Annotated in this window: 41 protein-coding genes; 16 read left to right on the top strand and 25 right to left on the bottom strand. The window is 61.4% G+C overall.

The genetic code is table 11. The features are described from left to right. Nucleotides 1-172: 172 nt before the first annotated feature. The 6 genes from hcnC to HU755_RS25360 all read right to left on the bottom strand — a co-directional run bounded on the left by hcnC (nucleotide 173) and on the right by HU755_RS25360 (nucleotide 5,689). Nucleotides 173-1,432, bottom strand: a complete 1,260-nt coding sequence (gene hcnC / locus HU755_RS25335; protein WP_186623435.1) for a cyanide-forming glycine dehydrogenase subunit HcnC — start codon at nucleotides 1,430-1,432, stop codon at nucleotides 173-175. Continuing rightward, complete coding sequence (hcnB, locus tag HU755_RS25340; protein WP_186637757.1) at nucleotides 1,425-2,834, bottom strand: cyanide-forming glycine dehydrogenase subunit HcnB; 1,410 nt, start codon at nucleotides 2,832-2,834, stop codon at nucleotides 1,425-1,427. The genes hcnC and hcnB overlap by 8 nt, the downstream gene beginning before the upstream one ends. Further along, nucleotides 2,831-3,145: a (2Fe-2S)-binding protein gene (locus tag HU755_RS25345; protein WP_186552596.1), complete on the bottom strand. Its 315-nt coding sequence runs from the start codon at nucleotides 3,143-3,145 to the stop codon at nucleotides 2,831-2,833. The genes hcnB and HU755_RS25345 overlap by 4 nt, the downstream gene beginning before the upstream one ends. 240 nt (nucleotides 3,146-3,385) lie before the next feature. Further along, a complete protein-coding gene (locus HU755_RS25350; RefSeq protein WP_186637760.1) occupies nucleotides 3,386-3,925 on the bottom strand; it encodes a hypothetical protein in 540 nt (179 codons plus the stop codon). 309 nt (nucleotides 3,926-4,234) lie between these two features. Continuing rightward, nucleotides 4,235-5,164 carry a hypothetical protein gene (locus HU755_RS25355; protein WP_186637763.1) on the bottom strand — a complete coding sequence of 310 codons (930 nt, stop codon included), beginning with the start codon at nucleotides 5,162-5,164 and terminating at the stop codon, nucleotides 4,235-4,237. Between the two features lie 189 nt (nucleotides 5,165-5,353). After that, nucleotides 5,354-5,689 (bottom strand): hypothetical protein, encoded by a 336-nt coding sequence (locus HU755_RS25360; protein ID WP_186637765.1) that lies wholly within the window; start codon nucleotides 5,687-5,689, stop codon nucleotides 5,354-5,356. Between the two features lie 166 nt (nucleotides 5,690-5,855). Here HU755_RS25360 and HU755_RS25365 point away from each other — a divergent pair, with 166 nt between their 5' ends. After that, the gene (locus tag HU755_RS25365) at nucleotides 5,856-6,539 is read left to right on the top strand and encodes a response regulator transcription factor (RefSeq protein ID WP_042609265.1); all 684 of its coding nucleotides are present in this window, start codon (nucleotides 5,856-5,858) and stop codon (nucleotides 6,537-6,539) included. Continuing rightward, nucleotides 6,517-7,911 carry a HAMP domain-containing sensor histidine kinase gene (locus tag HU755_RS25370; protein WP_186637766.1) on the top strand — a complete coding sequence of 465 codons (1,395 nt, stop codon included), beginning with the start codon at nucleotides 6,517-6,519 and terminating at the stop codon, nucleotides 7,909-7,911. Before HU755_RS25365 ends, HU755_RS25370 begins: the two co-directional genes overlap by 23 nt. A gap of 262 nt (nucleotides 7,912-8,173) precedes the next feature. Here the strand turns inward: HU755_RS25370 and HU755_RS25375 are convergent, their stop codons facing one another. The 3 genes from HU755_RS25375 to HU755_RS25385 all read right to left on the bottom strand — a co-directional run bounded on the left by HU755_RS25375 (nucleotide 8,174) and on the right by HU755_RS25385 (nucleotide 9,841). Then, entirely contained in the window at nucleotides 8,174-8,584 is a 411-nt protein-coding gene (locus tag HU755_RS25375; RefSeq protein ID WP_186637768.1) for an SRPBCC family protein, read from the bottom strand. A 119-nt stretch (nucleotides 8,585-8,703) separates the two neighbouring features. Further along, nucleotides 8,704-9,372 (bottom strand): HAD-IA family hydrolase, encoded by a 669-nt coding sequence (locus tag HU755_RS25380; RefSeq protein WP_186637770.1) that lies wholly within the window; start codon nucleotides 9,370-9,372, stop codon nucleotides 8,704-8,706. A gap of 55 nt (nucleotides 9,373-9,427) precedes the next feature. After that, nucleotides 9,428-9,841: a response regulator gene (locus tag HU755_RS25385; protein ID WP_186552509.1), complete on the bottom strand. Its 414-nt coding sequence runs from the start codon at nucleotides 9,839-9,841 to the stop codon at nucleotides 9,428-9,430. A gap of 38 nt (nucleotides 9,842-9,879) precedes the next feature. Between HU755_RS25385 and HU755_RS25390 the strand changes: the two genes are divergently transcribed. Beyond that, nucleotides 9,880-10,041 (top strand): hypothetical protein, encoded by a 162-nt coding sequence (locus tag HU755_RS25390; RefSeq protein WP_186637772.1) that lies wholly within the window; start codon nucleotides 9,880-9,882, stop codon nucleotides 10,039-10,041. After that, nucleotides 10,038-10,979 carry a class I SAM-dependent methyltransferase gene (locus tag HU755_RS25395; RefSeq protein ID WP_186637774.1) on the top strand — a complete coding sequence of 314 codons (942 nt, stop codon included), beginning with the start codon at nucleotides 10,038-10,040 and terminating at the stop codon, nucleotides 10,977-10,979. Before HU755_RS25390 ends, HU755_RS25395 begins: the two co-directional genes overlap by 4 nt. Before the next feature lie 438 nt (nucleotides 10,980-11,417). On the opposite strand, the gene HU755_RS25400 is transcribed toward HU755_RS25395, so the two are convergent. After that, nucleotides 11,418-12,050, bottom strand: a complete 633-nt coding sequence (locus HU755_RS25400; protein WP_186637776.1) for a TetR/AcrR family transcriptional regulator — start codon at nucleotides 12,048-12,050, stop codon at nucleotides 11,418-11,420. Nucleotides 12,051-12,216: 166 nt separating this feature from the next. On the opposite strand from HU755_RS25400, the gene HU755_RS25405 reads away from it, so the two are divergent. Further along, nucleotides 12,217-12,657 (top strand): hotdog fold domain-containing protein, encoded by a 441-nt coding sequence (locus HU755_RS25405; RefSeq protein ID WP_186637778.1) that lies wholly within the window; start codon nucleotides 12,217-12,219, stop codon nucleotides 12,655-12,657. Nucleotides 12,658-12,722: 65 nt separating this feature from the next. Here the strand turns inward: HU755_RS25405 and HU755_RS25410 are convergent, their stop codons facing one another. The 6 genes from HU755_RS25410 to HU755_RS25435 all read right to left on the bottom strand — a co-directional run bounded on the left by HU755_RS25410 (nucleotide 12,723) and on the right by HU755_RS25435 (nucleotide 20,012). Beyond that, nucleotides 12,723-13,409: a GNAT family N-acetyltransferase gene (locus HU755_RS25410; RefSeq protein ID WP_186552505.1), complete on the bottom strand. Its 687-nt coding sequence runs from the start codon at nucleotides 13,407-13,409 to the stop codon at nucleotides 12,723-12,725. 72 nt (nucleotides 13,410-13,481) lie between these two features. Further along, nucleotides 13,482-14,261, bottom strand: coding sequence for an energy transducer TonB (locus tag HU755_RS25415; RefSeq protein WP_186637783.1), 780 nt, complete (start codon nucleotides 14,259-14,261; stop codon nucleotides 13,482-13,484). Continuing rightward, on the bottom strand, nucleotides 14,258-14,704 hold the full coding sequence (tolR, locus tag HU755_RS25420) for a protein TolR (protein ID WP_186552503.1): 447 nt from the start codon (nucleotides 14,702-14,704) through the stop codon (nucleotides 14,258-14,260). Before tolR ends, HU755_RS25415 begins: the two co-directional genes overlap by 4 nt. A 13-nt stretch (nucleotides 14,705-14,717) precedes the next feature. Then, the gene (gene tolQ, locus HU755_RS25425; RefSeq protein ID WP_186637786.1) at nucleotides 14,718-15,428 is read right to left on the bottom strand and encodes a protein TolQ; all 711 of its coding nucleotides are present in this window, start codon (nucleotides 15,426-15,428) and stop codon (nucleotides 14,718-14,720) included. A 90-nt stretch (nucleotides 15,429-15,518) separates the two neighbouring features. Continuing rightward, a complete protein-coding gene (locus HU755_RS25430; protein WP_186637797.1) occupies nucleotides 15,519-17,423 on the bottom strand; it encodes a phytase in 1,905 nt (634 codons plus the stop codon). 60 nt (nucleotides 17,424-17,483) lie between these two features. Continuing rightward, on the bottom strand, nucleotides 17,484-20,012 hold the full coding sequence (locus tag HU755_RS25435) for a TonB-dependent receptor (RefSeq protein ID WP_186637800.1): 2,529 nt from the start codon (nucleotides 20,010-20,012) through the stop codon (nucleotides 17,484-17,486). Between the two features lie 403 nt (nucleotides 20,013-20,415). Here HU755_RS25435 and HU755_RS25440 point away from each other — a divergent pair, with 403 nt between their 5' ends. Then, nucleotides 20,416-21,330: a GGDEF domain-containing protein gene (locus HU755_RS25440; protein WP_186637803.1), complete on the top strand. Its 915-nt coding sequence runs from the start codon at nucleotides 20,416-20,418 to the stop codon at nucleotides 21,328-21,330. A gap of 8 nt (nucleotides 21,331-21,338) precedes the next feature. Then, nucleotides 21,339-22,376, top strand: a complete 1,038-nt coding sequence (locus HU755_RS25445) for an AraC family transcriptional regulator (protein ID WP_186637816.1) — start codon at nucleotides 21,339-21,341, stop codon at nucleotides 22,374-22,376. Between the two features lie 17 nt (nucleotides 22,377-22,393). Here the strand turns inward: HU755_RS25445 and HU755_RS25450 are convergent, their stop codons facing one another. Further along, a complete protein-coding gene (locus HU755_RS25450; protein ID WP_186637820.1) occupies nucleotides 22,394-22,951 on the bottom strand; it encodes a YceI family protein in 558 nt (185 codons plus the stop codon). 68 nt (nucleotides 22,952-23,019) lie between these two features. Further along, nucleotides 23,020-24,378 carry an MATE family efflux transporter gene (locus HU755_RS25455; protein ID WP_186637823.1) on the bottom strand — a complete coding sequence of 453 codons (1,359 nt, stop codon included), beginning with the start codon at nucleotides 24,376-24,378 and terminating at the stop codon, nucleotides 23,020-23,022. Nucleotides 24,379-24,576: 198 nt separating this feature from the next. On the opposite strand from HU755_RS25455, the gene HU755_RS25460 reads away from it, so the two are divergent. From HU755_RS25460 to HU755_RS25470, 3 genes are all read left to right on the top strand, one after another. Then, nucleotides 24,577-25,146 carry a chorismate mutase gene (locus HU755_RS25460; protein ID WP_186637826.1) on the top strand — a complete coding sequence of 190 codons (570 nt, stop codon included), beginning with the start codon at nucleotides 24,577-24,579 and terminating at the stop codon, nucleotides 25,144-25,146. A 126-nt stretch (nucleotides 25,147-25,272) separates the two neighbouring features. Beyond that, nucleotides 25,273-25,713 (top strand): phage infection protein, encoded by a 441-nt coding sequence (locus HU755_RS25465; RefSeq protein WP_186637829.1) that lies wholly within the window; start codon nucleotides 25,273-25,275, stop codon nucleotides 25,711-25,713. A 155-nt stretch (nucleotides 25,714-25,868) separates the two neighbouring features. Beyond that, nucleotides 25,869-27,512: a diguanylate cyclase gene (locus HU755_RS25470; RefSeq protein ID WP_186637838.1), complete on the top strand. Its 1,644-nt coding sequence runs from the start codon at nucleotides 25,869-25,871 to the stop codon at nucleotides 27,510-27,512. 46 nt (nucleotides 27,513-27,558) lie between these two features. Here the strand turns inward: HU755_RS25470 and HU755_RS25475 are convergent, their stop codons facing one another. Both HU755_RS25475 and HU755_RS25480 read right to left on the bottom strand, forming a co-directional pair. After that, nucleotides 27,559-27,939: a cytochrome c family protein gene (locus HU755_RS25475; protein ID WP_186552569.1), complete on the bottom strand. Its 381-nt coding sequence runs from the start codon at nucleotides 27,937-27,939 to the stop codon at nucleotides 27,559-27,561. 35 nt (nucleotides 27,940-27,974) lie between these two features. Continuing rightward, the gene (locus tag HU755_RS25480; protein WP_186637840.1) at nucleotides 27,975-29,306 is read right to left on the bottom strand and encodes a PLP-dependent aminotransferase family protein; all 1,332 of its coding nucleotides are present in this window, start codon (nucleotides 29,304-29,306) and stop codon (nucleotides 27,975-27,977) included. A gap of 89 nt (nucleotides 29,307-29,395) precedes the next feature. Here HU755_RS25480 and HU755_RS25485 point away from each other — a divergent pair, with 89 nt between their 5' ends. Next, nucleotides 29,396-30,289, top strand: coding sequence for a DMT family transporter (locus HU755_RS25485; protein WP_186637843.1), 894 nt, complete (start codon nucleotides 29,396-29,398; stop codon nucleotides 30,287-30,289). Here HU755_RS25485 and HU755_RS25490 read toward each other — a convergent pair. Then, entirely contained in the window at nucleotides 30,286-31,107 is an 822-nt protein-coding gene (locus HU755_RS25490; protein WP_186637846.1) for an AraC family transcriptional regulator, read from the bottom strand. The genes HU755_RS25485 and HU755_RS25490 overlap by 4 nt on opposite strands. 132 nt (nucleotides 31,108-31,239) lie before the next feature. Here HU755_RS25490 and HU755_RS25495 point away from each other — a divergent pair, with 132 nt between their 5' ends. Both HU755_RS25495 and HU755_RS25500 read left to right on the top strand, forming a co-directional pair. Further along, complete coding sequence (locus HU755_RS25495; RefSeq protein WP_186637850.1) at nucleotides 31,240-31,758, top strand: carboxymuconolactone decarboxylase family protein; 519 nt, start codon at nucleotides 31,240-31,242, stop codon at nucleotides 31,756-31,758. Nucleotides 31,759-31,950: 192 nt separating this feature from the next. Further along, on the top strand, nucleotides 31,951-34,182 hold the full coding sequence (locus HU755_RS25500; protein WP_186637864.1) for a response regulator: 2,232 nt from the start codon (nucleotides 31,951-31,953) through the stop codon (nucleotides 34,180-34,182). Here HU755_RS25500 and HU755_RS25505 read toward each other — a convergent pair. Further along, a complete protein-coding gene (locus tag HU755_RS25505) occupies nucleotides 34,150-35,595 on the bottom strand; it encodes a SulP family inorganic anion transporter (RefSeq protein WP_186637856.1) in 1,446 nt (481 codons plus the stop codon). The two genes, HU755_RS25500 and HU755_RS25505, sit on opposite strands and share 33 nt — an antisense overlap. A 160-nt stretch (nucleotides 35,596-35,755) precedes the next feature. Between HU755_RS25505 and HU755_RS25510 the strand changes: the two genes are divergently transcribed. Further along, nucleotides 35,756-36,058 (top strand): hypothetical protein, encoded by a 303-nt coding sequence (locus tag HU755_RS25510; protein WP_186637857.1) that lies wholly within the window; start codon nucleotides 35,756-35,758, stop codon nucleotides 36,056-36,058. Between the two features lie 184 nt (nucleotides 36,059-36,242). Here HU755_RS25510 and HU755_RS25515 read toward each other — a convergent pair whose 3' ends face one another. Then, a complete protein-coding gene (locus tag HU755_RS25515; protein ID WP_186637858.1) occupies nucleotides 36,243-36,776 on the bottom strand; it encodes a cysteine hydrolase family protein in 534 nt (177 codons plus the stop codon). 65 nt (nucleotides 36,777-36,841) lie between these two features. Continuing rightward, entirely contained in the window at nucleotides 36,842-38,569 is a 1,728-nt protein-coding gene (gene ggt, locus HU755_RS25520; RefSeq protein ID WP_186637859.1) for a gamma-glutamyltransferase, read from the bottom strand. Nucleotides 38,570-38,719: 150 nt separating this feature from the next. Here ggt and HU755_RS25525 point away from each other — a divergent pair, with 150 nt between their 5' ends. Next, nucleotides 38,720-39,235, top strand: a complete 516-nt coding sequence (locus HU755_RS25525) for a methylated-DNA--[protein]-cysteine S-methyltransferase (protein ID WP_186623857.1) — start codon at nucleotides 38,720-38,722, stop codon at nucleotides 39,233-39,235. Nucleotides 39,236-39,322: 87 nt separating this feature from the next. Here the strand turns inward: HU755_RS25525 and HU755_RS25530 are convergent, their stop codons facing one another. Continuing rightward, nucleotides 39,323-39,913, bottom strand: a complete 591-nt coding sequence (locus HU755_RS25530; protein ID WP_186637860.1) for an NUDIX domain-containing protein — start codon at nucleotides 39,911-39,913, stop codon at nucleotides 39,323-39,325. A gap of 197 nt (nucleotides 39,914-40,110) precedes the next feature. On the opposite strand from HU755_RS25530, the gene HU755_RS25535 reads away from it, so the two are divergent. After that, the coding region (locus HU755_RS25535; RefSeq protein WP_186637862.1) for a DUF6531 domain-containing protein at nucleotides 40,111-42,884 on the top strand (2,774 nt) is incomplete at its 3' end.

Genomic DNA, 42,884 nt, shown 5'->3' on the forward strand with positions numbered 1-42,884 from the left:
TCGCGAAAGCGTCGTGTCAGCTAACACTTCAATGACTGACAGATTGCCTTCGCGGGCAAGCCCGCTCCCACAGTGGTCGAGTCGAACCGATTTTCGTGTACGACATAGAAACCCTGTGGGAGCGGGCTTGCCCGCGAAGAGGCCGGCACAGTCAACATCAATCTTGCTGAAGTCAGGCCAGTTCCAGCGCGGGCGCAGGCTCGACCGCCGCAACTGCAAACCGATCCGCCAGAAACGGTGTGATGTCCAGCGGTAGCGGCTCGTCATTCACCAACTTGTCCAACAACACACCGGTAATCGCCGAAGTCAGAATGCCGGTGCGAAAGTGCCCGCAAGCATTCAGATAACCCTCCACCCCGCGCATCGGGCCGAGGATCGGCAATTCATCCGGCGAGCCCGGGCGCAGCCCTGCCCAGGTGCGTTTCAGGTTGACGTCGGCAAGCTCCGGCAAGCAGCGCACCGCGCCCTGCACCAGCCCGGCGATTTCCGGGTAGGTGGTGGTGACGTCGAAGCCTTTGTCCTCGGTGGTGCTGCCGATGAGAATTTCGCCGTTGTCCTTCTGCGCGACGTAGCAGTCGCTGGTGGTCAGGCAGCCGTTGAGGATTTTCGGCATGCGCTCGGTCAGTAGAATCTGCCCTTTCACCGGTTTCACCGGAATGCGAATCCCCGTGGCCCACTCGCTCAAATCTGCCGCCCAGGCGCCGGCGGCGTTAATCAGGGTCTTGCAGTGAAACACCCCCGCCTCGGCCGTTTGCACGCCAGTGACGCGTGTGCCGTGATGCAGCACGCCGGTGACGTTGGTGTTGACGAAAATGTCGACGCCGTTCTGCCGCGCGCCTTCCATGTAGGCGTCGGCCAGACGAAACGGGCTGACCTGATGATCGCAAAGAAACTCCAGCGCTCCGCGTGCTTCATGGCTGACGCTCGGTTCCGCCTCGCGCAGCGCAGCCTGATCAAGCCAGCGCACCTGGTCGGCCAGATGCGGAATGCAGCCGACGATGTGCTCGGCATAGAGCCGGTCTTCATCGTCATAAATCACGAACTTCAGCCCGGTCTTTTCAAACTTGAAGTCCATGCCGTGGTTGTCTTTCAATTCGCGGTGCAGCGCCGGGTACAGCGCGTTGGACTGCAAGGCAAAGTCGAAAAACGATTCCGGCAGGATGTGCGGCGTGCTGGCGTCCACCGCCACCGCCGCGCCCTGGGTTTCTCGCTTGCGGTTGGCCGACATCATGCGGAAAAAAATCACTCCGCAGCCGAGGCCGACCGACTCGCCAATCGCCCACAAACCGCCGGCCGAAGCGCGGGTCGCATTGCCGGGGCGCTTGGCGTCGATCAATGCAACCTTGAGGTCTTTGCGCTTCGATAACTGGTAGGCGCAGGACGCGCCGATCACGCCGCCGCCGGCAATGACCACATCGTAGAACTTACTCATGGGCAGCGGCCTCCGTGCCGAGGGACTGGAACGCGGAAAAAGGCACCGGATCAATCGGAAAGCGCGGGCGCAGCCAGCCGACATCCTGGCGGCCTGTGGCCTGGCGCAGACGGTCAGTGCAATAGCCGACGCACATCCGCCCCTGACAATCGCCCATGCTCACGCGGGTGCGCATTTTCAGGCTGGCGATGTCTTGCACGCCCTGCTCCAGCGCCCGATCGATGTCGGCGCGGGTCGCGTGTTCGCAGCGGCAAATCACCGTGTCGGCCGCCGGCAAAGCCGTCTGGCCGGCGCCGCGTTCGGTGTAGCGATCCACCGCAGCACGGAAACGCACGATGGCTTTAAGTTTGCTCAGGTAACGGTCGCGGCGCACGCGGGCCAAGTCTTCTTCGAGCACGCCGCGTTGCAGCAGCATTGAAGTCGCGGCGATCCTGCCGGCCAGCATCGCCGCTTCACCGCCGCGAATCCCGCCCATGTCGCCGGCCAGGTGCACATGGGGCGCATTGCTTTGCTGCCAGATATTCGCATGAGCGCGCAGGTAGCCGTCGTCACTGAAACCGTGGTCGAGGCCCATCTGCTGACTCAGTTGGGTGCGTGGAATGAAGCCGTAACCGACGGCCAGGGTTTGCGCTTCGAAGCGCTCGACCCGCGACAGGTCCGGCTCCCAGGTCGCCGAATACGGGGCGACGCTGACGCTTTTCAGTTCGCCCTCGCCATGGGCTTCCACCACGCCCCAACCATAGTTCATCGGGATACCGTGTAATTTGAGGTACGCGAGCATGCTCAAGCCGTCGAGAAATAATTGCGGCTTGTTCAGCAGCGCCAGGCTTTCACGGGCAATTTTGCCGAAAGCGCAGGCCTCGTAGACACCCGCCACAGACACACCGGATGCATGCAACTGCGTCGCCACCAGCGGCAGCAGCGGCCCGGTGCCGGCGATGACCACCGGCCCTTGCGGTTTGACCACGCCACTTTTGATTTGCAGTTGCAGACCGCCGAGCAGAATGACGCCCGGCAGCGTCCAGCCGGGGAACGGCACACTGCGTTCGTGGCAACCAGCCGCGAGCAGCAACTGCGAGTATTCGATCTGCTGCAATTGCTCCCCGTCGTCCAGCACCACCAGCGCGCGGGTACCTTCAGCGCCTACCACGCGGTGGTTGAGGCGTACGTCGATCAGCGCGGCGTGTTCATGGAATTCGCCATGCAGTTTCCCCAGTACCTCTGAATAGCGCGGCCCCAGATAATCCAGTTGCACGCCGTCACGCAGCGGCCCGCGATAGACCACGCCGCCCAGGCGCGAAGCCTCTTCAAGCAGGGTGCAGCGCACGCCGTGGCGCGCCAGTTCGATGGCCGCCGCCATCCCCGCCGGCCCGCCGCCGACAATCACCGGTGGCAGGCTCATACGACCTCCTGACCGACAACGCGGTTGACCTGGGTTTCAATCTGCATGCCGTCGCGCACCACGGTCTGACAGGCGCGCCGCTTGTGCCGACCGTTGATTTTCACCAGGCAGCACTGGCACACGCCCATGCCGCAATAGGCGCCGCTGATTTGATTGTGGTCGTTGCGTGCGATCTGCCGCACGCCGAGTGACTGGATGACAGTGAGCACGGTTTCGCCGAGGGCGGCGCTGACCGCTTGGCCGTTGATGTGGACAGTCATGTCCGCCTGCACCAAGGGCTGGATATCGAAGGGTCTTTCTAGGCAGTTCATTGCGATGTTCGTCCGTGAAAATTTCAGGAGGAGTATTGCGCCAGCTCCTTGCTGCACTACACCGTGCGCCCCGTTTTTAATGCGTTCCATGGGGCGACTGCGGTACTCCGTCAGCGCAACAGGGTGCGCGTCAAAGCACTGTAGCTCATACCTCAGCAAAGGCCTGGATCATTTACGTTAGGCGATATCGCCAGAGGAAATATTGATCCAGGCCAGTGAAACGGGTGGGAGGTTCAACGATCAGTTGGAGAAAACGAACTGGCCTTTGATCTTCTTCGCGCCGAAAAAACCGAGGTCGGGAAACAACAGGTTTTTCAGCCACGCGACGTAGAAGATCATCGCCAGGGTGATTGCCACGCCGACCACCGTTCCCGTCGGGTCATCGCCGTATCCCTTGAACAGGCGCGGCACCTGGCTGATCGAAAGCACCACGTACACGGTGTAAGCGTGAGCCGCGTTGCGATAAAAACCCCAGGCGAACAGCAACGGCACGCCGCCAGCCAACAGCCCGAGGCCGATGGCGAATCCGGTGCTGATGGTCAGCCCGAGAAGATAGCCGCCCACCAGACCGATCAGCGCCTGAACACAGATCAGCCCCAGAAGGATTTTGATCTTGCCGGCGTGGCGCTCAAGCAGAGCCGGATCGGGGCGTGAGCCGATCAGGTACGCCAGCGCCTTGTCTTTCAGCGCACCGCCGGAGAACGCTTTGAACGTCTCGGTTTTCGAGCGGCCGGCATCGAGCATTTCGCCGACCTGACGTTTGATTTCCTTCTTGTCCAACGTGTTCTTCCTTAATGAATAAATGGGGGTGAAGCCGAGGTGCACTTCGGGTGCGGATTGTCGCTTTGTTGATGCGCCGAAAGCAAAAGGCTCAGGGATGCCTGAGCATTGCGCAGTGACTAAACGCAATTTATCGACCTTGTTTAAATCACAGTCCCAGAAAGCAAAAAGCCGCTTCCACCCGAAAGTGAAAGCGGCAGAGGCATCCTGCCTCAGAGGGATCAGTGCACGAACAGGGCGATCAGGATGATGATCGGGATCGGTACGCCGAGAAAGAACAGCAGTAATGAGCGCATGGGGACTCTCCTTTTAACGGACCGCAGTGGTCGTGGTGTAGGTGTCGACTTCGACGTACTCGACCGCATCGCGACGACGGCCGCCGAAGGTGGCGGCGAGGCTGGCGAAAAACGCACCGGCCAACAGCGCGACGAACATCCACAGCGAGGTGTAGGCAGCGACTTTCGCGGCGGTGTCGGCGGCTTGCTGGGCTTTCAGTTTGGCGTCGGCGATGGCTTTCTGCGTGCTGGCATAAATTTCATCGACACGGCGTTCGGCATCGGCCTGGGTCAGGTTGGTGCGTTGCGATACGAGCTGTGCGAGGTAGGTACGGTCCTCAGGGCTGAGCTGTCCGTTGGCCAAGCTCTGGGCGAAGATGCGGGTCACGGTGCCGCGCGCCGCGTCATCGCTGACGGCAGCCGGACGGTCATCGCGAAACAGGCTGTCGACGAAGTAGCCGTACTGATCGCTGTCAGTGTTGGCGGCGGCAGAACCGGCCGCCTGGCTCATCGCCCCGGCAGCGCCGCCAACTACATTGGCACCGGCCTGCACACCGCCGTTGACGACGCTGCTGACCGAGCCGACCACCAGAACAGCGGTGACCAAAGTGGCTACGCACCAGGCCAGGAAACCGTGCGCGGTGTCGCGAAAGTAGACTTCATCACCGTGCATGTTGGCCCATTTCACCCGCAGCCGACCGGCTATATAGCCGCCCATGCCGGAAGCAATGATCTGCGTTACCGCCAGCCAGACAATCGTCGAAATGCCCAGGCCCTTGGCGCTGACGCCCTCTCCGGCCCACGGTGATACAGCCGAAAAGCCCAGGCCGAAACCGAGCAGCACGAGGATCATCGACAGCGCAGCGGCAGCCGCGGCACCCGCAAAGATCGCGCCCCAGGACACGCCGGACACGCTGCTCGACTCTTCCAAGGCAGGATAATAGCCATCAGGGGATCTATTCATTGTTGTACTGCTCCAGGCATGAAAAATGGTGTTACAACTCGTCATGTGAGCAAGTGCAGTGACCGTGCCAGTTGCAGCGAACAAATAAATACTTGGTTTTCAATAAGTTATAAAAGACGAATTTGGTGAGACGTTGCAAATTGCAACACCCGCTGAATAACAGCGGGTTTTATGCATTGGCTGATTCGATCATTTTCGCTTGTAGCTCTTGCTTCCGCCGGGCGTCAGGCAATACACGCCGCCACGCGGTCCTGTGCAAAACGAGCCGGTACCACAGGCGCAACCATCGTCGCTCTGCAGGAAGTTCTGCGGGCGTACCGACTGGCGTTCGCCGAACATCGCCGCGCAGCTCTTCTTCGAACCGCTGATCGAGCCGTCATTGCACAGGAACAGATCGCCGTCGCAACGGTCAATTCCGCCTTTCTTGCCGGAACAAGGCGTGTTGGCAGACAGAGCGAGACTGCTGCTGAACACCAGCAAAAGCAGAACAATCGGCCTCCAGCCCCGGCTAATCAATATAATCACAGCGCCACTCCTGTTGGACTTTATGGCCAGATGATATCAACCTTTCCGCCATTAGGACGCTTGTCCCGGCGAATGGCAGTTACAACATGAAAGTTAATTTAAAGCGTCACGGCAAATTCTTGGCAAAATGCTGCCATTGCGTTTAACCCGATCAGCAGGCCTGCCTATGACTCGAATCTTGACCATCGAAGACGACGCCGTGACCGCGCGGGAAATCGTTGCCGAACTGAGCAGCCACGGGCTGGACGTCGACTGGGTCGACAATGGCCGCGAAGGCCTCGACCGCGCCGTCAGCGGCAACTACGACTTGATCACCCTGGACCGCATGTTGCCCGAGCTGGACGGCTTGGCCATCGTCACCACTTTGCGCACCATGGGCGTAGCGACGCCGATTCTGATGATCAGTGCGCTGTCCGATGTTGATGAGCGCGTGCGTGGTTTGCGCGCCGGTGGCGATGACTACTTGACCAAACCGTTTGCCACCGACGAAATGGCCGCACGGGTTGAGGTGTTGCTGCGTCGGCAAAACAGCGTTGCCACCCAGGCCACCACGTTGAAAGTCGCTGACCTGGAACTGGACTTGATCAGCCACGAAGCCCGGCGTGCCGAGCAGGTGCTGACGCTGTTGCCGACCGAGTACAAGCTGCTGGAATTCCTGATGCGCAACAGCGGCCAGATCCTTTCGCGGATGATGATTTTCGAGGAAGTCTGGGGCTACCACTTCGACCCGGGCACCAACCTCATCGACGTGCACATCGGCCGTCTGCGCAAGAAGATCGACGCCGCCGGCCACGTGCCGCTGATCCGCACGGTACGGGGCTCCGGCTATGTCATTGCCGAACCCGTCTGACGGCTGGCGCTCCTCCAGCAGCCGCTTGCTGGCGTTGTACAGTTCGCTGTTCGTGGCGTGGAGCGCGATCCTCATGGGGGTCATGTATTACGAGGTGTCCGGCTACCTCGACAAGCTCGCCAAACACTCGCTGATGCAACGTCAGCATCTGTTTTCGCACTTTCGCGGCGAACAGCTTGAAGACGCCCTCGCCGCGAGCATGACCTTCGACATTCGCGGCATCGACGCCTACGGCCTGTTCGACGCCAACGGCGTGTACCTCGGCGGTGCGCTCCAGCAAATCCCCGAAGGTCTGCCGCTGGACGGCAAGATCCACATGCTCGCCGAGTGCGCCGACTCCGACGACCCGACCCTGCCCAGCGACAGCTGCGATGCCGTGGCCACCCAGACTCGCGACGGTCGCTGGCTGGTGCTGCTGCGCGACAACGGCTCGCTGTTTGCGGTAACACGGATCATTCTGCACGCGTTGCTCTGGGGGGTGTCGCTGACGATTCTGCCGGGGATCGCCGGCTGGCATCTGCTGCGGCGGCGCCCGCTGCAACGGATCCGCGCGATTCAGGACCGTGCCCAGGCCATCGTCGCCGGGGATCTGGCCCAGCGTCTGCCGCTGTCCAATCGCCGCGATGAGCTGGACATGCTCGCCGCCATCGTCAACGCCATGCTGGAACGCATCGAGCGCTTGATGAACGAAGTCAAAGGCGTGTGCGACAACATCGCCCATGACCTGCGCACACCGCTGACCCGCTTGCGCGCGCAGTTGTACCGCATGCAGCAACAGGCCGGCGAAGGCACGCAGGAGGCGGCGCAACTGGATCTGGTGCTGGCTGAAGCGGATACGCTGATGGCGCGCTTTCGCGGTCTGCTGCGGATTTCCGAATTGGAAGATCGTCAGCGCCGCTCAGGTTTTGTCGAACTCGACCCGGTGCAATTACTCGAGGAGTTACACGCGTTTTACCTGCCGCTGGCCGAGGAAGGTGATTTGCGTTTCCAACTGAACATGCCGGAAACGCTGCCGCCCCTCAATGGCGACCGGGCGTTGCTGTTCGAGGCACTGGCGAACCTGTTGAGCAACTCGATCAAGTTCACCCCGCCCGGTGGAACGGTGATGTTACGCGGGGTCAACGCGGGCGGGCGAACGCGCATCGAGGTTCACGATTCAGGCCCGGGGATTCCCGAGGCTGAACGTGAAGCAGTGTTCCAGCGTTTCTATCGCACCGAAGGCGGACAACCCCACAGTGGCTTTGGCCTCGGCCTGTCGATTGTCGCGGCGATTGTCAGCTTGCACGGTTTCAGCCTTGAAGTCGGCAGCAGCGATCTGGGCGGGGCGAAACTGCTGCTCGATTGTCGGCAGAGCTTGATTGAAAACTCCTGATACCCACTTGAAACGCAACCCCTGTAGGAGTGAGCCTGCTCGCGATTGCGTCGGGTCAGCGACAAATGCGCTGAATGACACACCGCTTTCGCGGGCAAGCCCGCTCCCACAAGGGCTGGCGGCGCCGACACCCTTTGCGGCCAGCCACAAAACAGTGTGGGAGCGGGCTTGCTCGCGAAGGCGTCGGGTCAGTCAACATAGGTATCGACTGGGACGACGCTATCGTGAGCAGGCTCACTCCTACAGGGGGATTGTGGTGTTCTCAGGTTGGGTAATTGGCCCGCAGGGCGTCGAGGCCGCCTTGGTAGATGCCAGTGAACAATGCCACCACTTCGTCATCGCTCACGCCGACGGCGTTAAAGCTTCCCGACCAAACGACCCGGGCGCCCTGCCCTTGGGCCTCGACCTTGATCGTTGCCAGATAATCACTCGCCGGGAACGGTGCCTGTTCGATTGAATAGCTGTAAGTCTTCGCGGCGTTATCAAAGGTTTGCAAGCGCTCGATCACCACGGCACCGTCCGCAGTGCGCAGGGTGCGGACACGCCCGCCTTCGCTCAGCTCGCTGCTGGCAATGAACGGCAGCCAATCCGGCAGCGTGTTGAAGCCGCCGATCAATTGCCAGACCTGTTCGGCCGAGGCCGGGATGTCAATGGTTGCGGATGCTGTAGGCATAAAAACCTCTCTCTCGAAGGATTCAGATAGTCGGATTTTAACGATATGAACAGCGCAAAAACCTGTGGGAGCGAGCTTGCTCGCGAAGGCGAACTGATATTCGCCACAAAAATCTGACGTCAGTTTTTTTGCAGGCGTAATCGACCATTGCTATCCACATCGACACGTAGCGCGTCGTAACTGGCCAGCGTCGCGTGCGCCGTTTCAATCGGGTGTTGATGAGTGGTGGTGATGATCATCAGTGCCGCCCCCGCCGCTTCCGCTGCCTGAATGCCGACAGCGGCGTCTTCGAAAATCAGGCAGTCCGCAGGCTCGACGCCAAGCCGTTTCGCACCGAGCAAATAACCCGCAGGATCAGGCTTGCCGGCCTGTACGTCTTCAGCCGTGATCATCACCGCCGGTTCGGCAATTCCCGCTGCCGCCATTCGCCGCAGGGCCAGGTCCCGTGGCGCCGAGGTCACCATGGCCCAACGGTCTCGCGGCAAGCGGTTGAGAAATGCCGCTGCGCCGGGAATCTCGACAATGCCTTCAACATCATCGATTTCCGCCGCGGTGATAAACGCCGCCTGTTCCTGCGCATTCACGCCCGCCAGGTTCAGGCGCGTGATCGTATCGATGGCCCGCGCGCCATGAATGGTCGGCAGAAACGCCTCGACATCGACGCCATGGCGCACGGCCCAGGCTGACCAGATGCGCTCGGCGGCGGCGATGGAATTGAGGACGGTGCCGTCCATGTCGAACAGGAAAGCGCCGAAGGCGCGCTCGAAAACCGATGTGTTAGCAGACAAAGGGGCAAATCCTCTGACAGATGGCCGGGCAGATGAGCCCGGCAATGTAGCATTGTCAGTGCAGGCGCGGTGCCTTGGCTTTGAACGCGCTCTCGACGCAATCGAGCAACTGGCCGATGGCCCACGGCTTCTTGATGAACGCGACCGTGTGCTTGACCCCCGAGGTCTCCGGCGTTTCATAGCCGGACATGACCATCACCGGTTTTTCCGGCCAGCGGTCGCCGACCAGATTGGCCAGGTCGGCACCATTGAGGGTGCCGGGCATGGTGATGTCGGTCAGCAACAGCGCGACGTCCGCCGCATGCTGCTCCAGATACAGTGATGCAGCGTCGGCGCTGATTTGCGGTTCGACCTTGAACCCTTCTTCCTGAAGAATTTCGCAGAGAAATTCCAGAATCAACGGATCGTCCTCGACAACCAGAATCAATCCGCCAGGAAGGTGCGCGCTCGACGTAGGTGTAGGGCACATGAACAGCACTCCCCCGAATTACATTTTCGAATAGCGGCTTGAATCCGCTGCTTATCTGGTATGAGCAGCGTGTCTTGCATAAATTCATTTTTGATACAGCTGTTTTCTACAAGGTGTTGTTTTCGGGCGGCAACGAGCGTCCCGAGCGCTCATTTATGGTTAAAATGCCGGCCCTTTTTCTGGCCGATCCTGACCGATGAACCCTCAAGCCCTCGCCACCCTCCACGCCCATGTGCTGCCTGCACTGGCGGCAGCACCGAGCGAAACCCGCCGACTGTTTCACGGCCGCGGACGTTGCTGGCCGGGGCTGGAGCAACTGACCGTGGACTGGTTACAGGGCGTGGTGCTGGTGTCGCTGTTCAAGGAACCGGCGCCGGAGCAATTGCAAGGTCTCAAGGAAACGCTGCTGCAACTGGCCGCTTCGCCGCAATGGCAGCAGTGCGGCGCGCACACCTTGTTGCTCCAGCATCGATACCTGCCGCAAAGCACGGCCGAATGGCTGATCGGTGGGGAAATCGACGAAATGACCATCGTCGAGGGCGGCTTGCAGTACCGCGTCGACCTTGGGCGCAAGCAGAACACCGGGCTGTTTCTCGATATGCGTTTCGGGCGCAACTGGGTGCGCGAACAGGCGGCAGGCAAGCGCGTGCTGAACCTGTTTGCCTACACCTGCGGTTTTTCCGTGGCGGCGATCGAGGGTGGCGCCAGCCATGTGGTCAATCTGGATATGTCCCGCGCGGCGCTGAGCCGGGGGCGCGACAACCATCGCTTGAACGGCCACGACCTGAGCAAAGTGAGTTTTCTCGGCCACGACCTGTTCAAATCCTGGGGCAAAGTGATCAACAGCGGTCCGTACGATCTGGTGATCATCGATCCGCCATCGTTCCAGAAAGGCAGCTTCTTGCTGACCAAGGATTACCAGCGTGTCCTGCGGCGCCTGCCGGAACTGCTGACAGCGCAAGGCACCGTGCTGGCCTGCATGAACGACCCGTCGTTCGGCCCGGACTTCCTGATTGATGGCGTGACCCAGGAAGCGCCGAGCCTGCGCTTCGAACAGCGGCTGGACAACCCGCCGGAGTTCCCCGATATCGACCCGCAAAGCGGCCTCAAGGCCCTGGTCTTCCAGCGCATCACCTGACACACCAGCAATCCCTGTGGGAGCGAGCCTGCTCGCGAAGGCGCTGTATCAGTCAGCTGATTTTTTCTGACCACCGCCATCGCGAGCAGGCTCACTCCTACATTGACTGCGGCTAGACACAACAGCCACTGAAGCCACAAAAACCTGTGGGAGCGAGCTTGCTCGCGAAGGGGCCTGCACAGCCAACATCCCCGCCGCCTGACCCACCGCCTTCGCGAGCAGGCTCGCTCCCACATTGACTGTGGCTAGACACAACAGCCGCAAACACCACAAAAACCTGTGGGAGCGGGCTTGCTCGCGAAGGGGCCTGCACAGTCAACATCTCCGCCGCCTGACCCACCGCCTTCGCGAGCAGGCTCACTCCTACATTGACCGCGGCTAGACACAACAGCCGCAAACACCACAAAAACCTGTGGGAGCGAGCCTGCTCTGCGCGTATCAGTCCCCAGCCGGCGCCTCAGCGCGAATCGAGCGCCATGCCGCTTGCGCGAGTATTTCGCGATAGGCGGTCGGACTGCCCTTGACCCGACCGGCCAGCCAGGCCCGGCAATAGCTGTCTGCCTGGCCGATGATCAGCGATGGCAACAGTTCGGCGGGCAGCTGCTGAAGTTCAGCGGCGCGCCCGGACTCAGCCAGCCATTGGCGCAGACGCAGATTGCGCGTTTTGTTGCGCTCGGCCAGCTCCTCCCTGAACGGCCCTTTTGTCACGGCAAAGCGCGCGTGGTACTGAAAGCGCGCCCACTGCGGCTGTTGCTCGACCCAGTCGACGTAGCTGAAAACCAGCGCCTGCACGCCTTCTTCGGTGGTCTTCGCCGCGTCCAGATACGCATCGCGCAGGCGCGCCTGATCCTCCAGCGCGGTGAAGAACAGCGCCGCTACCAAACCTTCCTTATTACCGAAATGGTGGTAGATCGCGCCGACGCTGGTGTCGCATTCGGCGCGAATCATCTCGATGGTGGTGGCCTCGATCCCCTGTTCGTTGAACAGGCTCAGGGCCTTGCGAAAAATATCGCGCTTGAGTTCGGCACGGCGGCCGGGGTAGCTGCGTTCCAGTAAATCGGCGGTGTCCATGCTGCTTGAGGCCTGAAAACGAGGTTGGAAAAAGGCAGGCATTGCCCGTGAGAAAAGCACGCCTAGGTTGACAGATTTCCCTCAGACAGAATACCGTTCCGTTACAGAACATTATTCTGTAAAGGAACATCGTTCTGCCAACCAGCCTAAATCAGGGGTCTTTCTCATGAGTCAGTCGCTCAGCATGTTCAACAGCGTCGGTGCCGACGCTTTCAGCAAAATGGCCTGCCAGTTCGCACCGTATTTCAGCACCATCAATCCGCTGATCAGTGAACTGCGCCCAAACGCAGCCACCGTGCAGGTGCCGTTTCGCAAGGAGATCACCAATCACCTCGGCACGGTGCATGCGATCGCCCTGTGCAACGCGGCAGAACTGGCCGGCGGGATGATGACCGATGTGTCGATTCCCGACGGCGCTCGCTGGATCCCCAAAGGCATGACCGTGGAATATCTGGCCAAAGCCAAGACCGACGTGACCGCCGTCGCCAGCGCTGAGGGGGTGGATTGGCACAGCGATGGCGACAAGATCGTCACTGTCGACATCCACGATAGCGAAGACAAGAAAGTGTTCACGGCGCGGATCACCATGAACGTCAAGCTCGGTTGAGATTGCAAACACAAAAAAGCCCTTGCTGCGCGGTTCGCAACAAGGGCTTCTGGCCTACAGCCAAATCAGTGCAAGGTCAGGCGCTGACGGACAAATGCTTCAACGTGGCGACTGGTCTGATCCAGGTGCCGGTCACGCTGTTTTTCCGCATCGAGCATCGCGCGCTTGCCGTTTTTCTGCAGCAGGTAGGTGTGAATCTGTTGCACCTCCAGCGAACGGTAGATCGGCGTTGTGTCGATAAAGCCGCGCAAGCCGTTGCTGCGGTAATGCCGGGTGCTCATCAGCACCTGGGTCTCGCGCTGACCGATTACCTCGAAACCCATCGCCTCAAAATACGGCACCTTGCCGACGCTACACGCCAGTTCCGCATGGGGATACCGCCCGACCATCTCGGCGATCATCGCCCGCGCCACACCCTGACGGCGATGCCCGTCGCGCACCGCCAGGTAAGCGACGCTGCACGCTTCCCAATCACCCTGCACCGGCAGGTACAACAGAAAGCCGATGACCTGTTCCGGGTCGTCATCAGCGCTGGCAACCAGCAACTCCACCTCGGTGCCCTTTTCGCCATTCAACGCTTCCAGATACAGATGCACCTCATAGCCGACCGCGTACTGATAAACGTTGTACAACAGATTGCTCGGGCCGAGGCCGACGGCGCTGATGTCGGTCAGGTAATCGACGACCATTTGCAGGATCTGGCTGTTGACGCTTTCGGGGCATGGGGTTGTGTAGTGGGTGATGCGTGGCATGGGCGAACTCCGGCGGAAAACCGCGACATCATACCCTGTGCTTCCCCCAGGCATGCACGGATCACAGACCGCTCACTTGATCCGATAGTGAAAGGTATTGCGCACCGCCGGCACGGACACCGCGACGCCGTCGATGATCCGCGGCTGATACTTGAACGTCTGCGCCGCGGCCAGCGATGGCCGGATGAACAGCGGATGGCAGCCGTCGAGGACCCTGGGGTTCTCGACCCGGCCCTGCGGGTTGACCGTGTACTCCACCGAGCAATCGCCTTCAATATTTTTGTCCAGCGCACGCTCCGGATATTCCGGCGCCTCTTTGCTCAGCGGCAGGTATTGACGGCTATCGGCGAGCGCCTGCTGACGGGTGCGCTCGGCCTGCTGCGCTTGCTGCTGCGCCGCTTGCTGTTGCGCCAGCCGTTGCTGCGCAGCGGCGGTTTCTTGCGCTTGCTGCTGCTCGCGTTGCTGCTCGACCTGTTGTTCGCGCTGGCGTTCCTCCACGCGTTTGCGGGCCAGTGCCGCGGCTTGCGGTTTGTGTGCCGCAGGTTTTGCCGCCGCGAGCGGTTTCGCAGGGGCGACGGCAGCAGCCACCGCCGGCTCGATGATCGGCGCGGGTGTGGCAACGGGTTCAGGTGCCGGAGCGGGCGCGGCGGGCGCGACCATCACCAGTTGCGTGGTCAACACGGGCGGCGGTTTGACCTCAGGCGCCGGCGCCGACCATGTGTGGATGAGCAAGCCCAGCACCACCGCGTGCAGTGCCAGCGCCAGCGCGGCGGCGAGACTGTGCTGGCGCAAATTCCGCCGGGGCATGGACGCGGTCATCGTAGAAGGACTGTGCATGATCATCGCCGTCATTGCGGGGCCTCGGTCACCAGGCCGAGGTGGCTTACCCCGCCCTGCTGCAGCACCGCCATCGCCGCGACCACCCGGCCATAACCGGCGTCCTTGTCGGCGCGGATGTACACCTGAGTGTCGGGGCGTTGCGCGACAATCTGCTCGACCTTGGCGCGCATGTCATCGAGGGCGACGGCGCTGTCGGTCTGGTGCTGCGTATCCAGTTCGCCGCCCAGGTTCCAGTAATAACCACCCTCGGCTTTTACCGACAGCGTCAGAATCTGCTGGCGCGTGTCGCTGGCCAGGGCTTCGCTGGCAATTTTCGGCAACTCGACTTTTACCCCCTGGGTCAGCATCGGTGCGGTCACCATGAAAATCACCAACAGCACCAGCATCACGTCGATGTAAGGCACCACGTTCATTTCGGCCTTGGGGCCGTGCTTGCGTTGCGGCCGGACGAGCATCGTTGTCTCTCCTTCACGCCGCAGCGGCAATGTTCATTGGCGTGCCGTGCAACTGGCGATGCAGGCGCACTTGCAGTTCGTTGCCGAAGGCGTAGTAACGCGTCAGCAGGGTCTGGCTGCGCGCCGCAAACCGGTTGTAAGCGATGACCGCCGGGATCGCCGCGAACAGGCCGATGGCGGTGGCAATCAACGCTTCGGCGATGCCTGGCGCAACCGTTGATAGCGTGGCTTGCTGGACCTGAGACAAACCGAGGAAGGAATTCATGATGCCCCACACGGTGCCGAACAAACCGATGTACGGACTCACCGAACCGACCGTGGCGAGGAACTGCAAACCTTTTTCCAGTTGCAACTCCTGCTCGCTGATGGCCACATGCAGAGCCCGCTCTACGCCTTCCTGGACGGCATCGGCGAGATTGCCGGCGTGCTGATTGAGGTGGCGAAACTCAGCGAATCCGGCATTGAAAATCGGCTCGATCCCCGCCTCGGCATCATCGACCTGCGCCGTTTCGCGGTACAGCGGCAACAATTCCGGGGTCGAACGAAAACGCTGGAGGAACGCGCTCAACTGACGGTCGCGCCGTTGCAGCACGCGGCCGCGCTGGATGATCAGATACCAGCTGACCAGCGAGGCCAGCAACAGGGTGAGCATCACGGCTTTGACCAAAAGACTGGCATCGCTGATCAGCCCCCAGATCGTCATGTGTTCGAGCGTGGCCTGCATGGTGAATCTCCTTGTGGGCAATGGCCGGTACGGTCAAGGCAACAACCGCACCGCTATTCGATGAAAAATGGATGACCGGTTGATGACGGCTCAGGGCAACTTCAGCGCTTTGGTCACCTCGGCCCAGGGCACGAACTTGAAGTTCTGACTTTGCTCGGGCATGCGCTTGCGGCCGTCCTGCACCACCAGCAAGCCCTGGCTCCAAGGCCCGCCGAGGTTGGCCGAGGTGACCTCCAGACCGTCTGTTTCCGACGCTCCGTCAATCCCGGCGGACGCATTGAGCCCGACCCGGAACGCCCCGCGCATAGCAAAGGGCGGCTCGGCGTCCAGCAGCAGATAGCTGTCATTGCCCTGGCTTGAGACGACGAGGTAATCGCGCGTCTGGCTCTGATACAGCGCCAGCCCTTCAACATCAGCGTGCAGCGGCCCGCCAACCTTGATCACGCTGGTCAGGGTCGCGGGTTGATCGGCACGGGCGTCCACGGCCCAGACACCGACGTCCTCTTCACCAATAAACAGACGCTGGCGCTGGTCGTCGGCAACGCAACCTTCAGGCTGGCTATCGACCTTGAAACGCCGCACCAACTCGCCCTGAACCTTGCCGTCGGGGGCGCCAAGCCGGTATTGCAGAAAGGTGCCATCCTTGTCGTTGGCGATGGCGTAGATTTCGCCGCTGGCCGGTTGAAACAGGCACAGGCCGTAGATGTCCTGCAACGGCGTCGGCACTTCGCCGATGGCGCGCAGTTGGCCGCTGTGGCGGTCGATGGCGAACAGGCTGAGGCTGTTGTGATCGCGATGACTGGCCACCGCCAGATCCACCGTCTGCGTACCCAGTTTGAAGTGGGCCCGCACATCCACGTTGTTCAGGCGTCCGACCGGCAACTCCTGTACTTGCCGGCCTTGCAGGTCATACACCAGCAGGCCCTGCTTCTTATTGGTGCCGAGCACACGGCTGAGCGACGGTTGCTGCGGATGCACCCAGATTGCAGGATCATCCGCCGCATCGCCCTGACGCGCGACCGGCGCGCTCTGCGCCTGCGCAGTCACGGTGGGCAGCACCGGCGGCAGCGGCACCGACGCGGCTTGCCAGTCGAGATGGCCTTGGTAAACGCGGCCATCGTCATCGTCACGAATCAGCACCTGCAAACCGCTGCCGGCTGGCTGCACAGCGAGATCCTGCGGTTCCTTCAACCCCGCCAAGGGCAAGGTCGCCTGCGCCGTCCAGCCCTCGCCCTGCTGCTGATAGAGGTGCAACTGTGCGGCTTTCGGGTCAAGCCCGAGGATGCCACCAGAGAGCACGGCCATGGCGCCGGCCTCGCCACTGATCTGGCCGAATGGTTCGCGCAGGGCCACCGGTAAGCGCATCACCTCGCCCTCAGCCTGCGCGGGGTAGGCCCACCAGCCGACGTTTTCTTCGTTGACCAGCAGATGCTGCGCAGCGTCGTCGACCCGACAGAACGTCGCCGACGGTGGCAATGGCAGGCCGCGCACGCGCTGGGCCTGAGCGTTGAGCGTGACGCCGTTGCCCACCAGCCATTGCTCGCCCTTGCCCTCCTCACCGACGAGAAACACAAACAGGTTGTCGGCGTCGTCGCGGTACAGGCACAGGCCGTTCACGGCGAAGTCCCGGGTGGGCAAATACAACGGCGTGCCCCATTGCCGCCGCTCGGCATTCAGGCCCACGACCAGCGCCTGCTGGCGCGCGGTGTCGAGGCTGGCGACCCACGTGCCGCGAGCGGATGCGCGGCTGTCCAGGCTGCTGAACGAACCTTGCAACCGGGCGCGCTCGGCGCCTTGGGCATCGAGCAACAACAGACCTTGCGCGGGACTTATCGCCAGGCGCAGGTCTCCGGGCAGAAAACTCAGTGCCTCAAGCTTGAGCGTCGGCGCCCACGGTTCGAGCGTCAGGCTCGGCGTGGCCGCCAGGGTCGGGCCGGCGAACAGGCTGATCAGCGTCGCCAGCAGCCAGCGTTGGTGTCGCGAATGAATACTCATGAACCGGCAGAATCCTTGTCGTGCGTGGATCGACGGCGGCACCCGGCCGCCAGCCGAGGCTTAAAAATGAGTGAAGGTCAGGCCGAGCTTGTAGGTCGGGCCGTATTCTTCGTACTGACCGTTGTAGGCGCGGTGGCCGGTGTAGACGAAATACGACTCGTCGGTGAGGTTCTGCGCCTCGAAGCTCAACTGCAGATTTTTTGTCAGCGAATAACGCGCGCTGAAATCGACGAAGGTCTGCGCATCAACATGCAGGTCATGGTCCTTGTCATCGATCGAGGCCAGCTCATAGAGGTAAGCGGATTTGTAATTGGCCGACAGGCGCAGGCTGACCTTGTCCTTTTCCCAACCGAGCATCAGGTTGCCGACGGTGTCGGACTGGCTCGGCAGATCGATGCTGCGTTTGCGCTGAGTGCCACTGGCACTATCGAAGCCTTCGATGTCGGCACTGGAGCGGCTGAACGTGGTGTTGGCGCCGAGCAACAGGCCGTCCCACGGCGCCGGCAACCAGTCGAACTTCTGCGAATAGGCCAGCTCCAGGCCGTAGAGTTTGGCGCTGTCGCCGTTGGCGAAGGTGTGCGCTTCGGAGAAATTGGTCCAGGCACCGGTGCCGGCAAGGTCGGTGTTGTAGACGAAGTTTTCGATGTCCTTGTAGAACACGAACGCCGAGACCGTACCGGCGCGGCCCATGAAATGTTCGATGCCCAGATCGAGGTTGCTCGACTCCAGCGGTTTCAGATCGGGGTTGCCGAACGTCGCTTCATCGTCGTCAATGACAAACCCTGGCGCCAGTTGGCCGAAGGTCGGGCGCACCACGGTCTTGGTCCAGGCCGCGCGCACCTGGGTGTTTTTGTCCAGTTGATAACGCGCATGCAAGCCCGGCAGCCAGTGGTGATAACGACGCTGAGTCTTGGTGGCCTCGAAGTCGCCATCGGTAGCGCCAGTGCCTTTGGCTTCGAATTCGGTGCCCTCGTAACGCAGGCCGGCGATGAAGCGCCAGTCATCGATGTCGATCGTGTTCATCAGGTAACCGGCGTTGATGTCCTCGCTCATCTTGAAATCGTTGACCGTCGATTCGGTCTGGTCGTAGAAATCCGCACGGTTCAGCCCGCCGATGAGGTTCTTGATCGCGCTGCCACTGATCCCCGGTCCGAACTGACCCAGGCGATAATCCACCGAACCTTTGGCGAAACGATCGAGGTTGAGCTGCGCGTCATTGAAGCCGAGGTCGTCAAAGTCCTCATAGACCCAGGCGTCGAGGTCGTTGTCCTTGTTGCGCCGGCTGACCTTGCCACCGAATTTGACCTGCGAGGCATAGCCGCTCAGGTCGTAGTCGCGGGCCAGGTCCAGGCGCAGGTTTTTCTCGGTATCGGTGGTGTTCTGCTTTTCCCAGTCGACCTTGTCGAGGCTGAACTGACTGGCGTTGTAGAAGTTCTGGCCAATGATCGGGCGCGGTTTGTCGTTGCTGTAGAAGCCGCTGTCGGAAAAGTCATCATTGCCTTTGAACGCGGCATTGGCGATGTGCCCTGGGCTGTCTTCGCTGGAGCGGCTGTAGCCGGCCTGACCGCTGAGGGTCCAGAGGCCAAGCAGGCGTTCGCCGCCGAGCACGTAGGACTGGATTTGCTGGGTTTCCTCGCGCTGCTTGAGCTTGCGACTGCCTTCGGCATCGCCGAGCACACCGGCCACCTGAGGCTCGGCGAACTCAATAGCGGTCGAGTTACGGGTTTCGCTGTCCTTGTAGCGGCTGTACAGCGTGCGCAGGTAATAGCTGCTGAGGTCGTCAGGTTTGTAATCGAAATTGACACCTGCGCCGGTGCGTTCGCGGCTGATGTCGTAGTCGCGCTGTTCAAACTCTTCAAGTTGCGCACCGCGCTGAAAATCCCAGGCGCCGCCGGTTTCGACGTTGTCCGAACCGAAGTCGCGCTTCTGCCAGCTCAATGCAGCCGCGACACCAAAGTTGTCGATGCCATCGCCAAGGCTGAACCGGTTACTGACCGCACCGGAAAATTTCGGGCTGGTCTGGTGCGTGTTCTTGTCGTAGCTGGCTTCGGTGCCGCCGGTGTAGAACAAGCCTTTGTGATCGAACGCCGAAAGGCTTTTGACATCCAACGTGCCGCCCAGGGAGTTGGCATCCATGTCCGGGGTGAGCGTCTTGATCACCGACAGCGACTGCACCAGCTCCGACGGCAACACGTCCAATGCCACGGCACGGCGTTCGCTTTCCGGTGACGGCACCAGCGTGCCGTTGATGGTCACGCTGTTCAGATCCGGCCCCAGGCCACGCACGCTGACGAAACGCCCTTCGCCCTGATCGCGCTCGACGCTGATGCCGGGCAAGCGTTGCGCCGCTTCGGCAACGTTTTCATCCGGCAGCTGCGCCACGCCATCAGCGTGCACCACGCTTTCGATGCTGTCGGAACGCCGCTGTTGCTTGAGCGCCGAGTCGATACTGGCAGCCTGACCCACCACTTCAACATGCTCGACATTGGCGCTGGCATCGGCGGCGTAAAGCCGCTCGCTGGTCATCGCCATGGCCAAGGCGGTCAGGGTGAAACTGAAGAGCCCGACGGTGCCGCTGCGCTGGTACATGTGTGTCCCCCCAAAGAGTCCGGTCCGGCCAGGCAAGTGGCCCGGCAACTGGAGGGGCACGCTAGGGGCGACGCGTGACGCTTCTGTGACAGGATTGACGGGCGAGCCGTTCAAGTCGGGGTTTTGCAGGATCTGGCCGGCAGAATGAGCTGAAATGACCTCCCCCACCCGGCACTTGAACCTGTGGTACCGAGCTTGCTGGTGAAGGCCGCGGCACCTGCAGCCTGATCGGCCGCAGACACCGTGCCTTCGCGAGCAAGCTCGCTCCCACAAGGTCGGCGGTGTTTTTTCAGAAATCCCTTGCACGACGATGAGCTGATCCGACCCGCAGCCACTGTCACCCTACTGTCACAAGCATCTGCTGTGCTGGCGCGCATTGCTTCTTCGCCACAGGATCGCGGCCATGTTCTCAGTGCTCAAACCCCACCGTTGGAAACTTGCGGCACTGCTGGTGGCGGCCAATCTCGGTCTGCTCCTGCATCTGGCCTGCGGAGAACTCAAGCCGATCAGCGAATGGGTCTGGCTCGATATCGTCGGCGAAGGCGGCTCGGCGCTGCTCGCCCTGATCTGGCTGGCGCTGGTGCTTAAAAGCCGACCGGCCGGGCGCGTAACCAATTATCTGGTGCTGGGCCTGAGCGGCATTTTCTTTTCCTGGTGGATCGACAGCCTCGACGAATTCATCCGCTTGCCCGACAGCATCACCTGGGACCACTGGCTGGAATCCGGACCGATGCCCGTGGGGATGGTGTTGCTGACCCTGGGCATTTATCACTGGCATCGCGAGCAACTGGCGATCAGCGCGCAGATGGAAAAACGCGAACGGTTGTTCCGCGAACACCGGCTGTTCGACAAACTCACCCCTTTGGGCAGCGCCGACTACCTCAAGCGCCAACTGACCGACAGCCTCGTGGAGAGCGTCGCGCAGCAGCAGCCGCTGTCGTTGCTGGTGCTGGATCTGGACAACTTCGCTGCCATCAACCAGGCCTACGGGCACGCCGAGGGCGATGCGGTGCTGCAAGCGTTGAGTCATTTGTTACTGCTCAACCTGCGCCATCAGGATTTGCTCTGTCGGCTGGCCGGCGACCGCTTTGTGGTGTTGCTGCCCAACACGGGCGAACGCCAGGCGCAGGCGATGGCGCAAGAACTGCAACAGGCCGTGCAAGCGTTGGCACACAAGACGCGCCAGCATGGCGAGCGGCTGCAACTGTCGGCCTGCACCGCCGCGGTCATGGCACTCGAGGAGACGCCCGAGGCGCTGCTCAAGCGTCTGAACCTGGCGCTGGCCCGAGCCAAATCGCCCCTGGCGAAAAGCGCTTGAGGCCGACCATGACCGTCAAGACCACGTGGTACGAAGCCGACAGCCGTTTCATTCCCGGGCATTACCAACCCGCCACCCTGATCGACCTGGCCCTGTCCCGGGATATCGACAGCCACCGTCTGTTGCGCGGCACCGGGCTGTTCCACGAGGACATTCTGGCCGGCCAGACCCGTTTGAGTCCGCAGCAGTTTCTCGGGTTGATCGGCAACAGCCGGCGCTTGCTCAATGCCGACGACAGTAGTTTTCTGTTCGGCCAGCGCTTGCTGCCCGGACACTACGGCGCAGCCAGTCACGCCTTGCGCCACGCGCAAAATTTGCATCAGGCCCTCGACACGCTGATCCAGCAACAGGCGTTGCTGAGCCCGTTGATGACCCCGCGACTGTTACTCGATGAACGCTTCGCCTACGTCTACTGGCTGGACAGCTGCGGTGCCGGCGAGCAATGGCGCTTCCTGCTCGAAGCGGGCATGGCCTCGCTGGTGGCCATGAGTCAGTGGCTCAGCGGGCAGCGTCTGCCGTGGGAATGCAGCTTCAGCCACGCAGAACCGCGTTACGTTGAACAGTACTGGGTGCATCTGGGCGAACAGACCCGGTTCGAACGGCCGCTGGACCTGATGCGCATCCCCCGGGAATACCTCGCTCGCCCCTGGCCGGGTGCCTCGGCGACGGCGGGCCAGGTCGCACGCCAGGACGCGCTGCGCGAGATCGAACATCTGGGGTTCGCCGCCAGTTTCACCGATTGTCTCTACGCCCACCTGCAAGACCATGTGCGCCAACCGCCGAGCCTGGAACAAGCCGCTCAGCATTTTTCCATGAGCGCTGCGACTCTCAAGCGCAAACTGCATAAACACGACACCGGGTTCCAGCAACAGGTGGACCGGGTGCGCAAACATGTGGCGCTGTACCTGTATCAGGTAAAAGGCATGAGCAACGAAGAGGTCGCCGACTACCTGCGTTTTACCGATGCCGCGAACTTCCGGCGTTCGTTCAAGCGCTGGACAGGCAGCACGCCCAATCTGATTCGCCAATTACTCGGCGGGCACTGAAGACGCCAATCACGTCTTCACTGTTGTGGCGCCACCACCCTGAACTTGATCGCGATATCCTTGGACACCACGCTGTCCGCCCACTCCCCGGCACCGAGGCCGAACTCGTCGCGTTTGAGGATCAGTTCACCGTCGAAAATGCCGACGGCGTTGTCCGGCTTCAGCTCCACCGGCACATCAACCTCGCGCGTGATGCCCTTGAGGGTGAGCTGGCCAGCGATCCGGTAACGGTTCTCGCCCACCGGTGTAAATCGGCTGGATTCAAACACGGCCACCGGGAATTTACCTGTGTCGAACCAGGCCGGTTTCACCAGCTCGGTATTGGCGTCCTCGCTGCCGGCATCGATGCTGCCCAGATCGATGTGCAAGGTGGTGCGGGCGTTGGCGGGGTTGTCGGTGTTGAAGTCCAGCGTCGCCTCGAACTTGCTGAAGGTGCCGTACATCCGCGAGCCCATCTGGTTGTAGGTGAAACTGATCTGACTGGCGCTAGTGTTGACCCGGGTGTATTCGGCGGCCTGCCCGGCGGCCATGGCAAAGAAGGAAATCACGGCAACCAGCAGCAATCGCAGCGACATGGAATTCTCCGGACGCCCGTCGCGGGCCTTGGATGACTTAAGCAAACAACCCGCCGTTACGCCAGCGCCTACACTAACCGCTCGATTTTCTGGTGTTGCCACACCCTTTTGTAGTACAGGGTCTGCAACGCCAGCATGCCGAGATACGCCACCGGGAACGCCATCCACACCCCCTGCAAACCAAACTGCCCGTCGAGCCAGTACGCCGCCGGCAACTGCACGCCGACTACACAGAAGATCGCGATAGCCACTGGCACCAGTACCGTGCCGCTGGCGCGCATGATCCCGCCGACGATTGCCTGGAACCCGAACACCAACAGGCTCCACAGCATGATGTGCAGCAGATGCTCGGCCATCGCCCGGGTCGAGTCCTCCGTCAGGAACAAGCCCAGCAACCAGTGCGACAGCAGATACCCGAGCACGATGAGGCCGCCGGTCAGGCACACGTTGATCCAGAGCCCGGTGCGCAGAATCGGCCCCATGCGCTCCAACCGCCCGGCGCCGATGGCTTGGGCGCCGAGGATCGACGCGGTGATCGCAATCGACAACGCCGGAAACTGCACATAGTTGACGATCTGGGTCACCGCGCCATAAGCCGCCGTCGCCTGTGAGCCGTGCTGGTTGACCAGTGCCAGAATCACCAGCTCCGACAACGACAGCACAATCATCTGCACCCCGGTCGGCAAGCCGATACGCAGGACCTTGCCGAGAATCACCCGGTCCAGTCGCAAGGCAGCAAAGAACTCACGATCCGGCGCCAGCGGATGGCCCTTGCGGAGCAGGCGCCACGCAAGCCACGCCATGGCCGCGAGATTCCCGGCCAGCCCTGCGTACGCCGCACTTTGTATGCCCAGTTGCGGCAAGCCGAACCAGCCGCGAATCAGTGCCGGCGTGAGCGCCAGCCCCACGGCGGTCGATACGATAAGCGCCAGCAACGGCGACAGCGTGTCGCTGACACCGCGCAGCAATTGCGTGAACAGCACGAACACCAGCAGCGACGGCAGGATCCACAACATCACGCGGGCATAGCTCACCGCATCGTCGAGTACATCCGCCGGAGTCCCCAACCCCGTGAGCGCCTGCCGCGCAAACAGGGTTCCCAGCACGGCGGCAACCAGGCCGATCAACACACCCAACAGCAGTGTCGCGCCGGCGATCGCCTTGACCCTATGCGTTTCCCGCGCGCCCCACGCCTGACCGATCAACACACCCGCGCCAGCGCCGAGGCCGATGACCAGCGCAATGAAGAAAAACACGATGGGGAACATGCCGGACACTGCCGCCAGCGCCTGGGTACCGAGCATCTGGCCGATATAAATGCTGTTGACCGTGCCGGACATCGATTGCAGAAAATTCGACAGCACCATCGGCGCCAGAAAAAGCAGATAGGTTTGCCAGAGGGGCTTTGGGAAGGTGGCACTTTGCATTGGCTGGAGGTCCATCTCGACGGCGGAAGGCCTGATTGACGATAGCTTCGGTGAGTTGCGTGCCGGGTGCAATCAACATTTCCGATCCCTGTTGATTGTCTGTTTTGGCATTTGTGTAAATACCGGGCATTGCTTTGTGTCAGTGTGCAGCTGTGGTAAAGCACGGCTTTTCAACAGTTATTTATTGAGGCTCGAATCATGCGCAACGCTGTCAATGTTTTGCTAGGCACCCTCCTCGCTCTATGCGCCGCCTGCACCCAGGCAGCCGCACCTTCAGCGGCGCCTGATTCATTGAAGCCATTACTGTCCACCCTGAATGAACGCCTGAACATCGGCGACCTCGTTGCCCTGACCAAATGGGACAGCGGCAAGCCGATCCAGGACAGCCCACGTGAGGCACAGGTGATTACCAATGCCAGAACGCTGGCTACCGAACACAGCCTTGACCCGGACGACATCGCGCAGTTGATTGCCGCGCAAATGGAAGCGAACAAACTGGTGCAGTACGGTTTACTCGCACGCTGGCAAACGGCAGGCGCTGCACCGGACACGCCGCGCCCGGATCTCGCCACGCAGATTCGCCCGCGTCTGGATGAATTGCAAAAGCGTCTGTTAGCGCAATACGCCGGGTTCGCGCCCTATCGGCAGGATCCCGATTGCCCGGCCTGGCTGACCAGTGTTCGCAGCGGTATGACCACGGATGCGCTGCATGAACTGGCGCTCATTCGTGCCAGCGGAGAGCTGTGCATCCGGCCGAAACCCCTCTGACTCGCGGGTTTGGGTAAACATCATCGGCGTCGATGTTCATCATCACGTCAATGAAGTTCTCATAAAAACTGCGCGGCGTAACATCGGCTCCAGACAAACCAACAACACCCCCTGGAGCACACGATCATGAAACGCCAAACCCTTCTCAGCATCGCTTTTTCGGTTTTCGCAGTTAACGCTTTTGCCGCCACCCCGGCACAGACCCTGGTCGCAGAAGGCGGCTCGGACAAGTTGATTGAAAGCCGTTTGGCCGAAGGTGGCTCTGATCGACTGATCGAACGCCGCGTTGCCGAAGGTGGCTCTGATCGTCTGATCGAGCGCCGCGTTGCCGAAGGTGGCTCTGATCGTCTGATCGAACGCCGCGTTGCCGAAGGTGGCTCTGATCGTCTGATCGAACGCCGCGTTGCCGAAGGTGGCTCCGATCGTCTGATCGAACGCCGCGTTGCCGAAGGTGGCTCTGATCGCCTGATCGAACGCCGCGTTGCCGAAGGTGGCTCCGATCGTCTGATCGAACGCCGCGTTGCCGAAGGTGGCTCCGATCGTCTGATCGAACGCCGCGTTGCCTGAAGCAAACGCTCGACCGCAGCACCCATGAAAAAGCCCGGCCTGATCAGCCGGGCTTTTTTTATTCCAGTGTCGTTTCTATGAACCCGTTCGCTGGTGGCCTGTCGTCGATGTCGCATACCATGGCGCCACTTTTATAAAAACAGACCCCGCCCGCCATGTTCAAAGCCAGTCTGCGCAGCCATCTCACCCTATGGTTCGCCGGTTTATCCCTGCTGACGCTGTTGAGCGTGGGCTTTTATGTCGGTCATATCGCCACCGAACAAATGAAACAGGCCAGCGGCAATGCGCTGCTGAACACCGCGCGGGCGGCGGCGACGTTATTGGGCGAACAACTGCGCGAACGCCAGTTGGAGGTTTACCTGCTCAGCCGCGCACCGCATCTGGAACGTGGCGACCTGGACAACCCGGAAATTCTCGAGTCGATGCAACTGCGCTCGCAGGCGCGCACCGAATATGCCTGGATGGGTGTGGCTGATGCCGACGGCAAGGTGCATCAAGCGGTCAACGATTTGCTGGTCGGACAGTCGGTCCAGCAACGTCCATGGTTCCAGGTCGGGTTGCGCCGGCAATACACCGGCGATCCCCACGAAGCCGTGCTGCTGGCCAAATTGCTGCCGGGTCTGCCCAATGGCGAACCGCTGCGCTTCATCGATTTCGCCGCGCCGATCCATAACGGCGCAGGGCAGATCATCGGTGTGCTGGGCGCACACGCGCACTGGAGCTGGGTAACCCGAATTGTCGAATCGGCGGCGTTCTCTCATAAAAACTCGGCGCCGGATATCCAGGCACTGATCATCGACCACGACGGCAAGGTGCTGTACCCCGAAGCGCTGATGGGCCAGCAACTGGCGGTCAACGAGGCGGCGGCGCCGGGCTGGTCGGCGGGGCATGGCTACCTGACCAGTATGGTCACGGTGCCGACGCCATCGGGTACCGCGTTGTCGTGGTCGATCGCCATCCGCCAGCCATTGGAGACGGCCCTGCAACCGGCGCGGCTGCTGCTGTATGAGTTGTTGCTGCTGGGCGTGTCCGCCGCGGTGGTTTTTGCTCTGGTGGCTTATTACCTGGCGTTGCACCTGAGCCGACCGATCGAGCAACTCGCACGCGCGGCCAAACAAGTGCAGAACAACCAGACCGGTGCACGTTTCCAGCTCCAGCATCCGGTGCGGGAAATCGCCCAGTTGGGCCAGTCCATCGATGCCATGACCCAATCGCTGCTTGGCAAGGAACGCGAATTACAAGAGGCCAATGCCTCACTGGAAGCCACCGTGGCGCAACGCACCGCGGCGCTGACCCAGGCCAACGCCGAACTGCTGAGCCTGGCGACCCACGACGGTTTGACCGGCGTATACAACCGCCGCCGCTTCGACGAAAAAATCAGCGAGTACGTGCTGCTCTCGCGGCGAACGGGGCGCCCCTTCGCCCTGTTGCTGATCGACGCCGACCACTTCAAACGCGTCAATGACACTTACGGCCATGCCATCGGTGACGAGGTGCTGCAACAGTTGGCGCAATTGATTCAGAGCAGCGTGCGCACGACCGATTTCGTTGCGCGATACGGTGGCGAAGAGTTTGCCGTGCTGTTGCCGGAAATCGCTCAGCCCGACACCCCAGAGGTGGTCGCCGAGAAAATTCGTGCGGCAGTTGCCCAAGCGCAGTTTCCCGGCGTCGGGCAGGTCACGGTAAGCATCGGTCTGGGCCTGGCGGACCCGGCGGATAACACCCACACGGCATTGATCAAACGGGTCGATCAGCAGTTGTATCAGGCCAAGGCTGCAGGGCGTAATCAGGTGGCGTGATCAACATTACGCCACACCGCCGGACGGTTCAGTACTTGAGCCGGGTTCATGGAGCGGTTGTTTGGAACGTCTGAAGATACGCCAACAGGTTGTTGAGCTTCTCTTTATCGCTAAGCCCCCAGAATATCATCCGCGTGCCCGGAACCACGCCTTTCGGGTCTTTGAGATACGCCGTCAGCGTCTCGTGGTTCCAAGTGATGCCCGAGTTTTTCATCGCATCGGAGTAGACGTAGTTCGCCGACGTCCCGGCAACGCGGCCGAAGATGCCATTGAGCTGCGGACCGAATCCCGAGCGCGCGGATTCGCCGACCTGATGGCAGCCGCCGCACAGGCGCGGAAAGATTTTCGCGCCGGCCTCGGGATCGCCTGCGGCATGAGCGCTGGCGCTGAAGATCAGGGCCAGCGCCAGTAATGCAGTGTTTTTCATCGAACGTTCCAGGCTGTTTGTGACGTCGGCGCAGTTTACAGGTAAGCGCCGATAATCCGTCTGACAGTGGTCAACGCCTCGCGCAAAACCACCATGTCCACCGAACCCAGCGCCAGACGAATCGCATGCGGGACGTGGGACGAGACTGAAAACGGTTCGGCGCTGGTTACCGAAATCTGTTGCTGCATCAACTCGACAACGATGTGATCGGCGCGCACGTCTTCCGGCAGTGGCAGCCATAAGAAGTACGACGCCGGGTGGGCAATGTATGGCAACCCTTTGAGCACCTCGGCGGCCAGCGCCTGGCGAGCCTTGGCATCGTTGCGTTTCTGCTCTTCGAGTGCCGTGACGGTGCCGTCGTCGAGCCAGCCGCAGGCCAGCGCAGTCATTACTCCAGGCGTGTTCCAGGTCGTGGCGCGAATGATACGTTCCAGCGCCGGCACTTTGTCCAAAGGCGCTGCAATGAAGCCGACCCGCAGGCCGGTGGCAATGCTTTTCGACAGGCCGCTGACGTAGACGGTGCGCTCCGCCGCCAGATCGATCAACGCGCGCGGCGGGTCTTGCACCAGGAACGCGTAGGCCGCGTCTTCGATGATCGTCAGATCATGCTGGCGGGCGATCGCCACCAATTGCTCGCGCTGTGCCAAAGGCATCACCCAGCCCAACGGATTGTGCAGCGTCGGCATGCTATATACCGCGCGCACCGCACGGCTGCGACACAGTTCGTCCAGCGCTTGCAGGTCCGGGCCGTGCGCAGCCGCCGGAATCGCAACCACTTCCAGGTGCAACGCTTCGGCGAGGACCTTGAACCCGGAATAGGTCAGCGCATCCGCAGCAATCACATCGCCGGGTTTGAGCAGGGCCATCAACGCCACGGCCAGCCCCTGTTGGGCGCCATTGACGATCAATATTTGCCCGGCCTCCACCGTTACGCCGCCGGCCAACAAATGACGCGCCACCGAGGCGCGCTCGTGCGTGCGTCCGGCATGGGGCTGATAGCGCAACAGCGCTTCGAGATCCCCGGACAAGGCCAATTGGCGCAACGCGCTGCGTAACAGCTCGGCCTGCCCGGGTAACGATGGGTAGTTGAAATTCAGATCGATCATGCCGACCGCCACGTCTTTCTGATCAATACCCTGCCCCGGCGCCAGCGAGGTTTCGCGGACAAACGTGCCGCGCCCGGTCTCACCGCTGACCAGCCCCATGGCCTCAAGCTCGGCGTACACGCGCGAAGCCGTAACCAAGGCCAGACCCTCTTCAGAGGCCAGTTGCCGATGGGTCGGCAGCCGCGTGCCGGGCGCCAGGCGACCGCCACGAATGTCGGCGGCAAAGCGGTCAACCAGAGCCTTGTAGCGAGAACGGCGCATAGCGAGGCGTATCCATGACAATTTTTTGATTGTGCTGATTCTCAGGCCCAGGATAGCGGCAATGCAACCCACCTTAGAGTGCGAACCGAATGGAACGATTGTCGAACCCGAGCCACCCGGCGCTGGAAAAAAGCCGTGGCTGGATCAACGGCTTTATCGGCGTGCTGATTTTCAGCGGCTCACTGCCGGCCACACGGCTGGCGGTGCTGGAGTTCGATCCGGTGTTTCTCACCGTCCTGCGCGCCGCCATTGCTGGCGCAGTGGCCGTGGCGCTGTTGTGGCTGTTGCGCGAGCGGCGACCGGCGCCTGATCAGTGGCTGTCGTTGTTCATTGTGGCGATGGGCGTCGTACTCGGCTTTCCGTTGCTGACGGCGCTGGCGCTGCAACACGTCACGTCGGCGCATTCGATCGTGTTTGTCGGATTACTGCCGCTGGCCACGGCAATTTTCGCCGTGTTACGGGGCGGCGAACGTCCGCGCCCAGTGTTCTGGATATTCTCTCTTTTGGGCAGCGCACTGGTGGTCGGCTTTGCGCTGGCGCAAGGCGTGAGCGCGCAGCCGACCGGCGACTTGCTGATGCTCGCCGCGATTCTGGCCTGTGGGCTGGGGTATGCCGAGGGCGCGAAACTGTCGCGAACCCTCGGCGGCTGGCAGGTGATCTGCTGGGCCTTGGTGCTGGCGCTGCCGCTCATGGCACTGTCGAGTCTGTGGCTGGCACCCGCCTCGTTCGGCCAGATCAGCATCTCGGCGTGGGTATGCCTGGCCTACGTGTCGCTGTTCAGCATGCTGATCGGTTTTGTGTTCTGGTATCGCGGCCTGGCCCAGGGCGGGATCGCTGCGGTCGGACAGTTGCAACTGCTGCAACCGTTTTTTGGTCTGGCGCTGGCGGCGACGCTGCTGCATGAGTCAGTCAGCCCGGGCATGCTTGCCGTGACGCTGGGAGTAATTCTGTGCGTGGCCGGGGCGAAAAAGTTTGCCCGCTAGCGTTCAGCTTCGGCCTTCCACTGCCGGGGACTGACCCCGGTCTTGCGGCGAAACGCCCGGGCCAGCGCTGACGGACTTTCATAGCCGACTTCAGCGGCAATCAGCGCAATCGGTGTGCCTTCGCGCAGACGTTTCTGCGCGAGGCTGACCCGCCAGCTCAGCAGATAGTCCGCCGGGGTCTGCCCGACGATCCGGCGAAAGTGTTCGGCAAACCCGGCCCGGGACAAATTCGCAGCGCTCGCCAGGTCGGCCACGCTCCACGGTTTTGCCGGTTCGTCGTGGATCAGGTTCAAGGCGCGCGACACGCGTGGATCGGCCAGACCCGCCATCATTCCCGGTGGCTGGTCACGGCTGCCGATGAGATGGCGCAACAGCAGAATCACCAACAGTTCGAACAATCGATCCATCACCGCCACCCGCCCGCAATGGCCTTCGAACGCTTCGTTGAACAGCCATTGGAGGGTGCTGCCCAGTTCGGGAATCTGCGTGAGTTTCAACACCAGGTAATCCGGCAGCGCCGCCGCCAGCGCATTGCCCGAACCGCCATCAAACGTCAGCGTCGCGCAGACCACCTGAGTGGCCATGGCTTCGTCGGCGAACATGCGATGGGTAAAGGGCCGGGGAAAGAAAATCAGCGAAGGCTCGTCCAGGCGGATTTCGCGCTCGCTGCCCGGCTTGAGCAGCAACGCCCCGGCTTGCAGCACGTGCACATGCCCGACCGATTCGCCTTCATGCACACTGATGCCGCAAAACGCGCCGCTGTGAAAGGTGCCGGCATGCACGCCGAAATGGCGGAGCAAGGTCGAAAGGCGATCCATAGGCAACTCCACTGTGCATATCTGGACGATCTGCCGCATATCCTCGACGATTTGCCGCCAAAGCGCTACCGGCATTCCCTAACATCCTCTCCATGCCCGGCGCACTTCGCCCCGGAGTTTCGGAGAATCACCATGAGCCGTATCACCGCTATCAACCTCGAAACCGCCACCGACGCCACCCGCCCTGTGCTCGAAGGCGTGAAGAGAAAAATCGGCTTTCTGCCGAATCTGTTCGCCACCCTCGCCAACGCGCCGGTCGCCCTCGACACTTATGTGCAAGCCTCGGCGTTGCTGGGCAAGTCCTCGCTCAGCGCCCAGGAAAAAGAAGCGGTGTATCTGGCCACTTCGCAAGTCAACGGTTGCTATTACTGCCTGGCCGCGCACACCCTGTTTGCCGGCAAGGCCGGGCTGTCGGCGCAAGACATCGCCGCGGCGCGTCAGGGAGAACTGAATGCCTACGCCGCGCTCGCGCAACAGCTGACGCACAGCCGCGGCCACTTGAGCGATGGGCAGATCGCTGCCGCCCGTGCCGCCGGTATTGATGACCGCAAGATCATCGAAGTGATTGCTTTGGTGGCGGTGCAGACGCTGACCAACTACCTGAACAACACTGCGCTGACCGACATTGATTTTCCGCCCATCGACGCCTGATCAACACTGAAAAAAACCAGGGGTGAAGGAATTTCCCCTTCACCCTTGGCTTTTTCTCCCGCCAGCACCCATGCCATGATGCGCATGAACCCGAACAAGGCGTGCTGCAAGGAAGTGTCCGTGGTGCTGAAACCAAACAGCACCGGCCACGGTCTTTGTTCACATGCAGACGTTACGAAAGACACCGATCCCATGACCGACTGGTTGCAAGACAACGGCAAGATGGCCGAGCAGATTCGGCGACACGACTGGGCGAATACGCCCCTCGGCCCGTTGGAACACTGGCCCGATGTCCTCAAGACCACTGTCTCGCTCAGCCTTGCCTCGCACTTTCCCCAGGCCATCGTCTGGGGCCCGGAACTGATCACCCTGTTCAACGACGCCTTCGTGCCGATTCTCGGCAACAAGCCTCACGCGCTTGGCCGCCCGTTCAGCGATATCTGGAAAGAAGCCTGGAGCGAAATCAGTCCGATTGCCGACGCGGCGTTCGCCGGCCAGGCCACCTACATTGAAAACTTCGCCCTGATGATCGAACGCGGCAGCGGCCCGGAGCAGGCGTATTTCACCTTTTGCTACAGCCCGGTTCGTGACCCCTTCGGCAAGGTGGTCGGGATGATCGACACCGTCACCGAAACCACCCAGACGGTGTTTCTCAATCAACGTCTGGCCGTGCTCGATGCGATCGGCAACGCCGTGACCAACGCCACTGACGCGCAAGCCATTCTTGCCGCCAGCACGCGGCTGATGGTCGAGCACCTCCGTCTATCCAACTGCGCCTACGCCGATATGGACGCCGATGAAGATGGCTTCACCATTCGCGGCGATTGCCCGGCGCCGGGCTCGCCGAGCATCGTCGGCCACTATCGATTGCGAGATTTTGGCGAGAAAGCCGTCAGCCTGTTGCGCGCCGGTGAACCGCTGGTCATTCATGACAACCGCAGCGAATTGCCCCCTGAAGAAGCGGCGGCGTTCCAGACTATCGGCATCGCCGCGACCATTTGTGTGCCGTTGCTTAAACAGGGTCGCCTGACCGCGTTGATGGCGATCCACGACAAAGTACCGCGGGTCTGGTCAGACTTCGAGCAGGCGCTGTTGAGCGAAGTGACCGAGCGTTGCTGGGCGCACATCGAACGTGTGCGCGCTGATGCCAACGTGCGCGAAGGCCTGCTGGCGCTGGCCGAACTCAATGCCACGCTGGAGCAACGGGTCGAAGAGCGCAGCTTGCGCCTGGCCCACGCGGAATCGGCGTTGCGCCAGTCGCAAAAACTCGAAGCCATCGGCCAACTGACCGGTGGCGTGGCGCATGACTTCAACAACCTGTTGACGATCATTCGCTCCTCGGTAGATTTCCTGCGCCAGCCCAACCTGTCCGAAGAACGCCGTCAGCGTTATATGCGCGCGGTTTCCGATACGGTCGAGCGCGCGTCCAAGCTGACCAGCCAGTTACTCGCCTTCGCCCGACGCCAGCCGCTCAATCCCCAAGTCGTGGATGCCTGCGAGCGCCTGGCGAACATTGGCGAAATGCTTGAATCGGTCACCGGTGCGCAAATTCATGTCTGCGTCGAGCGGCCTGATCATCCTTGCTACATCCGCGTCGATTTGAGCCAGTTCGAAACAGCGCTGATCAATATTGCCCTCAACGCCCGCGACGCCATGCAGGGGCAAGGCCTGCTCAAACTGCGTCTTGAGTGCCACAAACCGCTGCCACCGATTCGCGGCCATGCCGGCTCCGGCAGCCCGTTCGTGTCGATTGCCTTGGCGGATACCGGTGGCGGCATCGACCCGAAAACCCTAGAACATATTTTCGAACCGTTTTTCACCACCAAGGATGTCGGCAAAGGCACGGGGCTGGGACTGTCGCAGGTCTTCGGGTTCGCCAAGCAATCGGGCGGCAACGTCGATGTGTCCAGCGTGATCGGTCAAGGCACCGAATTCACTCTGTACCTGCCGGAAGTGCTGGCGGTGGAACTGGAAGCAGACGATGCGGTGGATGACGACCTGCCCCATCCAGCGCCTGTTCAGCGGAGGGTGCTGGTGGTCGAGGACAACCTGGACGTCGGCCGTTTCGCCAACCAGATTCTCCAAGACCTGGGCTATGAAACGGCCTGGGCGACCAACGCCGAAGAGGCCTTGCGCCTGGCCGGAGCCGATGCCATGGCGTTCGACGCGGTGTTTTCCGATGTGGTCATGCCGGGCATCACCGGCGTCGCCCTGGCCCGCGAACTGCGCCAGCGCCGCCCCGATCTGCCGGTGATTCTGACGTCCGGCTATAGCGAGGAACTGGCACGCAGCGGTTACGAAGGTTTCGAGTTTCTCGCCAAGCCCTACTCCGCCGAACAGGTCTCGCGGATTCTCGGCAAGACCTGGCTCAAGGAAGCGGCCGCCGCGCCGTCAGTCGTGGTCGACGCCAGCGCGCTTGAGTAACTTCTTGCAACGCTCCGACAGATGAAACACCTGTAAGTGCTTGCCGGCCTTGGCGTAGCGCTCACGCAGGGTTTTCAACGCGGCAATCGCCGAGTAGTCGACAAAGCTCAGATGCCGGCAATCGAGGGTGACTTTGGCCGGATCGTTGGCCGGATCGAACCGGTTGAGAAACGGCGTGGTCGAGGCGAAGAACAGCGTGCCGTGCAGGCGATAGAGTTTGCTGCCATCGGCTTCCAGATGTTCATCGGCGTACAGCTCGCGCGCCTGCTGCCAAGCGAAATTGAGCGCGGCGATGATGATCCCGCACAGCACCGCCGTGGCCAGATCGGTGAACACCGTGATTGTGGTCACGGCGACAATCACCAGCACATCGTTGAGCGGCACCTTGTTGATCACCCGCAGCGAAGCCCAGGCGAAAGTCTGCTGCGAGACCACGAACATCACCCCCACCAGCGCCGCCAGCGGAATACGCTCGATCAGCGGTGACAGAAACAGGATAAACAGCAGAATCAGCACCCCCGCCACCACGCCGGACAAACGCCCGCGGCCACCGGAACTGAGGTTGATCACGGTCTGGCCGATCATCGCGCAACCGCCCATGCCGCCGAACGCACCCGAGACCATGTTCGCCGCGCCCAGCGCCACGCATTCACGATCCGGGTAGCCACGGGTTTCGGTGATTTCATCGGTGAGGTTGAGGGTCAGCAGGGTTTCCAGCAGGCCGACCAGCGCCATCAGAATCGCGTACGGCGCGATGATGCGCAGGGTTTCGAGGTTCCACGGGATGTCCGGCAAAGCGAATGTCGGCAGGCCACCGGCAATGTGCGCCATGTCGCCGAGGGTGCGGGTCGGCAGCCCGAACAGATAGACCAGCAGGCCGACGCCAAGGATCGCCACCAGGGCCGGCGGCACCGCTTTGGTCAGGCGCGGCAAGATGTAAACGATGGCCATGGTCAGCAACACCAGCCCGGTCATCAAGTACAACGGCATGCCGCTGAGCCAGTGTTCGCCGCTTTTGAAGTGTTCCAGTTGCGCCAAGGCAATAATGATCGCCAGGCCGTTGACGAAGCCGAGCATCACCGGGTGCGGCACCATGCGCACCAGTTTGCCCAAGCGCAGCAGCCCGAACGCCACCATGATCAAACCGCCCAGCAACACCGTCGCCAGCAGATATTGCACCCCGTGCTGCACCACCAGCGCAACGATCACCACCGCCATCGAACCGGCCGCACCGGAGACCATCCCCGGCCGGCCGCCAAACAGTGCGGTGAGCGTACAAATGATGAAAGCGCCATACAGGCCCATCAGCGGATTGAGGTGCGCCACCAGCGCAAATGCAATGCATTCGGGCAACAGGGCAAACGAGGTGGTGAGTCCGGCCAGGACATCGGCGCGCAGACGAATCGGTTTCATGGCTTACCTGATGTGCGCGGCCGCCGGGCGCGGCCGCGGATGTTCGCAAAAAAGAGGGAGGCGAATGTTACGGAATTGTTCGGCTTCGGGCCAGTGATACGCTGACACGGATTGGCACGGGCTTTATGCTGCCGTCCTTATTCACTCAATGGATTCGAGCATGTTTGCGTTTCTGTCGGCCCGTGAAGTCTGTCAGCGCCTGCGCGAGGCGGCGCTGGGTGTGCTTGCGTTCGAAGTCCGCGAAGTGATTTCCGAATCCGGTTTGATTGCCGTGGATATCGAGGGCTGGCACGTGCTATTGGATTTTGCCGAGGGCCGCTTGCATCACTGTGAATACGCGCGCAACTGCGCCGGGGACGAAGCGTCGCTGGACACCTGGCAGCGTTATGGCACCGACCCGGTGAGCCTGCTCAGCACATGGGAACTGGCGCAGATCGAGCGGTTGCTGCAGCCTCCGTGTTGAATGTAGCGACCGCTTCGTGAGCAAGCTCACTCCCACCTTTGATTTGCGGCAGACACAAGAGAATTGACGCCGCCGGTCCCTGTGGGAGCGAGCTTGCTCGCGAAGGCGTCAGGCCAGTCAACGAAGAGGGTGCGGCTGATGGCCTCATCGCGAGCAGGCTCACTCCTACAAGTTTCGCGTACGCTCAGAAAGTTATTTTTGCAGCCGGTTTAACATCGGTGCGTGCCACGGCGCTGGTGAGTGCCGCAAAATCCTTGTTGTGTTGCGCAATGATGTCCTCGGCAGTCATGGTGCCGTTATCGACCGTCGAGTGCGCGTCTTGCGCGACGACGACGTCGTAGCCCAGCTCATGTGCGCTGCGCACGGTGGCGTTGACGCAGTAATCGGTTTGCAGACCGCAGATCACCAGGCGCTCGAAGTCTTCGACGGGTAGCAGTTTGCCGAGGTCGGTCTGGTAGAACGAGTCGCCGGTGGTTTTGCCTACGCGCAGGTCCTTGGCGGAAGTCTGCAGATCTTTGGCGAGCTGCCAGCCATCCGTACCGCGAACGAACGGGCCGTCTTTTTCTTCATGTTGAATCAATACCACCGGAACGCCTGCCTTCCGCGCGCGTTGGCTCAAATCATTGATCGTGGCGATCATCGGATCGATTTCAAAGCACTGATACTCACCCGAGCACAGCGCCTGCTGGACGTCGATGATCAGTAATGCGGTGGTCATGTCGAGCCTTCCTTGATCAGTCCTTGAGAATGGGGCGGACTTGCGCCCGCCCCTTTTTACTCCGCTCAATAACCCAATGACAAGCCGGTATTACGCCGTGGATCGTTAGCGCCGTAGAAGCGATTCTTGCCAACCGGTTTGCCGCCCAGCGACGGCGCGCCGACCAGAATCGCAGCGATGTGGTTGGCATCCTGCGGGCCGGCAAACTTGTGGCCCCAGCTTTCGAGCAGCTTCCTGGTATCGGGACTGGCGGCAAAATCTTCGAGGTTGGTTTCTTCCGGCATCCATTGTTGATGGAAGCGCGGCGCATCAACCGCTTCCTGCAGGCCCATGCCGTAATCGATGACGTTGAGCATGGTCAGCAAGGTTGCGGTGATGATCCGGCTGCCGCCCGGGGTGCCAACCACCATCACCACTTTGCCGTCCTTGGTGACGATGGTCGGACTCATCGACGACAGCGGCGCCTTGCCCGGCGCGATGGCGTTGGCTTCGCCCTGCACCAGACCGTACATGTTCGGTACGCCGACCTTGGACGTGAAGTCGTCCATCTCGTCATTGAGAATTACCCCGGTCTTGCTCGCCATCACGCCCGCGCCGAACCAGTCGTTGAGGGTGTAGGTGACCGACACCGCATTGCCCCATTTGTCGACGATCGAATAGTGAGTGGTGTTGCTGCCTTCATGGGGCGCGACCCCGGGTTTCAGCTCAGCGGAAACACCGGCCTTCTGTGGCTGGATGGCGTTACGCAACTGGGTTGCGTACTGCTTGTCCAGCAGATGTTCGATCGGATTCTTTACGAAATCCGGGTCGCCGAGGTAGCTGTTGCGATCCACGTAAGCGTGGCGCATGGCTTCGATCTGATAGTGCATGCCCTGGGCGGAGTGAAAGCCCAGCTCTTTCATGGGATAGCCTTCAAGGATGTTCATGATCTGGCAGATCACGACCCCGCCGGAGCTGGGCGGCGGCGCCGAGACCACGTGGTAGCCGCGGTAATCGCACTCCACCGGGGCCAGCTCACGGGTCTTGTATTTATCGAGATCGGCCTGAGTGATGATGCCCTTGTTGGCCTGACTGGAAGTGACGATGGCGTCGGCGACCCAGCCTTTATAGAAACCGTCGGCGCCTTGGTCGGAAATCGTCCGCAGGGTTTTCGCCAGGTCCTTCTGCACCAGTATTTGTCCGACCTGCATCGGCTCGCCCTGGCTGAGAAAAATCGAACCGGAGTCGCGCATGTCCTTTTTGAACACGTCGGTGGCGTACTCCAACAGCTCGACGTCGCCCTGCTCCAGCACAAAGCCGTCCTCGGCCAGTTTGATCGCCGGCGCGATCATTTCCTTGCGCGGTTTGGTACCGTACTTGCTCAGCGCCAGCTCCATGCCGGAAACGGTACCCGGCACGCCAACCGCGAGGTGGCCGCGGGTACTCAGCTCCGGAATGACGTTGCCGGCCTTGTCCAGGTACATGTCGGCGGTGGCGGCCAGCGGCGCTTTTTCGCGGAAATCGAGGAATGTTTTGCGCCCGTCCGCCAGTTGCAGGGTCATGAAGCCGCCACCGCCAAGGTTGCCCGCAGCGGGATAAACCACCGCCAGCGCGTAACCCACCGCGACCGCTGCGTCCACGGCGTTACCGCCGTTTTTCAATACGTCGACGCCGACATGGGTCGCCAGATGTTGCGCGGTGACGACCATGCCGTTTTCGCCGGCAACCGGCGCCACCGAAGCGGCGTGAGTCATCAGACAGCTGAGGGCCAGTGAGGTCGCGATCAGCGTTCTGGCCAAGGGTTCGTACTTCATGAGTCGATCTCTTTTTTGTTTTTCGGGACTGGGCGAAACAACGGGCAACGCTTGAAGAGCAACAAGCAGTATGGCCGGCTTTGGGTTTTGCGCCCGCCGATCAGGCAGTATGCTGAGCGCTGTTACCGCGCCGACCCGGAGCCTGTCGCCATGCCTTACACGTTCATCACCCTTCCCTCGCCCGTCGGCGCGCTGAAGCTGGTCGCGAACGGCTCGCGACTGGCGGCCATCCTCTGGGAAAACGACAAACCGAACCGGGTGCGTCTCGGACCGATGGACGAAGCGCCGGACAATCCGATCCTGATGAAAACCGCCCGGCAGCTTGAAGAATATTTTGCCGGTACCCGCAATTGCTTCGATCTGGAGCTGGATTTCGCCGGCACGGCGTTTCAGAAAAAAGTCTGGGCGGCATTGCTGACCATCCCCTTTGGGCAAACGCGCACTTACCGCCAGATCGCGGAACAGATCGGCAATCCGACCGCAGTGCGGGCGGTCGGTGCCGCGAACGGGCGCAACCCGATTTCCATCGTGGCGCCGTGCCATCGAGTTATCGGCGCCTCCGGAAAACTCACCGGGTTTGCCGGCGGGCTTGAAGCCAAAGAGCGCTTGCTGACGCTGGAGGGTGGCCAATGGTCAGCGGTGGGCAAAACAGGCGATTTGTTTTAGCCACCACGACAGATCAATAGATCGCAGGCTTTGGCAGCTCCTAACCTGGTTTTTTGTAGGCGCTGACGAAGGCTGCGATTTTTTGATTTACAGGGCAAAGACGTCAGTCATCGCCGCGTATTGCAACAACATGATGGTCTTGGCATCGCAGATCTCGCCACGCTTAAACGCCGCCAGCGCCTCGTCAAATCCCCATTCCAGCACTTCCAGCTCTTCGGTTTCTTCTTCCAGGCCACCGCCCTCGCCGACCCTGGAAGCCGCGTCGTACTCGGCAACGAAGAAATGCAGTTTCTCGGTCACCGAACCGGGGCTCATGTACGCCTCGAAAACTTTTTTCACGTCATGCACGCGATAGCCGGTTTCCTCCTCGGCTTCATCCCGAATCCGTTGTTCCGGCGCGGCGCCCTCCAGTAAACCTGCCGCCACTTCGATCAGCAAACCATCATGGCCATTGACGAATACGGGCAAACGGAACTGCCGCGTCAGCACCACCGTGCGTTTGTGGCGGTTGAACAGCAGAATCGCCGCGCCGTTACCCCGGTCGTACACCTCACGGGTCTGGCGTTGCCACTCGCCATTGTTGCGACGGTAATCGAAGGTGATTTTTTTCAGCAGGTACCAGTCGTGGGACAGCACCTGAGTGTCGATGATGTTGACCCGCTCGGCTGTGTTGGACATCGCGTCTGATCCTTTTGTCATGAGGCCTTTCACTGGGATAAACGCCCTGTTTCTGGGGCGCCAAGGCCAAACCATATATCGCCTCACAAGGCGTGTCGAACCGTCCTACAGACATCGCCTACTTACCCGACTTCTTTCCTCTTTGTTCCCCCGCAAAGTCTGCGCTCCTGTTTTTTCACGTGCGCGAGCGACTGCAAATGTTTCAACCCGATCGACTACTGGCCCTGAACAACAGCATCGGCCTGCTGGTGGTGGCCGCGCTGAATCCCGAACAGCCGGATTTCGAAACCCTCATCAGCGAGTTCCGCCTGTGCCTGAACAACTACGAGGCCTGGGCCGAGCAGTTCTGGACCGGGACGGCGCTCGATATCGAGCAGGTATTCAAGGTCGGTAACGATGTGCGGTTGAGCGCGCCGACCACCTCGCGTCAGCCGATCAGTTCATCGGTGGTCATGTGCCCGTCCAGCGGCCCGCTGACCCTGGTGCATTTGTTCGAAGCGGCGCGCTTTGTGCCGATCGGCGACACCCCGGTGACCCTCGAACCGGTGCTGAGCGACATCGACGGCGTGCTGACCTTCGGTGAGCCATTGCGCCACACCATCGGCCCGAGCGGGATTCTGGAGGTCACCGATTGCCAGCGGGGCCAGCGTTATCGCATCACCTTCTTTCCCGATGTGTCCACCGCCCATGTGCGCGCCCTGTATGCCTCTTATGCAGGGATCATTGGCAGTCTGGAAGGCTGGCTGCGCAGCGAATGGATAGGCTTTCAGCCGCAATGGACAGAGTTTTCCAGCGCCGGTTTTCTCGACCGTTACGGGCAGTTGCAACAGGCGGACTGGCGCGGGCTCGAAAACGCCCTGAATGGCGTTTGGGATGACATCCAGCAGCTATTCGCCTTGCTCGCGGACTTGCAGGCGAACAGCGAAAAGCTCCTGGAATACCTGAGCGAAGTTGAGCTTGCGGCGCTGCTTGCGGCGTCCAGCGAGGCCATCGCCAACGTCTTGCTGATGCTCAGCGACGAGCCGCTGCTGTTCATTCATCTGGCCGCGTTCAGCAGTTGGCTGAAAATGCTGCCGCCGCAATACCTGGCCGAAGTGGTGGCTGAGGTGCGGGTCGAATTGCTGATCAGTTTTGTGCTGATGCGCGTGTCCGCTGGCGTTGGCGTGCCGATGCGCTTGAGCAGCAAGGTGCTGGCGAAAATCAAGTCGCCACGGGCGCGGGAATGGCTGGCGGCTTCGGCGTTGCGCTTGGCTGAACTGACTTCGACACCCGATTTCAACCAGCATGCGGTGGCGTTGAAGCCGTTGATGCTTCATGCGCGTGACGTTGAGCTGAAGCCGACGCCGTCGATTCCGTTGAACATTCGGCAGGCGGATTCGGTGAGGTTGAGCGTGCCGAATCCGGCGCCACTTGCGCGGGAAAAATCGCAAGGCATGACGCGGCTTGAGCGTCATGAATCCCACGACGACGTTCCCGACCAAGCGAAAAACCCCAACGGCGACAGCGCCGATTGCTCCTCGCTGACCTGTACCAACGGCTGCCCGGTGTCGATGGTCACCGGCGAAGAGCTGCTGACCCTCACCGACGCGGTACTGGATGGCGTGCTGCCGTTCGAGTTCACCCGTTTGTACCGCTCCAGCGCGGTGGAGATCGATATCGGCCTCGGGTTTGGCTGGAGCCATTCGCTGGCCCATCGCCTGGCTTTCGATGGCGACGGCGTGGTCTGGATCGACCACGAGAACCGCCGCACGCGGTTTCCGCTACCCAACGCTGCGCGCCCGGCGATTCATAACAGCCTGTCGCGGGCGGCGATCTTTCTGGGCGATGAGCCCGAAGAGCTGATCCTCGCCCCGGCCGGCGACAGTCCGCGGTTTTACCACTTTCGCGCCGGACGGCTGACAGCGATCAGCGATGTGTTCGGCAATCGTCTGACCGTGCAGCGCGATCGCGCCGACCGGATTCAGCGCCTGGACAACGGCGCCGGGCGTGCGCTGTTGTTGCGTTATGACCGGGCGCAATTGCTCGGTGTCGATTACCAGATTTTTCAGAACGGCGAATGGACGACCGAGCAGACGCTGGTCAGCTACCGCTTTGATCCCCGCCAACGCCTGCTGGCCGCAACCAACGCGGTCGGCGACAGCGAGCGGTACGACTACGACGACCACCACGTCATCCTGCAGCGGCAACTGACCGGCGGCGCGAGTTTTTTCTGGGAGTGGGAACGAACAGGCAAAGCGGCGCGTTGCGTGCGGCACTGGGCCTCGTTCTCGCAGATGAACACCCGTTACGTCTGGAACGATGACGACGCCAGCGTGACGGTGCATTACGTCGACGGCACCGAAGAGGTCTACGTCCACGACGAGCGCGCGCGGCTGGTGCGGCAGGTCGCGGCCGATGGTGGCGAGCGGCTCAAGGCTTATGACTTGGCAGGTCGCCTGATCGCCGAGCAGGATCCGCTCGGTGCCGTCACCGAATACCGCTACGACGAGGTCGGGCGGCTGATCGCGCTGATTCCGCCGGACGATACGCCAACGTCCTACGAGTACCGCAACGGTTTTCTCTACAAGCGTTGCCGTGGCGAGGCGGTGTGGATCTATCGGCGCAATGCCGAGGGCGCGGTCACCGAAGCGGTCGACCCCGACGGTCAGGTCACCCATTACTACTACAACCTGCGTGGCCAGTTGTTGTCGCTGCGCTATCCCGACAGCAGCCGGCATCGCTGGGTGTGGAATGAACTCGGCCAGCTCATCGAAGAAACCCTGCCAAACGGTGGCGTGCGGCGCTTTTCCTACGACGCGCTGGGGCGAAGGACCACCACGCAGGACGAGTTTGGCGTCATCAGCCGTCAGCAGTGGGACGCCGCCGGCCGGCTGATCCTGACGACTTCTCCTACGGGCGCCAGTCGCGCCTACAGCTACGGTGCCTACGGTCAGGTCACCGCCGAACGCGACGAACTCGGACGCATCACCCG

Source organism: Pseudomonas sp. SWRI111, from assembly GCF_014268555.1.
Lineage (GTDB): Bacteria > Pseudomonadota > Gammaproteobacteria > Pseudomonadales > Pseudomonadaceae > Aquipseudomonas > Aquipseudomonas hamedanensis.

Excerpts from the sequence above, each read along its gene's own strand:
- HU755_RS25510 (WP_186637857.1), top strand. The coding sequence starts at position 35,756 with ATGTTTGCGTTTCTGTCGGCCCGTGAAGTCTGTCAGCGCCTGCGCGAG.
- HU755_RS25375 (WP_186637768.1), bottom strand. The coding sequence starts at position 8,584 with ATGCCTACAGCATCCGCAACCATTGACATCCCGGCCTCGGCCGAACAG.
- HU755_RS25485 (WP_186637843.1), top strand. The coding sequence starts at position 29,396 with ATGGAACGATTGTCGAACCCGAGCCACCCGGCGCTGGAAAAAAGCCGT.
- HU755_RS25415 (WP_186637783.1), bottom strand. The coding sequence starts at position 14,261 with ATGACGGCGATGATCATGCACAGTCCTTCTACGATGACCGCGTCCATG.
- HU755_RS25430 (WP_186637797.1), bottom strand. The coding sequence starts at position 17,423 with ATGAGTATTCATTCGCGACACCAACGCTGGCTGCTGGCGACGCTGATC.
- HU755_RS25445 (WP_186637816.1), top strand. The coding sequence starts at position 21,339 with ATGACCGTCAAGACCACGTGGTACGAAGCCGACAGCCGTTTCATTCCC.
- HU755_RS25345 (WP_186552596.1), bottom strand. The coding sequence starts at position 3,145 with ATGAACTGCCTAGAAAGACCCTTCGATATCCAGCCCTTGGTGCAGGCG.
- HU755_RS25465 (WP_186637829.1), top strand. The coding sequence starts at position 25,273 with ATGAAACGCCAAACCCTTCTCAGCATCGCTTTTTCGGTTTTCGCAGTT.
- HU755_RS25450 (WP_186637820.1), bottom strand. The coding sequence starts at position 22,951 with ATGTCGCTGCGATTGCTGCTGGTTGCCGTGATTTCCTTCTTTGCCATG.
- tolQ (WP_186637786.1), bottom strand. The coding sequence starts at position 15,428 with ATGCAGGCCACGCTCGAACACATGACGATCTGGGGGCTGATCAGCGAT.
- HU755_RS25495 (WP_186637850.1), top strand. The coding sequence starts at position 31,240 with ATGAGCCGTATCACCGCTATCAACCTCGAAACCGCCACCGACGCCACC.
- HU755_RS25370 (WP_186637766.1), top strand. The coding sequence starts at position 6,517 with ATGTCATTGCCGAACCCGTCTGACGGCTGGCGCTCCTCCAGCAGCCGC.
- HU755_RS25385 (WP_186552509.1), bottom strand. The coding sequence starts at position 9,841 with ATGTGCCCTACACCTACGTCGAGCGCGCACCTTCCTGGCGGATTGATT.
- HU755_RS25365 (WP_042609265.1), top strand. The coding sequence starts at position 5,856 with ATGACTCGAATCTTGACCATCGAAGACGACGCCGTGACCGCGCGGGAA.
- ggt (WP_186637859.1), bottom strand. The coding sequence starts at position 38,569 with ATGAAGTACGAACCCTTGGCCAGAACGCTGATCGCGACCTCACTGGCC.
- HU755_RS25500 (WP_186637864.1), top strand. The coding sequence starts at position 31,951 with ATGACCGACTGGTTGCAAGACAACGGCAAGATGGCCGAGCAGATTCGG.
- HU755_RS25460 (WP_186637826.1), top strand. The coding sequence starts at position 24,577 with ATGCGCAACGCTGTCAATGTTTTGCTAGGCACCCTCCTCGCTCTATGC.
- hcnB (WP_186637757.1), bottom strand. The coding sequence starts at position 2,834 with ATGAGCCTGCCACCGGTGATTGTCGGCGGCGGGCCGGCGGGGATGGCG.
- HU755_RS25410 (WP_186552505.1), bottom strand. The coding sequence starts at position 13,409 with ATGCCACGCATCACCCACTACACAACCCCATGCCCCGAAAGCGTCAAC.
- hcnC (WP_186623435.1), bottom strand. The coding sequence starts at position 1,432 with ATGAGTAAGTTCTACGATGTGGTCATTGCCGGCGGCGGCGTGATCGGC.
- HU755_RS25455 (WP_186637823.1), bottom strand. The coding sequence starts at position 24,378 with ATGCAAAGTGCCACCTTCCCAAAGCCCCTCTGGCAAACCTATCTGCTT.
- HU755_RS25475 (WP_186552569.1), bottom strand. The coding sequence starts at position 27,939 with ATGAAAAACACTGCATTACTGGCGCTGGCCCTGATCTTCAGCGCCAGC.
- HU755_RS25515 (WP_186637858.1), bottom strand. The coding sequence starts at position 36,776 with ATGACCACCGCATTACTGATCATCGACGTCCAGCAGGCGCTGTGCTCG.
- HU755_RS25505 (WP_186637856.1), bottom strand. The coding sequence starts at position 35,595 with ATGAAACCGATTCGTCTGCGCGCCGATGTCCTGGCCGGACTCACCACC.
- HU755_RS25435 (WP_186637800.1), bottom strand. The coding sequence starts at position 20,012 with ATGTACCAGCGCAGCGGCACCGTCGGGCTCTTCAGTTTCACCCTGACC.
- HU755_RS25480 (WP_186637840.1), bottom strand. The coding sequence starts at position 29,306 with ATGCGCCGTTCTCGCTACAAGGCTCTGGTTGACCGCTTTGCCGCCGAC.
- HU755_RS25355 (WP_186637763.1), bottom strand. The coding sequence starts at position 5,164 with ATGAATAGATCCCCTGATGGCTATTATCCTGCCTTGGAAGAGTCGAGC.
- HU755_RS25405 (WP_186637778.1), top strand. The coding sequence starts at position 12,217 with ATGAGTCAGTCGCTCAGCATGTTCAACAGCGTCGGTGCCGACGCTTTC.
- tolR (WP_186552503.1), bottom strand. The coding sequence starts at position 14,704 with ATGCTCGTCCGGCCGCAACGCAAGCACGGCCCCAAGGCCGAAATGAAC.
- HU755_RS25525 (WP_186623857.1), top strand. The coding sequence starts at position 38,720 with ATGCCTTACACGTTCATCACCCTTCCCTCGCCCGTCGGCGCGCTGAAG.
- HU755_RS25395 (WP_186637774.1), top strand. The coding sequence starts at position 10,038 with ATGAACCCTCAAGCCCTCGCCACCCTCCACGCCCATGTGCTGCCTGCA.
- HU755_RS25470 (WP_186637838.1), top strand. The coding sequence starts at position 25,869 with ATGTTCAAAGCCAGTCTGCGCAGCCATCTCACCCTATGGTTCGCCGGT.
- HU755_RS25400 (WP_186637776.1), bottom strand. The coding sequence starts at position 12,050 with ATGGACACCGCCGATTTACTGGAACGCAGCTACCCCGGCCGCCGTGCC.
- HU755_RS25490 (WP_186637846.1), bottom strand. The coding sequence starts at position 31,107 with ATGGATCGCCTTTCGACCTTGCTCCGCCATTTCGGCGTGCATGCCGGC.
- HU755_RS25440 (WP_186637803.1), top strand. The coding sequence starts at position 20,416 with ATGTTCTCAGTGCTCAAACCCCACCGTTGGAAACTTGCGGCACTGCTG.
- HU755_RS25530 (WP_186637860.1), bottom strand. The coding sequence starts at position 39,913 with ATGTCCAACACAGCCGAGCGGGTCAACATCATCGACACTCAGGTGCTG.